Origin of the sequence: Enterococcus alcedinis, assembly GCF_014635985.1 — a bacterium.
Lineage (GTDB): Bacteria > Bacillota > Bacilli > Lactobacillales > Enterococcaceae > Enterococcus_I > Enterococcus_I alcedinis.
This window is the reverse complement of sequence record NZ_BMDT01000005.1, coordinates 1-57,671: the sequence shown is the minus strand read 5'-3', so window position 1 is coordinate 57,671 and position 57,671 is coordinate 1. Positions and strand designations below refer to the sequence as shown.

The following is a 57,671-nucleotide window of genomic DNA, read 5'->3' as shown; positions in this document are numbered from 1 at the left end:
TCTTTAAAAATCAATTGCCATTTTGGTGGGAAAGTCCAAAAGGTGAGAAATTACTTGTTTGGAGTGGCGAGCATTATCACTTTGGAAATGAGCTGGGAATTGTACCAAATGCGCAAACATCGTATCAAATTAAAGACGAGTACATGTTTGATAGTGCAACGGAACAATTTGAAATTGCAACGAAACGAATTTTTCGCTATATTGAAGATTTAACGAGTCGTGGCTATACATACGATTTTCTACCATTGATGATTTCCGGTTTTATGTCAGACAATGCTGGACCGAGTGAACAATTGCTAGGATTTATCAATCGTTGGAACGAAACGTTTGGTGACCAAGTGACGTTAAAAATGAGTGGACTGAATGAATTTTTCGATGTTTTAAGAAAAGAAGATTTATCTACTTTACCAACATATGCAGGTGACTGGAATGATTGGTGGGCAGATGGTGTTGGTTCTACACCGGCTGCGACGAAAATATATAAAGCAGCAATTCGTAAATACCGCCTGTTACAAGAATTGACTGATGGCGTGACTGATCATTTTTCAACAAAAGAACAAGAACTCTTAAAAAACGCTGAAAAAAACTTATTGATGTACGCAGAACACACATGGGGCTATAGCTCATCCGTTTCTGAACCATGGAATACGTTAGTGAACGAATTGGATTATCGAAAAGTTGCTTATGCTACAAACGGTAGTCAGCAAATAACCAAAGTCTTGAATAAAGAGTTAGTCAAAAATCATGGTCGAGCGTATCCCAAAGCACATCGTAAACAAAAATACAAAATTATTAATCCATATAATGACGTCGTACAAAGTGATAGCACATTGTTAATCGAATATTGGGAAAACATAGAAGGACGAAGCGTTTCAAATGGTTTATTCCCGTTTATTGAAGTCTATGATGTCGATACCAATGAAGTTTATCCGTGCCAAATTGATACAACTGCACGTGCATTCGAAATCACTATCAATGTAAAATTGAATCCAAAAGAAGTTAAAACACTGTCTGTCAGATTAACCGATGAACCGAAAATGACCCGTAATTACACATCGTTTGTCCAAGGGGCAGAAAGAGTGCTTGATATCGTTTTTGAAGGCAAACCAAATGATTACTTTATTGAAACGGAACACTTTACCGTGGAGTTATCGAATCGTACAGGAATTAAAGACATCATCCTAAAATCAAATAATCAATCGATTCTAAAAGAGGATTACGATGTACCTGCATTCTTAGGTGTCTATGAAAAAACAGAAATTCGCACATCACCATATGAAGAACGTCGCCGCATGGGTCGCAACCGTAAGGGTAAACATGCGGATCGTTCAATCAGTAAAATCAGAGATGTCTATGTAAAAGAACGTGGTGAAATCTTCACAACTGTAGTCATCGAAGGGCAATTAGAAGGCACGCAAATGTATGCCATCTATCTAAAAATTTACAATGCGCTTCCAAAAATCGAAGCGAGCATTCGAATTCAAAAAAACAATGAATGGGCACCAGAAAATCTATACGTGTCTTTACCATTTTCAATCGGTGAGGAATTATTTGTTAAAAAATCAGGCAATGTGATGCGACCAAAAGTCGATCAATTACCAGGCACAAATACCGAGTTTTATCTTTTAGATACAGGAAATATGTACCTAGATGAAACAAACAAGCGCGGTTTAGGTGTCTGCATGCATGACACGCCATTGATTACATTAGGTGATTTAGAAAACCATCCAATTGAATTATTCAGACCAAGTGATAAATCAAATAACGAAAACGTCTATTCATGGGTTATGAACAATTTCTGGGAAACCAACTTCAAAGTTGACCTATCCGGCTTCTACGAGTTCAAGTACACTTTATTTGTGGCAGAAGATATCTCGAACATCCAAGAACTAGACAAAAAAATGGACCAAACCAACCAAGGAATAATCACAATACCAATCTAGAGGCATAAATCAAACGTTTAGGAGCAAGAGATAAGAAGGCATTCGAAAAAATCGTTTTTTGATTTTATTCGAGTGACTACTTATCTCCGCAGCTCCTGTTTTATTTATACCGTTTTCGTCTAGAGGCTATCAATCAATCATTTAACTACGATAAATAAGCAAGCATCTGGGAAGAAAGTGTGCTCTTCACTTTTTCCCAGATCGGCTTATTTCTGATCAGCTGATTTATTCATGCCGTTTTCATCTAGAGGCTATAAATCAAACGTTTAGGAGCAAGAGATAAGAAGGCATTCGAAAAAAAATCGTTTTTTGATTTTATTCGAGTGACTACTTATCTCCGCAGCTCCTGTTTTATTTATACTGTTTTCATCTAGAAGCTATCAATCAATCATTTAACTACGATAAATAAACTAGCATCTAGGAAGAAAGTCTGGCTCTAGCTTTCTTTAAAAAATTAAAAAACAACCACTTTTCTTGTCGTTTGCGACGAGTTAAGTGGTTGTTTTTTCTTTGGAATCTTTAACTAAGTGATAATAATAAATCGTAGGCGTTTTCAATAAAATTTTGCCTGTTTCGTAATGAGGGAAAATTGAAAGCAACGTTTTACTACCTAATTGATACAAGCCGTTTATGAACTTAGGTGGCTTTTGATTTTTTTTGAACGCCTTTTTTTTGAACGGATGGCCGGTTAGAACAAGATCGAAATCAAGCAATGATTTTACTTTTTCTACAGGATCGGCTTCATGAACGAGTAATAAGTGCCAATTAGCAATTTTCTTTTCAAAATCAAACATTGGATTTCCTAAAATCGTGTCGTCCATTCCAACAATATGGATGGAAGTGTCTTCTTTATTGGTAAAGAGACTTTCATTGACCAATGGAGTAAAGTCAGCTTCTTTCAACACTTCTTGTACAAAATATTGACCTGCACCGGCATAATCTTGATTACCGAGAACCGCAAACTTGCCGAATGGCGCCTTTAAGTGCTTTAATTTATCAACGAGTGTAGGCGTTAATTGATGTGGCCAATGTTCATAATTAGCTAACAAATCACCTGTAAAGACAATTATATCTGGCTTTCTAGCCATGGTAGAGCGAATTAATGGGTTTAACTTTTTTGGCGCATGTCCACTACGAAAATGAGTGTCACTAAAATGAGCCACAAGTATGGTTTTGGGATCTTCGTATAAATCATAAGCGTTCGAAATGTCTAGTACCTGATGTTTATCCTTGTGAATTAAATAGTGAACTTCTTTGGCTTTCTTTGGTTTCAAGAAAAACCAATAGAATAAAAGTAAACTCATTCCAAAAATAAGCAGGTAAATAGTGTTTGGCATGTATTGGCTCCTTTTAAGATACGAATTTTATACTAACTACCTCTAAGGATAGTGGATAATAGCTAAAAAAGCAATCGAACATGAGGTAAAATTTTCAAATGAAAATTAATGAAAAATTGGAGGCTTTTCATTTCAGAATCATTGAAAATGTGCTATTGTATATTGGAGAACGAGGAGGAGTAACGCATGATTTTTGATTCACATACCCATTTAAATGCAGAACAATTTGAAACAGATATTCCTGAAGTGATTCAACGTGCTCAAGCGTTCGGAGTTTCTGAAATGGCTGTTGTTGGTTTTGATACCCCGACGATTGAAAAGTCATTGGCCTTGAGTCGTGAATATGAATTCATCTATAGTATTATTGGTTGGCATCCCACAGAAGCCGGCAGCTATACATCTGATATTGAGCGTCATTTGCAAGAACAATTAACGTTACCCAAAGTTGTCGCACTGGGTGAGATTGGTTTAGATTATTATTGGATGAACGATCCCAAAGAAGTTCAAGCCAAAGTTTTTGAGCGTCAAATGGCGATTGCTAAAGAAATGAATTTACCAGTGAGTATTCATATGCGCGATGCGATTGAAGATACGTACAAATTGCTAAAAGACAATCACATTCATAAAGTCGGTGGGATTATGCATAGTTTCAGTGGTGACGAAGAGTGGGCGAAACGCTTTTTAGATTTAGGTATGCACATCTCTTTTAGTGGTGTGTTAACCTTTAAAAAGGCCTTAGAAGTTCAAGCAGCAGCAAAAGTCGTCCCAGCCAATCGCTTGCTAGTTGAAACGGACGCACCATACTTAGCGCCGGTTCCTTATCGAGGCAAACGTAATGAACCAGGCTACACGCGATTTGTGGTTGAGAAATTAGCCGAATTACGTGAAGTTTCCTTTGAAGAAATGGCTCATCAAACGAGTAAAAATGCCCATGAATTGTTTCGGTTAGTATAATGGATAAAACGATTATTGAAGAAATAATTGTCGTTGAGGGAAAAGACGACACGAAACGAATTCAAGAAGTTGTTGAGGCGGATACGATTGAAACAATCGGTTCAGCTATAAATGACGAAATTTTAGCCCAAATTCAACATGCTCAAGAAATACGAGGAGTCATAGTCTTCACCGATCCTGACTTTGCGGGTGAGAAAATACGTAAAATTATTATGGAGGCAGTGCCTGATGCGAAGCACGCCTTTTTACCCCGATCGCAAGCCCAAGGGAAGAAAAAACACCGCAGTTTAGGAGTCGAACATGCGAGTGACACCGCGATTATCGAAGCATTGGAACGTGTTGTAACACCGATTGACGCACAAACGACTCAAGCAGCGATTAGCCGACAAGAGTTAATGGCACTGGGATTATTAGCCGGAAGTGGTTCAAAAGAACGCCGTGAAAAAATCGGCGACGAACTCCGAATTGGTTATACCAATGGGAAACAATTACAAAAACGTTTAACCATGTTCCGTATTACCAAAGAAGAATTACTGGCTGCATTAGAGAAAGTAGAGGAAAAAATTTGAACGAATACAAAGAAATTGCGACGCCTTCTAGAACGAAAGAAATTCTAAAAGCGCACGGCTTTACCTTTAAAAAGAGTTTAGGACAAAACTTTTTAACGGAACCGAATATTTTACGAAAAATCGTAGCAGCAGCGGAGATTACAAAAGAGACCAATGTGATTGAGGTTGGTCCCGGAATTGGTGCTTTGACTGAACATTTAGGTCAAAACGCCAATCAAGTACTGGCATTTGAAATTGATGATCGCTTGATTCCTGTTTTAGCGGATACCTTGTCTCCTTATTCAAATATCAAAGTTATTCATCAAGATGTGTTAAAAGCAGACCTTGCAACGATAATCAAACAAGAATTCAAAGAAGATTTACCAATCAAAGTTGTAGCGAATTTACCGTACTACATTACGACACCAATTATGATGCATTTCCTAGAGTCAGGTATTGAAATTGCTGAGATGGTTGTCATGATGCAAAAAGAAGTCGCAGATCGCATTAGCGCCAAACCAGGAACCAAAGCTTACGGTTCGTTATCGATTGCTGTTCAATACTACATGGAAGCACAACTCGCTTTTATCGTACCAAAAACAGTTTTTGTACCACAACCAAACGTGGATTCTGCCATTTTGAAATTAACGAAACGCGAAAAACCAGCTGTTGATGTTACTAGTGAAACAGAATTCTTTAAATTAACCAAAGCTTCTTTTCAGTTACGTCGTAAAACATTATGGAACAATTTACAAAACAATTACGGTAAGACACCTGAAATCAAAGAGTGGTTAACGAACAGCTTAGAAACAGCAGGCATCGATCCTACTCGTCGTGGCGAAACCTTATCGCTAGCTGAATTTGCAGCATTGAGCAATGCGATGGAAGCAAGTAAGTAAATCAATTAAAATGAATCAAAAACCATTTAACTCGGCTGAATCCGTTCATTTGAGATAAATGGTTTTTTTGTTTGCAAATAAATAAAAAAAGAAAACAGTTGCAGTTTCTACAAATTAAGCTTAAGATAGAATAAAGTTTTAGGGTTGCCTAAATTATTAAATAAGGGGGAACGAATATGTTAGAAGTGAAGCAAATGACTGTGAGTTACACAGGAAAACAATTAGCGATTGATCATGTTTCTTTCCAGGTTGATCAGCCAGGAATTATTGGTATTATCGGACCAAATGGTGCTGGTAAATCGACGCTATTAAAGGCGATGTTAAATTTAATCGCTCATCAAGGAGAAATGACGTTCAATCAACAAAAATTAAAAAAATTTCAAAAAGAGATTGCTTATGTTGAGCAAAAAAGTGTCGTTGATTACACGTTTCCAATTACGGTCGCTGAATGTGTCTCGTTAGGGCTGTATCCAAATAAAAAATTCTATCAACGACTAACGAAAAAAGATTGGGATAAAGTCGATGAAGCACTTGCAGCAGTCGACATGTTAGCCTTTAAGATGAACCAAATTGGAGAATTATCAGGTGGGCAATTCCAACGTGTCCTAATCGCTCGAACATTGGTACAAGAAGCCAAGTTTATCTTTTTAGATGAACCGTTTGTCGGGATTGATGTGGTCAGCGAGGAGATTATTATGCATTTGTTACACCAGATGAAACAAGCTGGGAAATATATCTTTATCGTGCATCATGATTTAAGTAAAGTGGCGGTTTATTTTGATCAATTACTTTTAATGAATCGGGAGTTGATTGCTTTTGGTAAAACAAATGAGGTCTTTAAGCCCGATATCTTAGCCAAAGCATTTGGCGAACAACTCGTTGTATTGGGGGGAGCGTAAATGATACAAGCATTTTTTGAAGGACTAACGGAATACCAGTTTTTACAAAATGCCTTAGTCACATCGGTTGCAATTGGAATTGTCGCAGGGGCAATTGGTTGTTTTATTATTCTACGCGGCATGTCACTAATGGGCGATGCGATTTCACATGCGGTGTTACCTGGTGTCGCCTTATCGTATATTCTGGGCATCAATTTTTTTATTGGTGCGATTGTTTTTGGAATTTTAGCATCGATTTTAATTACTTATATATCGAATCATAGTGTCGTCAAAAGTGATACGGCCATCGGGATTACGTTTAGCTCGTTTTTAGCGCTAGGGGTAATTTTAATCGGTGTCGCTAATAGTTCAACTGACTTATTCCATATCTTATTCGGGAATGTCTTAGCCGTACAAAACTCGGACAAATGGTTAACGATTGGAATTTCGGTGTTAGTTATCGGAGTAATTATCCTATTCTTTCGACCATTACTGATTACTTCGTTTGATCCGATGATGGCGAAAGCTTTTGGGATGAATGTTCAAGCCTACCACTATTTACTCATGCTTTTATTAACACTTGTATCGGTGACTGCAATGCAAAGTGTCGGTACTGTGTTGGTTGTGGCGATGCTTGTAACACCCGCTGCGACGGCCTTTTTATACACCAAACGCTTAAGCCGCATGTTGATGCTTTCGTCCTTTTTAGGCGGTTTATCTTCCGTAATAGGCTTATTTATCGGTTACAGCTTCAATATTGCAGCCGGTTCAAGCATCGTCTTAACCGCAGCAGCGATGTTTGTGATTGGATTCTTCCTTTCACCACAACAACGTCAAAAGCACGGTAAAAAAGGGATGATCAAAGCACTAGCGACAGTTGCACTGATTGGTATAGGCATACAGCTCTATCATCAATCGACGCAACCTGTTATCAATCAAAACCAACTGAAAGTCGTCACGACCAACGCCATTTTAGCCGATATGATCAAAGAAGTCGGACAGGAGAAAGTTGCGATTCATAGCATTGTGCCAATTGGCAAAGACCCGCATGACCACGAAGTCTTACCAGAAGACATTCGACAAGCAACGAATGCCGATATTGTCTTTTACAATGGATTGAATCTTGAAACAGGAGGCAATGCTTGGTTTGAAAAACTGATGAACAATGCCAATAAGAAACCAAACGAAGATTACTTTGCTGTTAGTGAAAAAGTCGAACCGTTGTATCTTGAAGGCAGTAATAATCAAGGAAAAGAAGACCCGCATGCGTGGTTAAGTGTCGCCAATGGCATGTTATATGTTGAGACAATTACTGAAAAATTGAGTCAAAAAGACCCAGAAAATCAAGGGTTTTATAAGCAGAATGCCGAGGAATACTTACAAAAATTAAAAACATTACATGAAGAAAGTGTTCAACGAATTGCCGAAATACCAGACAATCAAAAACGCATTGTCACAAGTGAAGGCAGTTTTAAGTATTTCTCAAAAGCATACGACATCCCGTCGTCATACATTTGGGAAATCAATACTGAAGAAGAGGGCACACCGGAACAATTAAAAACATTAATTGATCAACTACGAGAATCGGAAGTGCCGGCATTATTTCTGGAGAGCAGTATGAATCCGAAACCAATGCAAAGTGTCTCAAAAGAAACGGGTATTCCAATTTATAGCACAATTTTTACCGATTCGATATCAGAACCTGGAACAGCAGGTGATAGTTATTACGGCATGATGGAATGGAATATCGATCAAATTGTTCAAGGGTTATCACAAGAATAAAACGACAAAGACGAATCAATCTTCTAATTTAAGAAGAAGGGTTCGTCTTTTTATCAGGTTTTGCCAATAGTCCGATTCCAACAAGTCACTCTTGAAAACCAAGCACTTGAAGAGTCATCTCTTATAGTGTCATCGGAATAGGTACGGGTAAACCCTTGATACTAATAGCGTAGCATTCCCTGTACGTACGGTCGATTGAAAACACTTCGACGAGTACTTAATATATTTGCGAACTTTCAAGAAAATTTTCAGCCAGGTGTCTTGACAGGTGGGGTGTAAAAAGTTACACTACAATCAAATAGAAGTGTCTTGACACTTACTGAGGAGAGAAAAAAATGAGAAAAAATTCAGTCCGTCAATTAACTATCTCAGCCTTACTAATCGCGATGGGTGTGATTATTCCAATGGTTATGCCTAAAATTGTGATTGGACCCGCATCATTCACACTAGCGAGTCACGTGCCATTATTTATTGCGATGTTCTTTTCCGTACCTGTAACACTAGCGGTTGCAATCGGTACAACGTTCGGTTTTTTATTAAACGGCTTACCATTTATTATTACGTTACGTGCCTTGTCACATATTGTCTTTGCTTTAATCGGAGCGTACTATTTACAAAAACATCCGGATATTGTGTTAAGCCCGAAAAAGTTTCAATTCTTTAGTTTTATCATTGCTGTTGTGCATTCAGTCGTTGAACTAATCGTTGTCGTAGCCTTCTTATTTGGTGGTCAACTCCAAGTAGATGGTAACATTTATTACTTCCTATTTATCTTAATGGGTGTCGGTGGTGTCGTGCACAGCATGGTCGATTACAACATAGCCTACTTCATTGCGAAGACGCTAGGACGCGGTTTTGATATCCCTATTTTATCAAAAGCCAAAGACTTAGAACTATCGTAACTATCCGAACAAATAAACTTTTTCAGAAAATGAATGTTCGTTGCTGAAAAAGTTTATTTATGTTATATTCAGCTCATAGGTTGTCAAAAACCTAAATAAATAACAGAGTAGAAAATGAAGCGTCAAGTGTCAAAAAATGGAATGTTGTTTTTGGACGAAGAACGATGAAAGTCGTTCGCGGTTTTGTTTTCGCATTCGCTGCATAATCGAATGTTGCAACTCTTAGAGGAGATGCTTCACAATGAACAAAAAAATGAATGCTTATATGATAAGCATGATGGGACTTTTGATTGCTATAATGGTCGTCTTGTCTCGAATCCTAGGTTTTGAATGGCAATTTGTCAAAATCTCGTTTGATTTTGTCCCCAAAATTGTCATGGGAATGATGTTTGGTCCATTTTGGACAGGCATTGGTGCTGTACTTGCTGATTTAATTGGCATGACGCTCTTTGCGAAAGCCGCTTTCTTCCCAGGATTTACGTTGAATGCCTTTTTAGGCGGTGTGATTTACGGTTATTTCTTTTACAAAAAAGAAGTCACACTAAGAAATGCCCTGTTTTGTACACTCGCAAATACCATCATTATTGGTTTAATATTAACGCCAATTTGGTTAGCGATTATGTATAATGTGCCACTTTCAAGTTGGATTATTTGGGCGCCAAGACTGACAAAAGCTGTCCTGATGCTACCAATTCAAACGGCGCTGACTTATTTTGTTGGCCGCATGATACCAGTCAGACAATTAATGAAACGCAGCCGTTATTCGTTTTAAATTCTTGCAACGAAACGCCTTTCCATGTACTCTGAAAAGAAGAGATGGAAAGGGGTTTTTTTATTATGAAAAAAACAATTGCGTTACTCGGTATTCTCTTAGCAATCGTCATCACAGGTTCGGTCTTCTTTATTTGGCAACAAAATCAAGGGACGAACGAGACGACGCCAGAAACGACAAGTACGGAAACAAGTAGTAGCCAAACGAGTACGAGTAGCCAAACAACATCTGAAACGAGTTCAACGAGTCAATCAACGACCGATCCCAGCGATTCAATTGTTAAGCGTGTCGAACAAATGAGCATCGAAGAAAAAGTCGGACAACTCTTTTTAGCGCGATATCCAGGTGAAACAGCAATCGCTGATAGTCAGACGTACCATATGGGGGGCTGGTTATTATTTGGTACTGATTTTGAAAATGAAACAGCTGAGAGCTTAACGAATAAAATTCAACAATTACAAGCAGACAAAGAGATTCCGCTTTTCATTGGTGCGGACGAAGAAGGGGGCACCGTTACGCGAATTAGTCGTAATCCCAATCTTGTTGCGAGTCCTTTTCAATCACCACAACAAGTTTATCAAGAAAGCGGTTGGGAAGGTATCGCAGCCGATACGAAACAAAAAGCTGCGATTTTAACGAACTACGGCATCCAACTCGGATTGTTTCCAGTAGCTGACGTCGCAACCGATCCAAGCGCCTTTATTTATGACCGAACGATTGGTCTCGATGCCCAAGGGACAAGTACTTTTGTCGAAACGGTGGTCGAAAGTCTCAACGAAACAAAGGTCGCTTCAACCCTCAAACATTTTCCGGGTTATGGTAACAATCGTGATTCTCACGTAGAAATCGTACGTGATGATCGTCCAATCGAAGAATTACGCCAAAATGATTTTCTACCGTTCAAAGCAGGCATTAAAGCCGGCGTCGATAGTATCTTAGTTTCGCATAATATTATTACAAGTATTGACCCAAATGCACCGGCTTCGATTTCACCCAAAGTGATTGACGTGATCCGAAACGAACTTGGATTTGATGGCGTGGTCATGACCGATGACATGGATATGGTCGGACTCGCTGATTTCATTTCCCAAGAAGAAGCTGGACTGGCTGCTTTAAAAGCCGGAAACGATTTAGTTCTTTCTTCAAGCTATGCCGTTCAAATCCCCAGAGTCATCCAAGCAGTTCAAGATGGCAGTTATAGTGAGGAAGCTCTTAATGCATCAGTGGAGCGTATCTTGAAATTAAAACAACGATTAGGGATGATCGAGTGAGGAACTTTTTACATAAACAAAGAAATTAGTCGGATTAGAAGAATAAATAAACGGACGAAAAACATACAAACAAACGCCATTTCATACTCTTAGAAATAAGGGAGTGAAATGGCGTTTGTTTTATCTAATATGATTCGATGAACGCTATGGTTTTTCGTAGGTGAGCAGTGCTTTTATCAACCTATTCCTGAAACTGTGCATGATATAGATCATAGTAAGCACCTTTATCTCGCAACAATTCTTGATGTGTACCTTGTTCGATAATCTGTCCTTGGTCCATAACTAAAATTTGATCGGCGGCTTGTATGGTTGATAGGCGATGGGCGATGACGAAGCTCGTTTTGCCTTTCATCAAGGCTAAGAAGGCTTCTTGAATTTTCTTTTCCGTCAATGGGTCCACCGAACTCGTCGCTTCGTCTAAAATCAACATTGGTGGATTGGCAATCATTGTCCGAGCAATCGTTAGCAACTGTCGTTGGCCTTCTGAGAGTTTCACACCATAATGGCCAATCGGTGTATCGAGTTGTTTTGGTGCATCCATCACGTATTCGAGCATTTCTGTTTTTTGTAAAGCAGCATAAATCGCCTCATCACTAGCGTCGGGGCGACCGTACGTCAAGTTTTCGCGTAAGGTATCGTCGAACAACCAAGTATCTTGTAAAACCATACCGAAATTTTGTCGTAATTGACCGCGTGGGATGTCTTGAATCGGGCGTCCGTCTAGTAAAATCTGACCCGATTGGACATCATAGAAACGCATCAGTAAGTTGACGAGAGTCGATTTTCCGGCACCGGTACGTCCAACGATAGCAATGGTTTGTCCCGCTGTTGCCTTAAAGTTAAAATCTTGAATTAAAGGTCGTGTGCTGTCATAAGCGAAATCGACATGTTCAAAAGTGATATTTCCTTGAACGACGGGCAATTCAATGGCAGGTTCTTGTGTTTCGATTGTTTGATCCAGTAAGTCAAAGCCACGAGCGAGCCCGGCGAAGGCGCTTTGGATTTGCGTCATCAGGCCAGATAGCTCGATAAATGGTTTCGAAAATTGTGTTGAATAAATGGTAAAGCTAGCAATCATCCCAACGGTAACTCCACCAGAACCGTTAAAGATTAACCAGGCACCGACGAGTCCAATCGCGACGTAAGCTAAGTGGTCAACAAAACGTGAAACAGGATTCGTTAAGGAAGATGAAAATTGGGCGCGTTGACCTTTGATTTGCAACTCGTTATTTGCCGTATCAAATAGTGCTTGATTGGCGGCTTCATGACGAAAAGCTTTGACGAGCTGTTGATTACTTACACGTTCATTAATGAAGCTAGTTAATTCGCCCACGATTTGTTGCTGTTGAGCAAAATCATTTTGTGAGCGTTTCGCAACCCAATAGCTAACGAAAAAAATCATCGGCGTCACGCACAACACGACAAGCGTCAAAATCAAGCTGAGTTGCAACATAAAGATAAAAGCAATGATAATGATTGTCACACCAGTGAAAAGTTGTTGGTAAACGGCACTAATTGCAATTGATACTTGATCTAAGTCGTTGGTAAAACGACTCATCAAGCTGCCATGTGGTGTTTGGTCATAGGTTTGTAATGGCAATTGGTTCAAGTGTTTAAAAGCATCTTTCCTCAAACGATTAACACTTTGGTAAGCGACATGATTGCCTAGCCGTTGAATCATCCACTGGCTAAAACTAGTAATCAGTAAGACTGCGACAAAAGCGAGCAAGACCTGACGTAAAATGATGAAGTCGACCTGACCTTTGGCAATTAGGACATCAATGCCTTGTCCGATTAAAAAAGTTAAGTAAACCGAAGTACCGCCCGCGACAATCCCAAAAATCAGAGCGAATAAATTTTCTTTTAAATAAAAGGTTAAGTAAGGCATAAAACGTTTGAGCGTTGCAAAATCAATCTTTTTCTTTAGCATTTATTCCGCCTCCTTTTGTGCATCGAGTATCGCTTGATAGTAGGACGATGTTTTAACTAATTCATGGTGACTGCCAAGTGCGACCATGCGTCCTTTTTCAAGGACTAAGATTTGATCCGCCTCTTGTATCGATGAGACACGTTGTGAGATTAAGACAAGGGTCATTGGTAATTGCTTGAGTGCCTGACGTAATAAATAATCGGTCTGATAATCCAGTGCGCTCAGCGAATCGTCTAGCACTAAAATTTTCGGCTTAGCGACAATCGCGCGAGCAATCGCCAAGCGTTGAATTTGTCCTCCCGAGAAATTCTTGCCGTTTTCAACGATTAACGTGTCAAGTTGTTCGGGTAACGTTTCGACAAATTCGGCTCCTTGTGCAATGGTTAAAGCTTCCCAAATTTCCTCGTCACTGGCATTTTCTTTGCCCCATTGAATATTTTCACGAATGGTTCCTCGAATCAAAACAGATTTTTGTGGGACGAAGCGGATTTGCTCACGCAACGTTGCAAGGGACCACTCTCGAACATCAACGCCATCAATGGCAACTGTTCCTTTTTCGGCGTCGTAAAAACGAGGGAGTAGTTGTGTCAGGCTTGATTTCCCAGCACCAGTCGGACCTGTAACACCAAGGGTTGAGCCTGCTGGTACATGGAGTGAGAGATGACGTAAGGTGCGGCCGTAGCTTTCTGAATAGCGAAAATCAACATCCGTCAATGTAATTTCACCGTGTAAAGTGGTTGGAACAGTTGGATGCTCACTTTCAACAAGTGAAACGGGCATTTCTAGGACTTCATTCAAGCGTTTAGCGGAAGCTTCCGCTCGGGTGAAAATATTGACTAAATTTGAAACGACGATCAAAGCGAGTAGCATCTGGTTCATATAATTTACTAATGCTAAGATTTCACCTTGTTGCAAATCACCAATCTCAACTTTAAAACCACCAAGAATGAAGATACCGACAATCCCAAAGTTCAGAATCAATGTCGTAACAGGTGACAAAATCGTCGACAACTGAGCGACGCGCAAATAAGTTTTAGCCAGTTCATCACTTGCTTCATCGAAATTTTCGACTTCTTTCTGTTGGCGGCTAAAGGCCCGAATGATTCGCACACCACTTAAATTTTGTCCGACAAGTTGATTTAAACGATCGAGTTGCTGTTGCACGAAACGATACAATGGAACCGAAACTTTAATTAATAATAATAAGAGCACAGAAAAAATCGGTAAAATCGCCAAGAAAATCAATCCGATTTGCCAATCAATATAAAAGGCCATCACTAACGCACCAATACTTAAAAAAGGCGCACGGACAACGAGACGAATCAACATGGCTAAAGCGAGTTGCATTTGATTGACGTCATTCGTCATGCGCGTAATCAAGGTATTCGCACCAAAATAATTCAGTTCTTTATGACTTAAGTGATTGATTTTCTTCATTAAATGATGACGTAGTTCGGTGCCGAAACCTTGTGAGGCGACCGAGGCGAAATACTGACACGTCAAAGCAGAGAGGACGCCTGCGACAGAGAAGAAGAGCATCCAGGCAATCATCTGCCAAACTTTCGTCCAATTTTGTTGCTGAATTCCTTCGTCAATCAAAATTGCCATTAAAAGTGGCAACATCAATTCGAACACGGCCTCTGAAAACTTAAATATCGGTCCTAAAATAATTTCTTTACGATAATCTTTTGCATATTTTAATAATCGAAACATCCCAACACCCCTTCGTAAAACGATTGTTGCATCTATCATATCGAAAAGTTTATTAAATAGGAAGTCTTCTATTTTAATTAAACCAATGAAAACGCATACTTTATTGTTAGGATGAATGATTAGTCAACTGCTATAATTGGGATAAGAATAATAAAAAAATGGAGATGAGAAAGATGAAGAAGAATATCATGATTATCCATGGTGGTGGACCAACGACAGTCATCAATGCTTCCCTTTACGGTATCTTGTCTGAAGGGAAAAAGTCATCTGAAATTAATAAAATTTATGCTGCCAAAAATGGAACAGGTGGCTTATTAGCCGAAAATATTCTTGATTTGACAGAAGTAAGAGAAGAAGAGCTAGCGAAATTATTAACGTCGCCAGGTAGTGCGATCGGGACCTCACGTGATCCTTTAAAAGAAGAAGATTATGAACGAATGGTTGCTATTTTACAGAAATATCAGATTGATTACGTCTTGTTAAATGGCGGGAACGGAACGATGGATACGTGTGGAAAACTACATCACAAATGTTTAGAATTAGCGGTACCAATTAGTATAATTGGCGTGCCTAAAACGATGGATAATGATATTTTCATCACCGATCACAGCCCAGGCTATGGCAGTGCTGCCCGTTATATGGCTCAAAGTGTGAAAGAAGTTTGTTGTGACGTTAAGGGCATGCCGATTCACGTAGTTATTATTGAAACATCGGGTAGAAATGCGGGGTGGGTCGCTGCTGCGAGTGCGTTATCCGATGAGGAGGGGATTTATACACCTGATTTCATTTATTTACCCGAAGTTGTTTTTGATGAAGCAAAATTTTTACAAGATGTCAAAGACAAACTCAAAGAAAAAAAAGGCATCGTGATTGTGGCGAGTGAAGGGTTACGTGATGAGGAGAATCAACCACTAGTTAAACCAAATAACACGACGGGACGATCAAGTTATTTTGGTCACGTTGGCGTCTATTTAGAAAATCTAATTGTCCAAAACCTCGGATATAAAACTCGAGCTGAAAAGCCAGGATTATTAGCTCGAGCGTCAATTGCAATGCAAAGTTCTGTCGATCGAGAAGAAGCAATACTGGCTGGGAAAAAAGCAGTGGAAGCAGTCTTAGCCGGGGAAACTGGAAAAATGGTAGCCTTTCGTCGAGTAGTTGGCGAGACATACCAAATCGAAACGTTTTTAGTAGCGATTGAAGAAGTAATGTTGTACGAGAAGAAACTGCCGCCTCATTTTATTAATGCAGAACAAAATGGCGTGACCCCCGCGTTTATCGAATGGTGTCGACCGTTAATTGGTGAACCACTACCAGAGATGATTTCCTTCAATTAACAAGAAACATAATAACGAGAATAAGACGGTTGAAAAGCAAGAGAAAGGATCGGTTAAAGAGATCCTTTCTTTTGTTTTTTTGAAGTGAAATTTTAAAAAAGAAAAGAATGGATTTAGAGTAGTGGAGTGTTATTGAATGTCTCTAGTGTTACAGTAGTGTAACGAAAAAGAATTCGCTACCAATAAGGGTTTTAGACCATTTAAAGCGTCTTTTTTAAAGAAGGGAGTCCCAAATTATCGATTTCGCATGACTTTGTAACAAACTGTAAAACAACTGACACATTTCCATCTTGAAAATCCAGTATAATATTTAAGAATTCTTATAGAATGGAAAGGTGTGACGTTAATTGAAGGGAAAGAAATTTATAACCCTAGTCTTATGTCTCATTCAGATAATTGCCCCGGTGGCTGTTTCAGCTGATACGCTGGAATCACTCAATCAAAAAGAAACAAAGATCCAACAAGAAAGCCAAGCGATTAGCCTTGAAGTGCAAAACGCTTTAGAAAAAGTCAACGAAGCTTATCAAGCAGTCGAAAGTTTGAAAGGCAAAATTGCTGAGAACCAAACGGTATTAGAAGAGACACAAGAACAAATTTCAGATACGAAAGAAACGATTGCTCGTCGAAAAGAAATGGTAGCAGAACGCTTACGTTATTTACAAGTCAACAGTGTCGTTGAAAATAAGTTCGCGTACTTGCTTGAATCATCAAGCCTACAAGAGTTAGTTACGAATCTCTATGCGATTACGATGTTGCAAAATGCTGAAAAAGAGGCAATTGAAAGCTTAGATGCGGATACAAAGAAATTGCAATCATTAGAGCAAGAAGCCCAAGCAACACAAGCGACTTTAGAGAGTGACCAAGAGAGTTTAACGGCAGAAGCGCAAACGCTAGATGCCCAAGTCTTAGGTTTAAAAGAACAACTAGCAAACAACCAAAGCACACTAGCATCGATTGCTCAAAGTAAAGAAGTCGAATTGGCACGAATCGCTGCTGAAGAGGCACGAGCAAAAGAAGAAGCCAAAGAGCGCGAAGAAGCAGCGCGCTTAGCTGCTGAAAAAGAAAAACAAGCAGCTCAAAAAGAAAACGAAACAAATAATCAAACAGAAACACCCGCTAAACCAGCGGGCAAACCGAACACAGAACAACCGGTACAACCAACACCGCCAAAAGAACCCACACCACCGACGAATAACAATGGGAATTCATCGAATAGTGGCAACAAAGTTTTATACATGGAATCAACGGCTTATTCATACAAAGAAGCAGGATCAAGTTTCTTTACCGCGATGGGTGTCGACCTTCGAGTGAATCCACGTGTGGTCGCAGTCGATCCAAGTGTCATTCCTTTAGGAACGATTGTTGAAGTAGAAGGCTATGGGATTGCTTTAGCAGCCGACACAGGTGGCGCGATTAAGGGGAACATCCTTGACGTCCACTTAGATAGTGTCGAAGCTTGTAACGTTTGGGGTCGCAAGTACAATGTGAAGGTAACGATCTTAGATTAATTTGAGACAAACAGCAAGCCGTGAGAAACGAACAGTATTTCTCACGGTTTTTTCTGTTTTTTTCTATTATATATAATAGAAGGAAATTATAATAAAAGTGTCTTTAAAAAGAAGGATTCCTATAAATAAGACGAGCAAGATTTGTTAAACTGTCTATGCTCATAGCGAAGAAAATACAGATGAAAACCAATGATTATGAGAATGTAGTAACAAACATTGGTAGACTCTCATGAGAAAATGATAGATTGTACATTATTGATGTAAATAATCTGTAAACACTCAAAAATATACTAGTAGTCCTTTCAATCGGACGCTATTTTTATTATAATGGAACTGTTCGGAAATTTTTAACATCAATTGATAATATTTTTTATATAAAAGGAATTAATAAAATTGAATATTTTAAGGAGGCTATTATCTGGAATGAAAAATTTTAGCAAAGGCATGGGTGTCTTACTAGTTGCAGCTCTGGCAATTGGCATTAACATCGTGGGGTTTCAACGTGTCAAACGTAACCAACATGCTCAAAAAATCGAACAAGTGGCTACAACAATTATTAGCCAACAAAAACAACTGGCAGACTTGGAAAAAGCAGTCGCAAGCGCCTATACGAATAATGAACAAGTCTTTCTAAAACCGACACTGACGAATGAAGACGTCAATAAAATGGAAGCAAGCGTCACACGCCTAAGAGTTTCAGCTGAGGACTTTGGCATTCAAGCGAAAGATTTGCCGACAGAAGCGAAAGATATCGCACAAGAAAAGGCGAATTTACAAAAGAAAGTGCAACGAATTGCAGATCAAGCGAAGATACAATCAGAAGTTGCTAGATTATTTATTAATGAAACCATCAATTGGGAAACTGTCGAAAATGACGTCATTATTGGACCAAAAGTTACCGAACAACAAATTAATGAAGTCAGCCAAAAAGTTCAAAGATTTGAACAATCGGCTTGGCAAGCAAACCTGGTAGAGTATCTAAGCTTTGCAGAAGCACAAGTAAAACGAATTGAAGAGTTAAGAACAGCTTTTGCCGAAATGTTAGTCGATGGAAATATTACCGAGGCGACAACCTATGACCGTTATTACAGTGTCAGCGAAAGCTTGAGTCAAGTACGTAATCCGGATGTGAAAGCAGAATTACTCGAACAATTAGAGACAATTAGTCAGCAACTCGGAATGGGAAGCGTCTATTAATAAATAAACACATCAATTGAGATGAAAAGAAAGTAGAGAAAACATGGAAGAAACAATTAGCTTAAAAGAAATTTTTGATATTGTCCGTAAACGGATCACAACAATTATGATTGCTACCTTTGTCGGACTAGGAATTGCGGGTGTGTTCACCTTCTTTATTGTGAGTCCTCAATATAGTTCCCGTGCCCAGTTAATCGTCTCATTGCCACAATCAGAAACAACTAGTGTCAATGACATCAACTTCAACTTACAAATGTTAAATACTTATAAAGATATTATTCTACAAGGAGATGGTCAGGCGACAGAGGTTCAAAACCGTCTTGCGGAAGAATACCAAATCAACATGACACCTAGCGAAATCAAAGCAGCACTGCAAGTGGTTCAAGCGCAAAACTCGCAGTTGTTCTCGATACAAGCAACAAGTGGCAATGCGAGTGACGCAGCAGCAATTGCAAATGTTACGGCAGAAGTCTTCCAAGAAACAGTCAAAGATATCTTAACCAACGTCGATACTGTTACGATTGTTTCAAGTGCTGTTGCCAGTACGAGTCCAGTTTCACCAAACAATTTCTTGAACTTAGCCATCGGTTTGTTTCTAGGGATGATGATCGGTCTTGGATTAGCCTTCTTATTTGAATTACTTGACCGAACGGTGAAAGATCCGAAATTTGTAACAGACACATTAGGCTTAACCATCCTAGGAACGGTGCCATTAATGACAGCCAAAGAAGCTAGTGCGTTATTACCTAAGAAGAAAAATCCAATAATCACCAAACCAAGCAAGCCAGCGACAGAGACACCGCGTCGTCGTCGTTCGAAAGTTTAGAAGGAGAAAAAAGCATGTCAAAACATCATCCAAAAGAATCATCGACGAAAGCAGTCGGCTTAATTACTTTAACCGATCCAACGTCGCCAATCTCAGAACAATTCCGTACCATTCGTACGAACATCCAATTCGCTTCTTCAAGTGACAAGCGACTACAAACGATGGTCATCACTTCATCAGGACCTGGGGAAGGGAAATCAACGACTTCAGCTAACTTAGCCGTCGTGTTCGCTAAATCGGGCCAACGCGTATTACTGGTTGATGCTGATTTACGTAAACCAACCGTTTACAAAACTTTCCAATTAAATAATGCAAAAGGCTTAAGTACGATTTTGAGTACAACACAAAACGTAACTGAAATTGCGCAAGACAGTGGTATCGAAAACTTAAGCATCTTAACGAGTGGTCCAAAACCACCGAACCCATCGGAGTTACTTGGTTCGGTCCGTATGAATCAAGTCATTCAAGAATTAAGAAACGCGTATGATATTGTAATCTTTGATATGCCACCAGTCGTAACCGTGACAGATGCGCAAATCATGGCTTCAAAAGTCGATGGTACGCTCTTAGTGATTCGTGAAAATGTAACGAATAAGGAATCAGTTGCCAAAGCATCTGATTTATTAAAACTAGTGAACGCTCGTATTTTAGGAACCGTTTATAACGGTGCAACACAAACAAAAGATCAAGGTTATTACTACTATTAAACCATTCAAAAAATAAAAAAGGATGTGAAAGCAATGATTGATTTGCATTGTCATTTGTTACCCGGTGTCGATGACGGCCCTGAAACAATGGAAGAAAGTTTAGCAATGGCCCAAACGGCAGTTGCACAAGGCATTACCCATCTCTTATGTACACCACACCATAACAATGGTCGTTACGAAAACCCTAAAGCATCAATCATTGCTGCCGTAGCCGAACTACAAGCAGCACTGGATACTGCGGCCATTCCACTAACCGTCCTTGAGGGGCAAGAAGTTCGCATAACGGGTGAACTGATTGAGGACTTAACTGCAGACAATCTACTATTTACCGACTTAAATGACACGTATTTGCTGATTGAATTTCCATCAGCCGATGTGCCAGCCTATAGTGAAACATTATTATTTGAATTAAGAGGACTGGGGAAAATCCCAGTGATTGTGCATCCTGAACGGAATCGTTACTTTATGGAAGATCCCGATCGTTTAATACCTTATCTAGACATGGGATGCTTGGCGCAATTAACTGCGCCAAGCATTGTTGGTATTTTCGGTAAGAAAATCCAAAAAATCGCCCACGAAATGGTCGAGCGCAACCTCGTACAAATGGTTGCATCGGATGCACATGGCATTAACAAACGTCCCTTTTATTTAAAGGAAGCGTATAATGAAATCGAACAAAAATATGGCAAGCAAGTCGTCGAACAAATGCAACAAGTCGCAAAAGACTTGGTCAATGGTGATGACGTCAACTATCCAGGGTATAAGGAAAAAAAGAAAAAGAAATTTGGGTTATTTTAGGGGGAGTTCGACTTGTTTGAGTTAACAAGAAAACGTAAAATCGCCATCGTATTGAGTGTGGATCTATTGATTTTGCTCTTTTCAAATATTACGGCGTATTATTTTATGAAACCATTCTTGAATACAACGATAGATTCGATTCAATTAATGACGGTCTTGACCATGGGGACTTATGTCCTATTTGGGGTTGTATTTAAAGTCTTTACGAGGATGAATCGCTACACGAATTTAAGTGAAATGTTTGCGATTTTGTTAACGACAATTAGCATGTCGCTCGTTAGTTTACTTGGTGTTTGGCTGATAGCCGATACATTCAGTAAACGGACGATAAGTTTTATCTTTTTATTGAGCACGTTTTTGATTATCATGAGTCGCCTGACATGGCGCTTATGTGTTGAATACAAAAATAAACGCCTCCGTGGGAAAAGTACAGGTGTCAAACGTACGTTGGTGATCGGTGCCGGTGAAGGTGGAAAAATACTGATTAATAGTATTATGAATTCACCGACGGCCGAAGGGATTCAAGTTGTGGGCTTTGTCGATGACGACCCGAATAAGCAACGTATTTATCTAAGTGGTGTCCGTGTCTTAGGTACGACTAATGACTTATTAGAACTAATTGAAAAATATGAAATTGAAATGGTGACCGTGGCAATCCCGTCACTCGACCGTAAAAAATTACGCCAGATTGTCGATTTATTAAAAACAACGACAGTCAAAGTCAATACGATGCCATCGATGGAAGACATAGCCTCTGGTAAAGTCAGCATCTCACGCTTACAGAATATTGACGTGGTCGATTTATTAGGACGTGACGAAGTCCAGCTTGATATGAACAAAATAAAAGACCAGCTAACCAATCAAGTGATCTTAGTGACTGGTGCAGGTGGTTCAATCGGTTCAGAGATTTGTCGTCAAGTCATGAAATTCAATCCAAAAACAATGATTTTACTAGGACATGGTGAGAATTCGATTTATTTAATTGAACGTGAACTACGTAATAACTATCGACCAACAAATACAACAATTATACCTGTGATTGCCGATATTCAAGACCGTGAACGGATATTCGAAGTGATGACAACGTATCAACCGCAAATTGTCTATCATGCAGCAGCACATAAACACGTGCCTTTAATGGAATACAATCCAAAAGAAGCAGTCAAAAACAATATTTATGGGACAAAAAATGTTGCAGAAGCAGCGAAAGCCAATCATGTTGGGCAATTCGTAATGGTCTCAACTGACAAGGCGAATAATCCGCCGAATGTGATGGGTGCAACAAAACGAGTAGCTGAACTAATCGTAACAGGTTTAAACAAAAATAGTTCAACGAAGTTTTCAGCCGTACGATTTGGGAATGTCTTAGGTTCACGAGGCAGTGTCATTCCAGTCTTCCGAGAACAAATTGCTAAAGGCGGACCGATTACGATTACTGATTTTCGAATGACTCGCTATTTTATGACGATTCCAGAAGCGAGTCGCTTAGTTATCCAATCCGGAGCCTTAGCAGCTGGTGGTGAAATCTTCGTCCTTGATATGGGAGAACCAGTCAAAATTGTTGATTTAGCTAAGAATATGATTCGTTTGAGCGGTTTCCAAGCAGACGAAATTGAAATTGTTGAAAGTGGTATTCGACCAGGTGAGAAGCTCTATGAAGAGTTACTACTTGATAGCGAACGTAATGACGAGCAAGTATTTGAAAAGATTTTTGTTGGGAATATTACAGGACCATCATTAAATGATGTGTTAGATTTTGTGGAGAATTTACCAAGTGGGAATAAAGAATTAGCAGAAGTCTTAGTGGCTTATGCGAATCGAAAATAAAATATAGGGGTGCAAGGGATGAAAGAAAAAATTTGGCTTTCTTCACCACATATGAGTGATGAAGGATATGAGAAAGAATACGTACAAGAAGCATTTGATACGAATTGGATTGCACCTTTAGGAACGAATGTAAATGGATTCGAAAAAGAATTAGCAGAGTACGTTGGGATTGATCATGCTTCTGCTTTGAGTTCAGGTACTGCAGCGATTCACTTAGCACTGAAGGCAGCAGGTGTTGGTCAGGGTGACATTGTATTTTGTCAAAGTTTAACATTTTCAGCAACAGCTAACCCAATTGTTTATGAAAAAGCAATACCTGTTTTTATCGATAGTGATGAAGAAACATGGAATATGAGCCCTGAAGCTTTGGAAGAAGCATTCCGAAAATATCCAGAAGTTAAAGCAGTTATAGTTGTTCATTTGTACGGATTGTCCGCAGATTTAGATGCTATTGTAGCCTTATGTAAAAAGCATAATGTAGTATTAATCGAAGATGCAGCAGAGTCACTAGGAACAACATACAAAGGAAAGCAGACTGGAACATTTGGTGATTATGGTATTTTCTCTTTCAACGGAAATAAAATTATTACAACTTCTGGTGGTGGTATGCTTGTTTCAAATGATGAAGAAGCAATTAAAAAATCTAGATTCTGGGCAACACAATCTAGAGATCAAGCGAGACATTACCAACACAGCGAGATTGGTTATAACTATCGTATGAGTAATGTTGTGGCTGGAATTGGTCGTGGACAATTAAAAGTCTTGGATCAACGAGTAGCAAAAAAACAAGCGATTTATAATTTTTATAAACAAGAATTGTCTCATTTAGAGGGCATTCAATTTATGCCAATTAATGATTGGAACAATCCAAATTGTTGGTTAACCAGTATTACGTTAAACGGTAAAATTACACCGACACAATTGATGGACGCTTTAGAAGAAGAGAATATTGAATCACGTCCAGTTTGGAAACCGATGCATATGCAACCAGTTTTTGAGCAATATGACTACGTAGGAACTAATGTAGGTCAAACATTGTTTGAAACAGGGGTTTGTTTACCAAGCGATACAAAAATGACCGAAGCAGATTTAGAAAGAGTCGCTAAGATAATTAAAGGGTTGTGGGAAAATGTATAAACTGTTCTTTAAACGAGTAATTGATATTATTTTGTCACTCGTAGCTTTGATTTTACTTTCTCCAATCTTAGTAATCGTTGCAATTTTAGTACGAGTAAAATTAGGTGGACCAGTTTTATTTTCACAAAATCGTCCAGGTAAAAATGAAAAGATTTTTAAAATGTATAAATTTCGAACCATGACTGATGCGCGAGATGAGAAAGGTGAGTTACTACCTGATGAGATTCGGTTGACTCCGTTCGGAAAATTATTGCGAGCAACAAGTTTGGATGAACTACCAGAGTTATGGAATATTTTAAAAGGTGACATGTCAATTGTTGGACCGAGACCATTATTAGTCCAATATTTACCACTGTATAATTCAGAACAAAAGCGTCGCCATGAAGTACGTCCAGGTCTAACTGGATTGGCACAAGTGAGTGGACGCAATTCGATTAGCTGGGAAGAAAAATTTAAATTAGATGTGAAATACATTGATGAGTTGAGCTTCATTAATGATGTTAAGATTGTTTTTCTAACAGCTAAGAAGGTTTTTGTTAAGGAAGGAATATCATCAAACACTTCTATGACAATGGAGATATTTGAAGGGACGAAAGAAGATTAGTTATGGAAAGAAAAAAACTGATTATTATCGGTGCTAGTGGACACGGAAAAGTAGCCGCAGATATCGCACTAAAAATGAATAAATGGGATGAAATCTTGTTTTTAGATGATTACTCTACAAAGGATAATCTGTTGAATTTTCCAATAGTTGGTTCGACTAAGGATATACTAAAGTATAAAGAAGTAGCTGATTTTTTTATAGGTATTGGTGATAATAAGACCAGAGAGGGAATATTTAAACAACTAGATGCATTAGAAGTATCGATAGCGACATTGATTCATCCGAGCGCTGTTATTGGTATTGATGTGTCAATTTCTAGAGGGACTGCGATTATGGCTGGTTCCATAATTAATCCGTCAACAAAAATTGGGCAGTGTGCAATTATAAATACTGGTAGTAAAGTAGATCATGATTCTACAATAGGAGCATTTGTCCATCTATCCCCAGGTGTGAGTGTAGCTGGTAATGTGAATGTAGGGAAGCGAACATGGTTGGGAATTGGGAGCGTAGTGAGTAATAATATTGAAATCTCTAAAGATGTCGTAGTAGGAGCAGGTTCTTTAGTAATTCATGATATAGTGAATAGCGGAACTTATGTAGGTACTCCAGCAATAGAAATAAAGAAGTAAAGTAGGCGAGAAAAATGTTTCTTTTTAAAATACTATTTTATGCAAGTGGTTTGATTATCTTTTGGGCTATGGTAGGCTATCCAACGTCATTAAGAATAATTAATAAACTGTATACTATAAATAAACTTAAAAAAAATTACACACAGCAACCCACGGTAACAGTCATGGTTGTTGCCCATAACGAAGAAAAAGTAATTTTAGATAAATTGAATAACATTATAGCATTAGATTACCCTAGAGAGAAGATAAAATATTTAATTTCTTCAGATAATAGTACAGATAAAACGAATGCTATTGTGGAGAAATTTATTGAGGAACACCCTAATTATAATATTCAATTGTATAAAGTAAAAGATAGAAAAGGTAAGACAAATGCTCAGAACGAGGCGCATAAATTAGTGGATACAGAATACCTTGTTATGACCGATGCAAATGCAATGCTAAAAAAAGATGCCATAAAAGAGTTGATGTCTTCTTTTATCTCAAAAGATATAGCTTATGTGACTGGTAAGTTAATTTACGTTAACAATGATACTAATGATATCAGTAATGCAGAGACTAGTTATTGGGATAGTGATTTACAAATAAGGGATATCGAGAGTCGGATTCAAACGATTACTGCTGGAAATGGTGCATTGTATGCGTGCCGTACTGAGGATTATGTCGATTTTAATCCGATAAAATCACATGACAGTGCGATGCCGCTTTATTATGCGCTACATAATAAAAAAGCGATTGCTAACCATGATGCGATAGCCTATGAAAAAGCTGGAGAAGTTGTCGAAGATGAATTTGGTAGAAAAGTTCGAATGAATAGAATTTTGCTAGGACATATTCTTCCAACTGTAAAAATATTGAATGTTTTTAAATATAAATGGTTTTCTTATTTTTATTTTGGTCATAGAACATGTCGTTATCTATTATGGATAGCTCATTTCCTACTCTTAATATCAAGTCTGGTGTTATCAAGTAATGGTTACTTGTATTTATGCGTATTTTTACTTCAAATAATATTTTATGGATTGTCTGTTATTAAGATGATAACAAGAACAGAAAATAAATATTTAACTTTAGTTTATTATTATACCGTAACGATAATTGCACAATGGGTAGGAGTTTATAGAACAATCACGGGAAAGTCAAAACCATTTTGGGAAAAAGCAGAGAGCACAAGATAAGGAGAAATTATGGAAGTATTAGTTTCTTGTATGAATAAGAGTAAAGATTTATATAATGAAATGAACATTCAAACAAATGCAATAATAGTTAATCAAAATAACGATGTATTTTCTTTTGAAAATCATACTATAAATAATCATCGATGTAGAATATTTAATATGATTGAAAAAGGTGTAGGGTTGAGTCGGAATAATGCTTTGATGCGTGCGAAAGACGATATATTAGTAATGGCTGATGACGACGAAGTATTTGTAGATGGATATGAAAAGATTATCCTCGAGGCATATGAAAAAAATCCAAAAGCAGATATGATCGTATTTGATGTGAGGATTCATGAAGGTAACATAATTAATAATAGAGTTAAAAAAAATGGAAGAGTTAATTTTTTTAACTCGTTGAAATATGGAACAGTTACCTTCACATTTAGAAAAAAATCTATACTAAAAAATAATATATTTTTTTCTTTATTATTCGGTGGGGGATCCAAATACATGTCTGGAGAGGACAGTATATTTATTTCTGAAGTATTGAGAAAAGGATTGAGAGTATATAGTTGTGCTGAAGTTATAGCAGATGTGTATAATGATGAATCTAGTTGGTTTACTGGTTATAACGCTCAATACTTAATTCATAGAGGGGCGCTTTTTAGTGCTATTAACCAAAAGATGTCTATATTTTTAATTATTCAATTTGCCTTAAGAAAAAGAAAATTATTTAGTGAATACTCTGTAAGACAGATGGTTTGTTTGATGCTCAAAGGCAAAGCTGAGTTTGAACAAACCATTAATTAAATTTGTCGTCTCAAAGGTTATATTTAATGTTACTGAGGACAAAGTGACAGAAGGAGAGTTTAGAGAGTGCCGTACATATTATTAGTGTTATTAATAATGTCATTACAATTTATAGGAGGTAAAAGACGATTAGAAGTCGCCTTTATTATCTTATTTATATTTGCCGCAATTCGAGGGAATGGGAGTGGGGATTATTTTACGTATCTTCAGTATTCAAAAGAAATTAAATCAATAAGCGATGTTTTAAATACTAACTTCCCAATGGAGATAGGATTCCGAATTATATCATTTATTGGAAATAAACTTTCTTTAAATTCTCAATTTGTCATAGCTGTTATGAATTTAATTAGTTTAAGCTGCGTATACATTTTTATTAAAAGATACTCAAAAGATAAAATGCTCTCAGTATTATTATTTCTACCGTTATATTTTCAGTTGGATATGCATGCAGCTCGAACAGCAGTATCTGTAGGGATAGGTTTATTAGGGTTTGAGTATATTAAGGATAAAAAAATTATAAAATTTACTATTATTGTAATTCTCGCAAGTATGTTTCATAAAACCGCATTGATTTTATTTCTTCTATATCCTCTAGTAAGGATTCGGCTGACTGATTTTACCAAAATAGTGATATCATTTGTTCTTTTGATAGTAACTACTTTTATGTCATTGAAAAATATAGTTGATTTAATTTATAATTTATTTCCAAACAGAACTATAGCTATTAAATTAAGTAATTACGTTATATCTGAAAGATATGGATATGAGTATAGTTTGCTTGATCCTCGCTTTATATTACTATTAGTAATATTTATTTTCTCGCTATATTTATTAGAAAATAATGATTATATTGATTTTTTGCTTAAAAATATCATTTGGATCAATATTGTTGCTATCATTTTTTTAAGAGAAAACACATTTTTTATTACAAGAGTAACCTCATACGTTAATATATATACTGTTATTGCTATCCCAAAGATGATATATAACTATAAGATGGGTATTGAGAATGGAAAGATGTCCTATCATACTTATAGAGCGTTGACAGTATTTGTTTATACATTGTATGTAATTGCATTGACAATGACGTATGTTCCTTATAAGATATTTTTCCTATAGTTGAAATTGAAAAAAATTTTACTAGATAGAAAGCGGACTTTAAATTACAAGATTTTATTTTATATAAAAACTTCCTGTATTGAGGCTACGCAGGCTAATATTAATATTTTTGAGTTCTCACAAGGAGAACAGTTCGACGAAAATAGTTATACAAATTAGCTCATATAAGTGTTTATATGGTTTTATATATTTTTTTCGTAGTAGAATATTTGAAAGGGAGTTACTGAAATGAATATTAAAAAATACAAGATTACTGATTTTTATAAAATATTCAAACGACTAGAGTTAAAGTTTAAATATATCTATTTTAAAAAAAACTTAAATACAAAGAAAAAATATCAAGACTCCGACTTTTCAGATATTAAAATAAATATGAACTTTTATTTTAGTTATATAGATAGTGAAAAGGTTTTTACATATTATCAAGAAAATGAATCGATTCGCAATTTTTCCATTAGTGAAGCGGAAGAAGTTTTAAATCATAGTTTCTATGTACTCGGACCAAATCCTATTAAAATAGAAAAAAATATAAATTGGAATAAAGACTACATATCAGGTTATATTTGGAAAGAAGATTATTATAGAGATATTAAAATAATAGACTTTTCTAATACTTCGGATGTTAAAAGAGTATGGGAATTATCAAGATTTAATCATCTTTTTACATTAGGAAAAGCTTTTTGGATAACGAAAGATGAGAAATATTATCAGGAATTTAAAGATCAAGTAATCTGTTGGGAAAAACAAAACCCATATTGCAATACTGTTAATTGGACGTGTGCAATGGAAGTTGCAATAAGAGCTATAAATTGGATATTTGCATATTTTCATTTCGAAGAGGTAATAAATCAAGACAAAGAATTTAAGAATAAGATAACGAAATTATTGTATATACATGGAGAGTTTATTTACAATAATCTAGAGAATTATAACAGATTAAGAAACAATCATTATATAACAAATCTAACAGGACTACTATATTTGGGCATATTTTTTTCTGAATCTAAGTATAGAACTGCAAAAAAATGGAAAAACAAAGCTATACGAGATTTGCATAGAGAAATAAAAATCCAGATTAATGAAGATGGTACATCATATGAGACATCCACTAATTATCATAGAGTAGATTTAGAGTTATTTCTACATTCTTATATGATAGGATGTTTAAATAATATTGAATTCCATTGTGAGTATAAAAACAAGTTGAAAGATATGTATATATTTTTAAAGAGTATTATGAAACCAAATAAACTTATACCGCTAATAGGCGATGTGGATAACGGTAGACTTTTAAGTATATCAAATTACTACGATGTGGATAATCGTGATTTTAGTTCAATAATGTCCATAACTGAATATTATTTAGATGTATTGAAAAATAGTGAAAATAATTTCTTTCAATATTCCGAAGATGTATTATGGCTCAGTAATGATGGAATACCCAAAATATTCGAAGAACCTGATTTATCTACTAAAAATGAATATGTTCAAGGTGGATTATATTTATTAAAAAACAAAAAAATTTATATGTTAATAAGAGCGGGGGACTTATCTCTTAAAGGTCATGGAGGGCATAGTCATAATGATCAGCTTAGTTTTGAGCTAAATATGAAAGGTATAGATATTATTGTTGATCCAGGATCATATACTTATTCAGGATCGATTGAATTGAGAAATAATGATAGGATGACCAAAAATCACAATACTATTTCAATTAATAATATTGAACAAAATGACTTCACTTCAGATATATTTTCTATGAAAGAACAAACGTTTTCTAAGATAATGAAATTCGATGATACAGAATTTGTTGGAGAACATTACGGATACGAAAATAAAGCGGGGATAATTCATAAAAGGAAAGTGAACTTAAAAAATAACGGAATTAAAGTTGTAGATATACTGAAGGGGAAAAGAGAGAATCATGATGTATATCAAAATTTTATTCTAGCTCCTGGCGTTAAGGTAAAGTTATTGGATGATAAAATAGTTCTTGTATCAAATGAGATTTCAATATATTCCAATTTATGTATAAATGACTGTGAAATATCAGATGTTTTTATATCTAAAGGATATGGGAAAAGAGAGAAAAGTAAGAAGATACAGAGAAGAATAAAAGAAAATATATATGAAACATCAACAGAATTCTATTTTTAAAAGTGGAGGAAGAATTTATGAAAATATTATATATATCTTCATTAGTATTAAAAAAAAACAGTTCAGCATCAATTCGTAATGTAGGTTTAATAAATGGCTTGGTGTCAAATGGTCATGAGGTAAGTGTCTTAACAATAAAATATCCAGATAGTTTTCAAGATTCATATTTAAGTGATTCAATATCTAAAGATGTAAAAATATATCAGTCGGAATTAAAGTTGTTGAGTAAGTATTTATCTGTTCAGGCTGGTAAAAAGGAAAATAATAAAAAAACAAACAACCATAACGTTAATCGCAGTTCAGTATTTAGATTGTTTAAAAAGATAGTCAAAGATATCTATTTCTTTCCTGACACAGATAAAGAATGGGTATCCATGTATAATCAAACTATGTTTACTGAACATTTTGATCTTATTATATCGTCATCGGACACAAAGACTTCGCATTTTGTGGCTGAAAAAATAACAAGAAAGTTTCCGGGAAGTATGTGGTATCAAATATGGGGAGATCCTTGGAACGATGATATGAATATCAGTAAATTGAATAAAATAAGAGCAAGACATAGAGAGAAAAAAATGCTAGAAAAAGCAGATAAGGTATTTTATGTGTCGCTACCTACAACTGAGTTTATAAAAAAAAAATATCCTAAGATGGCAGATAAAATATCTTATTTAGGAAGGTCTTATTTAGAAAAATGTGAAGGAATTGAGATTTATCAACAAGAAGAAATTGTGTTTACCTATACAGGAATTCTAACAAAAGATAGAAATTTATTTAACTTGATAAATAAGATTGAGATATATAACTCTACTAATTATAAGAAAATTAGATTGAATATCTATGGTTATGTAGATCCTCAAATTGAAACAAAGTTGAGCAAGTATTCATTTGTTAGTATCAAAGGTTCTGTAGAATTTAATAAGATTCAAGAGATTTATAGAGAGTCAGATATTCTTATTTTCATAGATAATAGCGGAGGAACAACTCAGATACCAGGAAAGTTATATGATTATTTTGGTACAGATAGACCGATTCTAGCACTAGTTGAAGATAAAGAAACATCTGTTTCGAAGTTCGTGTTATCTACTGATAGAACGATACTCATGGAAAATAATCAAGAAAGTATCAATTTAGAATTCTTGAAAAATCTCAAAAAAAGCTATGTAATGCCGGAATTTTCAGGGAGTAATATAGCTAGTAAGATATTTGATGGGAATAAAATTTAAAGGAATTTGAATGCTATAATTTATTATAGATTAAAATAAAACATAGAATTGAGAAGTCCGAAATGAAAAAAAGAAATACTTTCATTAGTTTTTTGCCTATATTTTCCTATATTATAGGACCTATATTAAGTTTTGCGATACTGCCAATAATAACTAATGCATTAGACCCTAGTGAATACGGTATATATAACTACTATATTTCTATTATAAATTATATTGTTTTGATAACATTAATGCCGGGAATAAACAGTTATATATTAAGATATCTAAACAGAAATTTTCCTGAGTATAAAAAGGATAAAGAAGCTATTTTTAAATTTATTTTATACTCTACGTTGTTCTATATTGTGTGTTTATTGTTTTTTATGTACATTTATAAAGATTTTCTGTTTTTATACATAGCTACAGTTTATTATTTTGTAAATATGACATCATATTATAAAAGCTTTTTAAATGTAAATGGAAATAAATTTGTTTTCTCTGTGTTGACGATGCTGAATGTCTTATCCCAATATATTTTTGTATTCATTGCGTATATTTATTTGGATTTGAATACAATGCATTTGTTGTTGGGAAGTTTAGTTTTTAGCATATTAGTAGTTGTTATTATTGTTGTGAAATTAATTAATAATAATAATAGTAATTTTAATTTCATGATAAGAAAAACGGACTCTCCTGATTATCGGAAAGTAATTAAATTTATTGTACCTAGTATTGGAATTGCTTTAGCAGGATTAATTTTATCGTCAGGAGATAGGATAATAATTAAAAACTTGTTAGATCGAGGTGATTATTATGTAGGTATATATGCAATTAATTATACATTATATGCTCAAATAGTAGATGTTATAATAGCTGTTTTCTACTTATACATTCCAAGTTATCTTTATGTAAAGTATGAGGAGTATGGAATTAATGAATATTTAGAAAAATTGAAAATTATAATTGAAACATATTTACTAGTCACAACTTTTATCATAACTGTTGCAATTTTTAATTACGATAAAATAAACTATTTGTTGTTTAATAGTAGTTACAATGTATCTACAAAGATATCAGTATATATCGTGGTAGGCCAATTTTATTTTGGATTGTATAGAATGGTATCTAATTATTACTTAGTAAAAAACAGAATAAAAATAGTGATGTATTTATTGGGATTAATTGGATTTATGAATATACTAATGAACCTATATTTTGTTCCAATATATGGCTATGTATCTGCTGCGATGACTACCTTATTTTGTTATGTATTTCTTTTTATTGTAATATATTATCTTGTAACAAAAGAAACTAAAAAACATCTCATAAGCATGAGTTATTGGTTAATGTTATGTTTACCTATACTATTTTTATCATTATCTCCAAAAACTGGTGAATATACAGATAAATTCCATGTATTCTTGGACCTTATTAAGAATACTTTAATTATTTTTGGGATTTACTCCTTTGTATTTTGGAAAAAAATAAAAAAGAATTTTTCAGAGTATAAAAATTAATTTATAGATTTTTAGAGTTAAATCCAGGTTTAGGATATATAGCGCGCATCTTATGAGTTATTTAATATTATAAAAGAAATAAAATGAACTTTTTTAGATTCGGAGGATTAATTGTGAAAAGGGTAATATCTAATTGGTTTGATTTCTATATAAGAATGACTTCGCCAAGTAAATTTAATAATTTTATGAAAAAAAAAATGCTTAACTTTAGAGGTGCAAAAATAGGTGGGAATCCATTTATTGATGTGGGAGTGATTATTAATAGCCCCAAAAATCTTGTTGTAGGAGATAATGTTGTGATCAGTTGCTACACAGTATTAACAGCGGGAGGAAGTATTAAAATAGAAGATGATGTTATGATAGGGTATAAGTGTAATTTGCTATCTCAGAATCATGCAATTCCTAAAGATGTATCAAAATCTATCCGTTTTTCTGGACACACTTCTCATCCAATACACATAAAAAAAGGAGCTTGGCTAGCATCTAACGTTACTATTTTACCAGGTGTTACAGTAGGAGAAGGAGCAGTGATTGGGGCTGGGGCGGTAGTTACAAAAGATGTTGAAGATTACTCAATATATGCCGGAGTACCGGCAAAAAAAATAAAAGATAGAATTGAGGAGAGTTATAGATGATTAATATAATAGGATTAGGCTATATTGGCTTACCAACAGCATTAATGTTTGCAAAACATGGAGTAAAAGTTGTCGGGACCGACTATAATTCTCAACTAGTCAATTCTTTAAAACAAGGTGAATTGACATTTGAGGAAAAAGGTTTAGAAGAACTATTTCAATCTGCGATTGAAGGAGGGATTGAATTCTCAACCGAATACAAAAAATCCGATATGTATATCGTGGCTGTACCAACACCTTACATGAAAGACAGTAAGAAATTAGACCAGAAATATTTGATCTCCGCAGTAACCGGTATTTTGGATGTTTGTAATAAAGGTGCAATTATTATTATCGAGTCAACGATTTCACCAGGTTCGATAGATAAACATATTCGACCATTAATTGAAGATAAAGGATTAGTCATTGGCGAAGATATTCATTTAGTTCATGCACCGGAACGAATTATCCCTGGAAATATGATTTATGAGTTAGAGCATAACTCTCGAACGATCGGTGCCGATAGTGTAGAAATTGCGGAAAAAGTAAAAGCGCTGTATGCGAGTTTCTGTAAATCTGAAATCATCTTAACAGATATTCGTTCAGCTGAAATGTCTAAAGTCGTAGAAAATACTTTTCGTGATATCAACATTGCTTTTGCCAACGAATTAGCACGAATTGCTCATTCCGAAGGAATGGATGTTTATGAAATCATTCGTATTGCGAATCACCATCCACGTGTAAATATTTTACAACCTGGACCTGGTGTAGGTGGGCACTGTATTCCAGTCGATCCATGGTTCCTAGTAGGGGATTATCCAGAATTAACAAATTTAATTCATACAGCAAGAAAAACGAATGATGATATGCCGAATCATGTATTCAATCGAATCCGTGAAATCATGAGAGAGCACAATATTTCAGATATATCCAAAGTCGGTTTGTATGGATTAGCCTACAAAGAAGATGTCGATGATGTACGTGAAAGTCCAAGTTTACAACTGCTAGAAAAGATGGACGAAGCGTCAATTCTAGGAGTGAAATCATTTGATCCATTTGTCAAAGAGAAATTAGTCGAAGGACAAGTCTTGGGATTCGAGGAATTCGTCAATGATGTTGAAGTAATCGTTGTGATGGTAGGGCATCAACACCTCAAGGAAAATCTCGAGTTAATTAAAACAAAACATATTTTAGATACAAAAAATATTACGGCATTTGAAAATGCGTATCACTTATAACCGATGATTGAGGAGGCGTTACCCATTAGAAAGAAAGTTATGGTGGTCTTCGGAACACGTCCGGAAGCCATTAAAATGTGTCCACTAGTCAAAGAATTGAAGACAAGAGAAAGTTTAGAAACGATTGTTTGTGTAACAGGACAGCACCGTCAAATGTTGGATCAAGTACTTGAGACATTTGAGATTGAACCGGATTATGATTTATCGATTATGAAGAGTAAACAGACGTTGTTTGATGTCACTATTAATATTTTAGATCGTATGAAAGATGTACTAGAAGAAGTAAAACCAGATATCGTACTTGTTCATGGTGATACCTCAACGACTTTTGTGACTTCGTTGGCTTGTTTTTATTTACAAATTCCAGTGGGACATGTGGAAGCTGGCTTAAGAACGCATAATATTTACTCGCCATTTCCAGAAGAATTTAACCGTCAAGCAGTAGGCTTGGTTGCGCAATATCATTTTTCACCAACAGAGCAATCCAAAGAAAACTTATTACAAGAAGGAAAAGATGAAGCAACAATTTTTGTGACAGGAAATACCGTGATAGATGCCTTAAGTACCACAGTTAAAACCGATTATACTCATGAACATATCGAATGGGCTAAGGATAGTCGTCTAATTATGATTACTGCTCATAGACGAGAAAATTTAGGCGAACCAATGCGACATATGTTCCGAGCGATTAAACGGATTGTAGACGAAACACCCGATATTAAAGTCGTTTATCCGATTCACATGAATCCAATGGTACGAGAAGCAGCCAATGAAATTTTAGGAAATGATGATCGTATTCGGATTATCGAACCTTTAGAAGTGCTAGATTTCCATAATTTTATGGCTCAATCGTACTTAATTCTAACGGACAGTGGTGGGGTTCAAGAAGAGGCACCAAGTCTGGGGAAACCAGTATTGGTCATGCGTGATACCACAGAGCGTCCAGAAGGGATTGCGGCAGGAACGCTGAAATTGGTTGGAACGGATGAAGAAATCATCTACTCGTCATTTAAAGAACTGCTTGAGGATGAAATTGTTTACAAGGAAATGAGTAAAGCGAGTAATCCGTATGGTGATGGAGAGGCATGTAAGAGAATTGCAGATATTCTCATGGATAATGGCTTAGGCATTTAATTGTTAAAATTTATATCAAATTTGATTTTAAAATATAAATTGGATGCATTAATAAAAAAGCAAGGAAGTGAAAAAATGAAAATCGCAGTTGCCGGTACAGGTTATGTGGGACTTTCAAATGCAGTTTTATTATCTCAAAATCATGAAGTGGTTGCGTTAGATATTATTCAAGAAAAAGTTGATATGATCAATAATCGCCAATCACCAATTCAGGATGAGAAAATTGAGGAATATTTTGCAAACAAAAAATTAAACTTAGTTGCAACAACTGATAACTACAAGGCATTTAAGGACGCAGAGTTTGTCATTATTTCAACACCTACAAACTATGATTCAGAATTAAATTATTTTAACACCAGAACGGTCGAATCAGTAATTAAGAATGTCATATCGATTAATCCTGATGCAACAATGATTATTAAATCGACAGTTCCAGTAGGATATACTGAAAAAGTAAAAGAGATGTTTGATACTGAAAATATCATTTTCTCACCAGAATTTCTGAGAGAAGGAAAAGCGTTGTATGATAATTTATATCCGTCTAGAATTGTCGTAGGGGAACAATCTGAGCGGGCTGAAAAATTTGCGAATCTTCTAGCAGAAGGCGCAGTTAAAGAAGATATCGACATTTTATTTACAAATTCGACAGAGGCTGAAGCAATCAAATTATTTGCTAATACATACTTAGCAATGCGTGTAGCCTATATTAATGAACTCGATTCTTATGCTGAGGTTCGTGGTTTAGATAGTAGACAAATTATCGAAGGTATTGGTTTAGATCCTCGAATCGGAACGCACTATAATAATCCTTCGTTTGGTTATGGTGGCTATTGTTTACCAAAAGATACGAAGCAGTTATTAGCAAACTATACCGATGTTCCGCAAAATATTATGTCTGCCATTGTCGACGCTAACCGTACAAGAAAAGACCATATTGCAGAAATGATCCTTAAAAAATCACCTGAAATTGTAGGTATATATCGATTAACAATGAAAACCGATTCTGATAATTTTAGACAGTCTGCCATTCAAGGAATTATGAAACGGATTAAAGCAAAAGGTGTGGAAGTCGTTGTTTTTGAACCAGCACTTGAAGCAGAATATTTTTATAATTCACGTGTAATTAAAGATTTAAATGAATTCAAAGAAATTTCAGATGTGATTGTATCGAATAGATTCGAAGCAGAATTAAACGATGTGAGTGACAAAGTTTATACCCGAGATGTCTTTGGAGATAATTAACAAAAGGAGCTATTTAAATTGAAAGTACGCAAAGCAGTTATTCCTGCAGCTGGTCTGGGAACGAGGTTTTTACCAGCAACGAAGGCGATTGCCAAAGAAATGTTACCGATCATCGATAAGCCAACGATTCAATTTATCGTTGAAGAAGCGATTGCATCGGGGATTGAAGATATTATTATTGTGACAGGAAAAGCGAAACGTCCAATCGAAGATCACTTTGATGCCAATGTAGAGTTGGAACAAAACCTTGCATCAAAAGGCAAAGATGAGCTGTTAGCGTTAGTCGAAGAAACGACAGGTATTAATATTCACTTCATTCGCCAAAAACGTCCTCTAGGGCTTGGTCATGCGGTGTTACAAGCGAAAGCTTTTGTAGGTAACGAACCGTTTGTCGTGATGTTAGGCGACGATATTATGGAAGATGAGCTTCCTTTAACGAAGCAATTAATTAATACGTATGATGCAACGAAAGCTTCTGCATTAGCAGTAATGGAAATCCCACATGAAGATACCGATAAATATGGTGTGATTGCGCCCAATGAAGAAGTATCTGAAGGTTTGTATGATGTTAGTCATTTCGTTGAAAAACCAAAACCAGCGGATGCACCAAGTAATTTAGCGATTATTGGTCGTTACTTACTGAAACCTGAAATTTTTGAAATTTTAGAAAACCAAGAACCTGGAATAGGTGGCGAGATTCAACTAACGGATGCCATTGATACGTTGAATAAAACACAACGCGTCTTTGCTCACGAGTTTAAAGGGATTCGTTATGATGTAGGTAATAAAATGGGCATGTTAGAAGCCAATATTCAATATGGATTGAAACATCCAGAGATTAAAGAAGAACTCGTTGCTTATTTGAAAGAACTAGTGAATACACTTTAGCAACACGAGCAAGTCTGTTACTGGGCTTGCTTTTATTTTAGTAACTATTGTGAATTTTGTAACATTTGTTAAGGAGTATATTATGGATGAAAATGAAAAACAACGAATAGTCGAAGAGCAAACAACCATCATGAATCGTTTATTATATCCTAATTATGATCAGTTGAGTGCAGAGGATTATTTTTCGCCTGTTGAAGTGTTTAAGCAAGAGGTTCGACGTCGGTTATATGGGAAGGCGTTATTGAATCAAGGTGTCGATACGAATCCGAATATCTGGTTATTAAGTCCTTGGTCAGTAGAGAATTTTTGTCGGCGTGAAGTGGAGCGTTTTGTTTGGCGAGAAGAGGTACTTGATAATCGTGAGCAACAACTTTTGGATCTGATTTTTAATTTAAGGAGATACACAGTAGATGAGCACGATGCTCAAAAATATTTTAGTTATGCGTGGAAATCCTACCGATCCCATTTAACATCACAGACAGCACATAACTGGGAAGATTTTCAGCTATGTATTATTTATGAGAATACCGCATTGGTGACGTATTTATGGAAAGATGCAATCTTAGCAATCTGGAAGCACCGAGGGCATTCAGAGAAGAAGCTGAAATACGTTCGCTACATCTTTTTCGCCGATCGAGACATTGTCTTGTTCGAGGTCGGAAGTGATGATTTTCTTCATGAGTATTACTCGATTGTTTTACGTGATTTTTATCGTTTGGAAGGGAATTATGATATTTCAAAGGAAGATTTTACTATTGCGCAGAATGAAAAGATAGATATATAGTGTGAAATAATAAATAAAAAAGTTATTTTAATATAAATGATTAGCATACTTCATCCGATTAATTAGATGGAGTGTGTTTTTTTATTGATTTTTTAGTTTGCGCTATTTATGTGAAAAATTTCTAAAAGTAAAAGAGAATATAGCCACATGATAGTTATAGCTATAAAAAGAGGATAGGGAATCCCTCAAGGAAGAGAATCTTGCTTGACTCATGTTAATGCAAGAATAGTACAAGGAGGAATCAGTATTGAAGTTTTGTTGGAATTGTGGCTTTGAAAATGAAGAAAACGCTCGTTTTTGTGAAGAGTGTGGGAAGGATTTAACACTTGAAACCATCGATAGAGTAGAAGAAAGGGCTTCAGAGGATACTACGCAGACATTGGTTATAAAAGCACCTAGAAAATCCTTGTCGAGAAATCAAAAACGAGGATTACTTGCAGTTGGTATTGTAGTAGCAATGATGTTTGGGATTTATTCTTATGGTAAGCATTATTTTGGCTATGATCAACAAGTAGCCCGTATAGTTGAAACGATTAAGACAAAAGATCCTGAACAATGGTCGAAAATCATGATTTCAAATGATCCTAGTTATAAAGTAACAGCGAAGAGTTTGAAAAAAATGACAGATTATTACAAAATAGATGCACAAAAGGAAAATTTTTCAGCTTTGGTTCAGAGTTTTACTAGCCGAATGTATGATGAAGTCGATTTTTCAATTGTTCAAGAAGGAAAGTCGTGGTTCGTTTATGATCGTTATGTATTGGAATTAAAACCTGTCTATTTGACCATCGAAACGCCGCAAGAAGATGTGGTCGTTGAAGTTGATGGTAAAAAAGAAGGAGAGGAATCCGTATCGATTACGAAAGTGGGACCATTAACACCAGGGAACTATGAAATTAAAGGAACGTTAAATGACGTGTCGACAGAACAAGTGATTGATTTGACTCGTTTTAATAATATCGATTTTGAACAAAACAGCCATGTGACACTTGACTTGCATAAGCTTCACTTCATGGTCTTATCGAACGTTGAAGGTGCAGAAGTCATGGTGGATGATAAACCAGTTGCAATAATTAAAGACAGTGTTGCTGAAGTAAAAGATGTCGTTTGGCATGAAGGCTTGACGGTTCGTGTACAAAAGACGTTTGATAAAGAAACAATGCAGTCAATTGATTATGAAATTGGTGCATCAGAATTTGTAGCAGAAAATTATGAGGAAGGTTCCTATTATTCAGGAATGGAGCTAGCAGTTGAAGATGTTCGAAATGACTACGAAGCTAGCTCATTTTTAAGTAATTTTTACAGTGAAGTATCGAATCATACAAATGAACTTTATACGTTTGATGAGAAAGAAAAAGAACAGTTTGCATCTTATTTTACAGATGGGACAGCAAATCTTGAGTATCAAGATTTTATGAACTTTATTACAGAAGTACGTTCGAATAAAGATAAGCGTTATGTAAACGGGAATCCAGAAGTGGAATCATTCACACTCGTTGCTAAAGATACTTACGAAGTTCAGTATTTAATTGAATATCGTACAGTCTTTAAAGATTATAGTAAAGATACGATTGAACAAGTCTTTCGCTATAAAAAAGTTACTATAAAATACAACCAAGAAACGGGACAATTTGAAATTGTCGATTTGGGTGGAAAAGAAAATTTTGAAACGATTGATAACGGAGATGCTGTATGAGCACCAGTCAATGAAATCGAATTTTAAAAAATTGGAGGAAATCTCATGAAATTTTGTATGCATTGTGGAAAAGAAGTCAAAGAACAAGTTAAGTTTTGTCCTTTTTGTGGGGGCGATCAAAAAGAAGTTAGTGCAACAACGAGTGGAGAAGAAAGCGTAGCGACATCACGCATTACGATTGACCAAGAATCAATCAATCAACTAGCAGATAAAGGGAAAAATTATTTTGCTTATATTAACAAAAATATTCGTAATCCTATTTTAGGGGCGAGTAATCAAAATGGTTATTTTGGAGTAGTAACGTACTTATTATTAAATGTACTGATTGCTTTATCAATCAGCCATGCGTTAGGAAAGAATTTTTCATCTACTTTTAGCTTGGAATTATTTTTACCGTTATTATTATTATTTTTAGTTGGACAGTTCGTCAATGTTGTGGCGGTTTATTTATTATCCAATAAAATTTTTAAAGTACGTTTGAACCTCGTGGATACATTTGAACGAATCTATGGACCGATTAGTCTGGCAATCTACGGAGCAATAATCATGCTTGCGTTATCTTTTATTTCAACGTATGGTTTTAGCATGCTGTTTGTTCTTTTCTTAGTGTTGATATTCTTTTTGATAAGTGTTTCTTTTGTTGCTAATTTATGGCGCACAGAAAATCTTTCACCGAATAAAAACCGCTTTTACTGGACAATTGGCGCACTGATTTTAGCAGGAATCGCTCACCTAATCGTTAATCTTTTATTGAGCGATATGATTGGTGCAAGTATTGCACATTTATTCGAAGAAATTATCGATTCGATTTTTTCTAGCATGTTCTATTAGTCAATCAAAAGTAAATATTGACCGGGGGCTGTGACCTTTGTCGCAGTCCTTAAATGTATGACTACCAAAGAACATAAATATATACAGGAACTGTCATCAATGATTCGTAAAAGCTTTTGAATTTTATAGACATATCTGTACAAATGAGACTCGTAGAAAAACGATGTAAGAAAGAAATATTAATAAAGAACAGTAGGGATAATAATGGGGAATACATGTCACAATTGTCAGACAGAGCTGGCAGAAATTAGTAAGTTCTGTACAAAATGTGGGACGAAAGTTGAAGGTGATACGGTCAATCTGCAAGTTGAGCAACCACAACATCTTCTTCAAAAATTAAACAAAAAGATGATCGGATTTGTAATTGTAGCACTCTTAGCAATCGGCGGTATTATTTGGTTGATGAATAAAACACCACTGCAAGGGACTTGGTATTACGATGAGTTAGAAGTGACAATATCCGGTAAAAAGGCGACACTAACAGCGAATGAATCTGACTTTGCTTTGATTACTATTAGTGGACCATTAACTAAGAATTCTCAAGGCATATACACGCTACCTTTACAAAAAGCTGATTTTGCAGTTACCGTCAAGAACGTTTTTGATAGCGAAGTCGAATTCAACGAGCTATTAGAAGAAATTAAAGAAGAAATTCATTACATGGAGGTATCGAACACAGAAGTCGATCAAGTCAGTAAATTTCTTGATACGATGACACTTGATGGATCTGATTTAAACTTGGAATTTACGAGTAAAGATATCCAAACGTTAAGCTTAATTGAGTTGGATGATTTCTTCTTATTTGATTACGAAGAAGATCTAAATGGAGGCTTCCAATTCTTGAAGCAATCAGATGACTACATAGAAATGAAGATGGGGAATTATGATGAACGGGTAGTATTGACACGTAAATCATAAGTTCGAAAAATTTGATAATTAATGAGCATAACCTTCTTTGATTCCAGAATTTTTTTAAAATAAAATGACAGAACAATTGAATGTTTACATTGAAAACATGGATAACCTTATATTAATGGGGTATTCATGTTTTTTATTTCACAAAAAGTATTTTATTTATATAAATAATGTGGTAATATAATAGTGAAAAGAGTAACAATGTTATATATAAAATGTAGAAACCAATCTATTTATTGTTCGTAAAAAGAAAAGGAAGTGTCAGATAAATGTCATTATCACCGAAGGAACTCGTCGACGAGGCAATTAAAAGAGGGAAAGCAAAAGCAGAATATAGTTTCTTAACGACCGCTACGTTAGGAATCATGGCAGGGGTCTTTATTGCTTTAGCTGGTGTGGCGATGATTCGTACGATGGGGACGATGCCGGCTGCTTGGGGGACGTTGACTAATTTAATCGGAGCTTTAATGTTTCCTTTTGGTTTAATTTGTTTGCTACTTGTTGGCGGTGAATTAGTTACTGGTAATATGTTTGTCGTGACAATGGCTCTTTATGCGAAAGAGATTCGCTTCAAACAATGGCTGCGAAACATGGTCTTAGTGACTATTTTTAATTTTGTCGGTGCGATTGCCGTTGCCATTTTCTTTGGCTATTATTCCAAAACATTAGACGGTGCGTTTTTAGATCGTACAATCGCCGTTGCTCAAGGAAGAACGGTTGATGCGCCACTTCAAGCATTTTTATCTGGTATTGCTTGTAACATCTTAGTTTGTACGGGTGTTTATATGAATATGGCGTCGAAAGATTTTATTGGTAAAATTGTGGGTACTTTTTTACCAGTCGCAGGTTTCGTGATTGCCGGTTACCAGCACGTTGTTGCCAACATGTTTTTAGTGATGGCAGGCGTCCTGGCGGGTGGTGTGACTTGGGCTGAATTTGCGAGTAACTTAACCTTTGTCTGGCTAGGAAATCTAGTCGGTGGTGGTGTTATTTTGGCAGGATTTTATTTCTTAGCATTTAAAGTGGGGATGCGTGAAAGAGCACGATTAGTAAAATAAAAGATATGAATAGAAAGCTGCATGGATACTAATCTATGCAGCTTTTTATTAGTCAATAGAAAAAATGAAATTAAAAAGTGTTTTTATCAATTATTGTCATATCATTTGAATTATATAGTATAATTCAAATGATATTAATATAACGGAGGGTTTAAAATGACGATTAAATATTTTCAGGACATTGACATTGATTTTGGAAAAGCGAGTAAGGAATATATTAGCGAAGAAATAGATACAATTCAAAAGTTAGAATCAGGTGCCGGGTATCTATATAGACATTCTATGAAAAAGACAACATCTTGGGTAAATACTTATATTGAACATAAAGAAAATACCAATTCACAATCAATAAATAATATTTTTAGTATTATTGGTGAATGAGGTTCAGGGAAGAGTTCGTTTATTTCTACTTTGAAAAAAATCATTTCCGACCCAGGATATACTAGAGATAAAAACTCAGGAAATATCTATGTGCTTCCCAAAATTGATCCGACTATTTTTAATAGTAGAGTTCGTATGATTGAATTTTTTGTAGCTACTTTAAAATCAGAAGTCGAGAAACAAACGCATAATCCTTCTTCAGCATATTCGAATACAGATGATGATTTCATGGTATTGGAAAATTTTAATAAATTAATCCGAGAAATCGTAAATACACTGAAAGATATGCGTGTGAAAGAAAGTATTGTTTTAGAAAAAAAATCTGCTGTTGAAGCATTGCAAACAATTCAAAATCAGAACAATTTCAGAACGAAAATATCTCAATTAATGAAAAATTTTATACTATTAATAAATAGAAAACATGATGTAAACTATACACATATTGCACTATTAGTAGATGATTTAGATTTAGTTCCTAACAAACATGTTTTTGAAACATTACAAGATATGTTTCAATTTTTGCAGTATCAAAAAGAACTAATGCTCTTTACTGCATATCGTGAAGAGCAATTAAATAACTCAGTAATTGATACATTGGTTAGTGAGAATAAACAACTTATAGATACTAAAATCATTAGTATCGAAGAATTAAGAAAACAAGCGGTAAGTTTTATCGAAAAAGGTCTTTCAAGAACACAACGAGTATACTTACAGATTAGTCATAAAACGCAGATTTACGAAATATTAAAACCATTTATTAATGGTACTAGTAAAGAAGATATAACTTGTTTCACAGAAAATCAAACGTTGAATGATTTTATTCAACAAGAAATGATGAGACAAACGAGATTGCAAGTTAACCCGATGGAGGAGTCAGAGAATACTATTTTTACATTCCCTAAAACACTACGGACATCGTTAGAGTATTTAGCCTTACTTCATGGGATGGAACCTTATCAACAATCTGTAAATGATGAAGGTATTCATTTAGAAAAAAACAAATTAGGAAGTATCCATAAATTACGAAAAAACGTAAAAACATATAAATATTTTTCGATTTCTAAATATAGAGATTATTTACCATCTAGCGAATTTAGCGTTATAGATGAATGGTTAGGTACAGAATACAACGGTCGAAATAGCTATATTTGTAAGAAATTGATGGAAAAGGTAAATGAGTTAGATAACAAAAATTGGCAATCAACTGTTTTAGAAAATCAAGCAGATTCAATTATAAAAAAAGAAAGTTATAATGTCGCTTTAGGTGATGTTTTTACGTGCATCCACATTTACAAGAAATGCTTTAATAATAGCGAACAAATTAGATACTTTATTTATGCTTTAAAAATGATTTATTCAATTGAAATGCTATTAACTTTAACTAAGTCTATGGAATTATCGATTGAAAAAAGAATTAAGCTGGATTATGATTATATGATTACAAATACTTTTGAGACAGTTACTGATACTTCTGATTCATTAAAGCATAATATCTCGAAAATATTACTGCCTAATTATCTGGCATTAGTTAAAGGGAAAATAATGCCAGATGAATTTTGGTATAATGAAAGTTTACAATCTGGTGTAATAGAATTGATTTTGAAAATGCCTGATAATCCAGGCTTAAATAGTGCACATTTCACATCTGAAGAGCAATACTCGGTCATTAGAAGTTTATTGTATAGTAACCACCCCGTTTCCAGTCTTATTAGGAAATTTGAAAATCACCACCTTGATTTTAATGAACCCTATTATTATTTAAAGTATAGGGATATGTATAACAAAGATTTTTTTGTAGAAAAAAATAGTTATTTTGGGGATCCTTATTCGTGTTTAACAGATACTAAATATATTTTATCAACTTTTTCTAAAATGTTACGAGAAGAGAGAACAAAACATCATTATCTGTTTTATTCTATGTTTGATCTAGATTTCTTTACTCGTAAAAATTATTTTACTAATAATACTAAGGATAGTATTGAATTAATTGAATATGCAATAACAAGAATTGATAAAATATTTAAAAATGATCTCTCTCTTTATGAAGAGAAAGCAATGAGAGAAAAGATGATCCGACCATTATTTTCAAGTTTGGATAGTACATCTTCAATAGAATATGTATCGTTATTTGAAAGTCATTTTTGGTCTTATCTCAATAAAATGAAAAAGATTAAAAATATAGAGTTTGAAACAGAAATGGATAATTTTATAGTGGAATACGAATCAGGGAATAAATTAAAGCCGGAAAAGTATAAGAATTTTATTCGAAATTATAAAAAAGTCTATGCAAAATGGCCTAAGGATAAAGCAATCAATCCTCAAAGGTTAGAGGAATTATGTGAGAAATCAAATAAGAGAAAAATTACTGATGGTGATAGAAAAATGATTGAAGTTTTGAACTCTAGTAGAAGGTAGAAAAGACGATGAGAATAGACAATGAGAGAGTTTTTTATCGAGACGTTGATCGAATTATACGAATAATTTATAAAGAGATGAATATGCTAGAACATTTTCGTTACTATCAAGAAGGACTAGCGAATTTCAATTTTAGTAGCTTTGAATTATCAAATGATATTTTTCGTCATAGAGTAAAAAGAAGTTATTTTAAATTATATCCTAACAACTACCATGTAGATGATATTGAAATGTTACTAGAAGAGTTAACGGACCTGCTTAAAAAAGAGTATAATTCAACAAATGCTATTTATTTAATTTTTTATGTCGGGAAAAAGATGATTCATCGCAACTTAAATAATTTTTTTATTAATTTTGAAGAGTTACTTGAATGGGATGGATTTATTAACAAAGTTGATATGAAATTATTTGTTGCTGCAAAGTTAGTAGAATTAAATATGCCGATAGAGAAAAAACATACAAGCAGCGTTATTTCCCATAACAATCACTATCTCCATGATATTTTTGAAAGAAACAAAATATCGGAAAATCATATGCATCTAAAAGCATCAGGATATGTCACCGATATTAACTGGCATTCATTTTTAAGTAGCCCATTATTTGATTATCATTTATATAAAGATTTTATCAGTAGTGATGGTATTTTTGAAGATATTGCAAAAGATAAAAATCATATTAGAAATAATGGGGATGAAAAAAATTTAATCCAATATCTTATTAAAATAAAGGTTTTACGAATTATTTTAGAAAGCATACGGGCAGGAAATTCAAAGTATTCTGAAACTGCTATTCTTCAAGTTTTAAACAGTGAGGATGTAGAAGTAACACTTCAAACATTGACTATCGAAGAAAAACTGTTAGATGATGAAGAAAGGCCAGTGCCTAGGATGCTAGCTACCCAAGTAATCAGTGATCTGGAAAGATTTTTAGTAGAACCATCTATCCTATTTAAACAAGATACGTCAAAGTATTCATTTATTGAAATAAATTTTTTAAAAGATCTATTTGCTATGATTGCAAATAAGAATAATGAACGAACCGTTTTTTTAACATTTCTATTAAATATGTATATTTGTGGAATGACAGATTTAAAATTTCAATTTCTACAAGATAATTTAGGAATGGGATTTGCAAAGTTTAAGGAAAAAGAAGATAATAAAAAAATATTTGTCAAAGAACGACAAGCGAATCAAGATATTATGCGCAGTGCATTTCATAAATATTATCGTGAAGGTGTAATAAAAAATATCGAGTTTAGGGTAGGTCCAGAAGAAGAGGTTTCAGAGTACTTAGATTTTCTAGAAACACTTCATAAGATGAATGAAGAAGAATTTGAACGCGCAAAGATAGAATTATCAAATCCCTTACTATTAAAAATAAACTATGGGGTCATTATCCACTTTATTAAGTTCAAGAATAGAGGTTCAATTGTGGATAATAATATTGATAAAAGAGAACAATTAGAGAGCTTGAGCGAAAGACTACTTGATACACTAAGAGTAATTGAGAGAGAGCCAGATGAGGAAAATATTTATAAAAATAGAATTGTTGGAATCGATACAGCAAATTATGAATTTGATAACCGACCAAATATCTATGCGTGTATTTTTAGAAAAATGAGGTATGATAAATCGATTCAGCAAGACCTATATGCAACATATCATGTAGGAGAAGAGTTTCCAACATTAGCTAATGGCGTTAGAGCGATTGATGAAGTTTTGAGTTACTGTGCTTATCGAGAAAATGATCGATTGGGTCATGCTTTAGCTTTGGGAATGAGTGCACCAGATTACTTTAGCACCAAAAGAAGTAAGATTATGTGTAGTGTAGGTGATTATATCGATGATATTATCTGGTTGTATTCTATGTTTACACACTCTGATAGCAGTGCAGATAAGAACTATTTACCATACCTACGTAGTGAGTTTGAACAGTACAAGCATCTGTTATTTGATTCATCTTTTGGTGGTGACTATATCCCAACATTTGAAGACTATTACGATTCGTATTTTTTAAGGGGAGATTCTCCAGAAATTCATCGAAAAGTTTTTGAAATGACACATTTTTCATATGATCATTTGATAAAAGAGTACACTTATCAACTAAATAATCAGCATTTTTACCATAAACATGCTTTTTTAAACAAGAAAGCAAGATTTCTTTATCTTAGATTTACGTTTGACGAGGAATTTAATAAGGTTCTAAATAGTCCATTTAATACAAAAGTAACGGATATTTATATCGAGTGTGTTACCCGTTCGCAAGAAATTTTGAAGCAAAAAATATTGCGAATGGGCATTTTTATTGAAGCCAATCCCACATCTAATAAAAAGATCTCATATATTGACCAATACATTAAATTACCTGCGTTAAAACTTAATTCATACGGTTTATCTGATGATAACGATCAAGTGAATCTACCTATTTCGATTAATACCGATGATAGTAGTATTTTCCAAACAAATCTTACCAATGAATATTCAATGATTGCAGCTGCTTTAATGAGAGAAGGCTATTCAAGGCAAGGTGTTAACAGATATATAGAAGAGTTGGCTATTGCATCGAATGTACACTCTTTTATTGGCAAAAATCTTTAGTTACAAGCGAAAATATAAATGTGTTTAAATGTATTTAGTAGTAGAGTTTTAGTATAGTAAGCTAGTTTCAATCATTCATTGAATATAAAATAAACGAGTTTATCGTTTGTGAGTTTGCTGTGTGAAAATTTGGTGAAGACTGTTGATTAAAACGAATAATTTATTTTAAGTATACTGTTTGAGTCTCCTTATTGTGAGATAAGGAATAAACGAAGATGTGAACACGAACCATTCGTCCTTCCAGAATTTTTCTGGAGGGATTTTTTTGCTTTGTCTCAGTCAAGACGGATTTATTGATTGTAATACTCAAGATATTGTCATACGTGAAGTAGATTATACATGTCCTAAATTAATAATTGTAGAAATTTTTTAGATATGATACACTTATTGCGTAGATACTTAGTCAAGTTGAGTAATAAGTTACGCAAAGGAGGTTGATATAATGGCAACTATTTCACTAGAAAGAGAAGTTAAATTAACGAACGAAGATGCAAAAATAGCGATGTCAGCGAAACCAACCGAAAAGTATAATCGCCTGGTTAGAGATGTTGTAGCATCGAAAAGAAAAAAATCTAAAACAATTCCAAGCTGGATGAGTGCATCAAACAATGAGAGTTAATAAGTATGAAGTCGTTCAATTGAGCGAAATAATTGGAAACTTGGCTAGTATTATCAAAGAAGGAACTCCAGAAATAGGGAAAAAGAATCTTAGAAAGAGTATAAGAGATCAATTTTCTAATTTTGTAGAGCCTTCTTTTTTGTGTGGAAATAACTTATCAATGGTAAAGTTTTTAAAAGAAGACGCAATCAATAAAGAAATGCGACATGAAACTAGAACATATTTAATTTACAAGGATGAAAACTGGGAAGATTTGTATGGTTTCTTTACAATATCATTGAAAGATTTGGATATCAGTGCTGTTGAAAATCCAATAAAAAAAGAGTTAATCTTTTCCGGTAAAGCACCCGCTAATATAAATTTTGCGCCAGCCTATCTTATTTCTCATGTGGCTAAGAATGATCGCTTTAAAACTGAATTTTCAGGTGATGCTATTCTGTTGGAGGCGCTCAGAGTTATTGAAGATATTCGATATTCTATAGGTGGTAAATTAATTTTTCTTGATAGTGTTGCTTGTGAAAAAATAATGGATTGGTATATGAGTTTTGGATTTAAAAAATTTGGAGAAATGATATATTCAAGAGATAAAGAAAAATTACAACCAATGATAATGACTATTGATGAAGATTATAAGTGAATGAAAATTTAAAATAGAGAGGATAGAAATATCTTCTTTTTTTGTACCATTTAAATAAGCATGTTACGAATTTTTTGTTTAATGACAAAAGGATGCATTTATTAATTGTTTGGTTCATTGAATAAATTTCAAATACCTCTTGAATATAAAATTAAATTTAGATGAGGTTATCATTTGACTTTGATTAAATCGATAGCTATAATTAGGAAAATTCAATGATTGATGCGATAAAAAGAAGAGTACAAGTCATGATTCTTTAACAAGAGAGCCCTGTTTGGTGGAAAAGGGTACAGAAGATTGCTTCGAAGATGGTCTTTTTTGCATTCAGCTGTGAGCTTGGTGAGTGAGCAGGTGACGGGTGTGCCCGTTAAAGCACCGCAGTTTACTTTCGAGTGTACTGTTTGAGTTTCTTTATTGTGAGATAAAGAATAAATGAAGGTGGTAACGCGAATCATTCGTCCTTCCAGAATATTTCTGGAGGGGTTTTTTTGTGTTGTTTCAGTCATAGTGGCAGGAATCAATGGTTGGATTGAAGAGCAATAATTTTATAACAAGGGAGATTAAGGAAAAATGAAGAGAAGAGTGAAGCATTGGATTTGGTTAGGTATTTTAGGGAGTTTGTTATTAGGTACCGCTGCATGTAGCAGTAGCAAGACAATTGAAAAAGAAACGGTTACAGCAGAAGAAAAACAAGTTATTCGCGTTGGATTGGGTGTCACGCCGCATTTAGAAATATTAGAAAACGTCAAAGAACGTCTTAGTGAAGAAGGGTATGAATTAGAAATCAAAGTCTTTGAAGATTTTGTTTTGCCGAATAAAGCGTTAGCGGAAGGCGATTTGGATGTGAACTTGTATCAGCACGAACCGTATTTAATCAACTTTAATGCTGAACATGCGACGGATTTAGTCGTGGCTGGTGAAACGAAATTCTATTTCTTGCCGTTAGGTATTTATCCTGGGAAAGTCGATTCACTCGATAAATTACCAGAAGGCGCAGAAGTAGCGATTCCAAACGATTTAACGAATGGTGGACGGGCATTGCTTTTATTACAAGAAGCGGGACTGATCACGTTGAAAGAAGGCGTGGACATAACAGCGACGGTCAATGATATTTTAGACAATCCAAAACAGTTGAAAATTGTTGAATTGGAAGCTTCTCAAGTTGTGCGCTCATTAGCAGATGTCGATTTGGCTGTGATTAACGCCAACTTTGTATTGGATGCTGGCTTGAATGTGCAAGAGGATGCTTTGTTAACCGAAACGGCAGATTCAAAGGCGGCTGAGAAGTATGCTAGCATTGTAGCGGTTGAAGCATCTAAACAAGATGATGCCGCGATTCAAGCCTTTATCACGGCGCTTCGTTCAGACGAGACGAGAAACTTTATTAATGATACGTATCAAGGAGCAGTTATACCAGTCTTCTAGTTTGTTATACGAAATAATTAATGCAATAAAAAGAAGAGTACGAAGAATATTTCTTTGACAAGAGAGCCCCGTTTGGTGAAAAAGGGTAAAGAAAAGCCTTTGGAAGATGGTCTTTTTAGCATTCAACTGTGAGCGGGATTCGTAAGCAGTTGACGGGTCTGCCCGTTAGCGCATGGTTGTATTCTTTTTATGGATACGCGCAGAGTGTCTTTGTTGTGAAACAAGGACAAAATGAAGGTGGTCACACGAGTCAATTCGTCCTTCTCAGACATCAATCTGGGGAGGACTTTTTGTATATAAAAAAGGGGTGTTCAAATGGGGAAATTAGGAAAAGGGTTATTGACATTGGTTTTAGGCGTGACAGTCGGAGTGGTTGCTGGCTGTGGTTCGGCACAAGCAGGGAGTCAAGAGACAACGAAAGTGAAACTAGGTGTTGTTGGAGATAGCAATGAAGTTTGGGAACCGATCATCGAGCAATTAAAACAGGAAAAAATTGAAATTGAATTGGTGAAGTTTTCGGATTATACGCAACCGAATGAAGCGTTAGAAAAAGGCGATATTGATTTGAATGCTTTTCAAGGATACATACTGATGGATGAATTCAATGCAACGAACGAGGGGCATCTCGTGGCGATTGGCGAGACCGTATTGAATCCGATTGGCTTGTATTCCGATAAATATGACTCGTTAGAAGCAATCGCCGATCAATCCGAAGTCGCGATTGCCAACGATCCGGTTAACGGGGCGCGAGGTTTATTGTTATTACAATCTGCGGGACTCATTCAATTGGAATATGATGAAGGTAGAAATCCAACAATCAGTGACATTGTTGAAAATCCGAAAGAGTTGAAGATTGTCGAATTAGAGGCGGCTCAAACGGCGCGCTCATTACCCGATGTTGGCGCAAGTGTTATCAACGTCTTTATGGCGCTAGATGCCGGATTTGTTCCGAAAGAAGACGCGATTTTTATTGAGCCGGTTAATGAAGACTCGAAGCCGTATTACAATATTATTGTGACCAGAGAAGAAAATAAAGAAAATGCCGTTTATCAAAAAATTGTTGATGCGTATCGCAGTGACGCATCGAAAGCATTAATCGATCAGTTGTATAAAGGATCAGTATTGCCTTTATGGTAGAAAGGGATGGGGAATAAAAATGAGTCAGCAAATTGGAAAAGAAGAAGCGTTAACTTTGTATTATGAAATGTTACGTATTCGTCGTTTTGAAGAAACCGTCAAAGAAAAAAGTGGCACGAGTATTGTTGGACCGACCCATTTGTATATTGGAGAAGAAGCGATTGCTGTGGGTGTCTGCAGTCATTTAACTAAGGCTGATTATGTGACAAGTACCCATCGTGGACACGGTCATACACTAGCGAAAGGGGCACGACTCGATCGTTCGCTAGCTGAACTTTACGGTAAAAAAACAGGTTATTGTAAAGGCAAGGGTGGCTCGATGCATCTGGCTGATTTTAGTGTCGGAATGTTAGGGGCAAACGGGGTCGTTGGTGGTGGTTTTAACATTGCAACTGGCGCGGCGTTAGCGGTCAAGCTCAGAGGAGGCAAAGAGGTTGCGGTTTGTTTCTTTGGCGATGGTTCGAGTAATCGTGGGACATTCCACGAAGCGGTCAATTTAGCGGCCAGTTGGCAATTACCGGTTATCTTTGTTTGTGAGAACAATGGCTGGGCATCAACCACACGCTTTAGTGAAACCGGCTCAATTCCGCAATTGGCTAAACGAGCAGAAGGCTATGGGATTCCCGGTGTGACGATTGATGGAAATGACGTTGAGTTAGTCAAAAAGACGTCAGCCGAATTGATTGCACGTGCTAGAAACGGTGAAGGACCAAGTATTTTAGAATGTTTAACCTATCGGATTGAAGGGCATTTTTTAGCCGATCCACAATTGTATCGAACGAAAGAAGAAGTCCAAGAACAATACGACAACAACAATCCAATTACCCGTTTTAGAGAGAAGATAATAACGGCAAAGCTTGTAACTGAAAGGGAATTATCCGAGGTGGAATGGCAATTAGAACTCGAGTTGCAAGCCGCAATTGCTTTTGCTGAAAACAGCCCGTTTCCAGAACCAGAAGAGGCACTAGAAGACTTATTTGTAGGGGAGGTAGCAGTCAATGAGTAAACGAATTTTAACCTTTTCAGAAGCAACAAGAGAAGCGATGATTGAAGAAATGCGCGCCGATCAAGAAGTCTTTGTTTTCGGTGAAGATATTGTCAAACAAGGCGGAATCTTTGGTCAGTTTTCCAATTTAAAGGAAGAATTTGGCGAACGCGTGCGAGATACACCGATTTCGGAAACGGCATTAGTCGGTGCCGGTGTCGGGGCTGCCTTAGCAGGCGCAAAGCCAGTGATTGATTTACATTTTGCCGACTTCATTGGCATTACGATGGATGAAATCTTAAACCAGATGGCCAAAGCACGCTATATGTTTGGCGGTCAAGCCGAGTTACCACTCGTTTTACGGGCACCGGATGGCTTGATGAAACACGGAGCTGCTCAGCATTCTCAATCATTAGAAGCTTTATTCATGGGGATTCCTGGGATTCGCGTCGTGATTCCATCGACACCAGCCAATGGCAAAGGTTTATTGAAAGCCGCGATTCAAGATCCGAATCCGGTGATTTATTTTGAACACAAAGGATTATTTCCTGTCACAGGAGAAGTGCCCGAAGGTGAGATTTATACACCGTTAGACAAAGCGGAAGTCGTACAAACAGGAAGCGACGTGACGATTGTCTCCTACTCCTTGATGCTCACCAAAGTCTTGAAAGTTGCTGAATACGTCAAAGCGAAATACGGGATTCGAGTGGAAGTGATTGATCTAAGAAGTATCGTTCCGATTGATACCGAAACCATTTATCAGTCCGTGAAGAAAACGGGTCGCTTAATTATCGTTCATGAAGCGATCAAGATCGGTGGTGTTGGCGGTGAAATTGCTGCCCGTGTCGTCGAAAACTTGTGGGAGTATTTAGAAGCGCCGGTCCTAAGAGTGGGAGCCAAGTTTGTTCCGGTTCCTTTTAGTCCAGCAATGGAAAGTTTTGTCTTTCCCGATGAACAAGAAATCATTTCCACCATTTTAAAAAGCGTCTATAAAAAAGAAGCCGTGCTAGAAATTTAGTTCGTGTCGAACCTAAAAAATAACCCGAAAATAAGCCCAACCGCCATTAGCGATCGTCTTATTTTCGGTTTTTTTAATGGTAGGTCGTTTGCCTTTTTTCTTGTATAGCTTTCGTCTGGCAGTTTGGACACGTAAAGCGATACTTTTTTTTCTTTGTCAAAAAGAGCCATTTTGGGTGGATATGCTTTTTGACTTCATCACCGGACAACTGGTATTCCGTCTGACAAGCCGAGCATTTGAAAGTATAGTCTGTTTTATCCGTAAAAAGCAAAGCGTAGTATTTTTCTAAAATCGAATGCACGAGCATTGCGAGTGTCATCGTAATTAGAACAAAGGGAATGACAATCATCCAAAACAAAGGCGACACCTCTTCTCTTTCTTTTATTCCAGTATCGCTTATTTGAAGTGGGAGTACAAGAGGTGATTGGATTATCGCTGTGATCACGACAGGCTTATGCTATATACAAGCACAGTTTTCTGAAGTGTTAGGAGTTCCCCAATCAACCATCTCTCGATTAGAGACAAAGAAAATGAATCTGATTTGCAATGAGCACGCAAATCAGGCTCTTTTTTATTGTTATTTTTTTGTGTTTTAAAGGCATTGTTAAATGGTCAGATAAAGGCTATGATAGATGAGTAAAATAATGAATTGGGGGAGTTTTTGTTGAGTGAGTATCATTATGTTTTGTCGTTGTATCAAAAACATAAAAGTTATGAGAAAAAAGTTGTTATCGTTTCATTGTTATTACTTGTATTAGCAACAGGGGTTGTGAGATTGGATTTAATTCGTGTTTCACCGCTAATTATTTATGCGTTGGCGATGGCGGGAGCAATTTATTATGCCATACGGACACGAGTTGAGAGTCGAAACTATGACAAACTCGTATTGTTTCTGGAAGAACACGAACCGGAAGTATTTGAAAATAAGGACCTGATTTTCTTTATCGATTATCAGTTGACCCATTACTTTGGTCAGGAGTCAGCAGAGTTAATTGCACGTTTACATGACGGAGCGATTCATAACGATGAAAAAGCGACCGAGGACTTAAAAGCGATAGTTAAAGAAGTACACAACTATTATGACTACTTAGCGATTGATGCTCCCCACGAAGAAAATATGGAAATTTCGTTGCAATGGTATCGTGATTCAATTGCGAATCGCAAAAATGACATTGTTTAAGAAGGGAAGGATGCATCATGAAATTTAAATTAAGACGTGAGCTCTTAGGGATTATTTTAGCGTTTTCAACAGCCGGCATGTTTGCCACTCGGGCGGATGCCAATGCGTATCAAGAAATTCATCAACAACAAGCGCAACAAGCCAATCAAGTACAAGAAGTTTTGGCTTCAGAATTTATAACGACTGAGGATAGCAAACAGTTAGAGCAAGAGTTACTGACTTTTGATCAGGCGAAAGATAAAAAGAACCGCCGTACATTGCGTAATTTACATCAATCTGGACAAGAGAGTTTAAAAACAGCACAAGAAAATCTCCTTCTAGAAGAAGCAAAAGTGGCTAATAAAGAATATAAACAACTTGTAAAAGCTTTAGATAAACTAGAGACGAAGAGCCAAGAGTCCTTTGTTTTAGCGGACGACCAACAGTTCGTTGCTGACTTATCCGATGAAATCGCGGAACTAAAAGACAGCTCAGTCGTGGAACCGATTCGATTGACAGCAAGACAAATCAAACAGTTGAGCCAATCCTTAGCTGACAATCAAGTAGACATGATGACTTTGGTTGAGCAACTGAAAGAAACCAACAGGTCATCTGAAACCTTAGCGAAGAAAAAATACATCACTGCAAACGAAGTCAAAGAGTTAACAGCTGATCGAAAAGAAAATGCGAAATATTTCGAACAAGCCAATGATTTAGGGCTATTGCAAAAACGTCAAAAGACATCAGATCAATTGGTTACCGCAATTGAAAAACGCCAAGTCGCTAGTGAGAAAGATTTTAAAGCGCATCAAGAACTCGCTGAAAAAATTAGTAAGTTAACGAGTAATTTACTTGAAAAAGGCGACCTTACAAAAGAAGAAAAAGAAACGTTAACCGCTAGCAATCAGAAAATTAGCGATGCCCTGACGCTGGTTGCCTATCAACCAGGTGATCTTCAAAAACATACGACAGACTTAACGGAGCACTATGAAACGTATGCTGCAAAAAGCGAAGAGCGTATTGAAAAAACACGCCAAGAAGCGGAAGCCAAACGAATCGCCGGAGAAAAAGCCGAGGCCAAACGCCAAGCAGACGCACGAATTGCCGAACAAGCTGCAGCAGAAGAAGCTGCACGAAATAATGCTGCACCACCTGCTGCTACACAATCGGGTGACTGGTATCAAGCACCAGCAGGTTATAGATATTTGAAAGTCGATAGTGGACTAACCTATGGGCAAGTTAAAATTCCAGGAAACTTCTCATTAATAAGCGATGCGGAAGCCGGAAATTATCGTCCAGGTCGAGGAAACGGTTGGGCGAAACAATAAAAACAAAAAAACAGTACTTCTAGAAGAAGAATGAAGTGCTCCCTGTCAAGTAGACAGTGTTAAAAACAAAAACTAATATTTTAGATTACGCATTCTCTTA

50 protein-coding genes and 1 riboswitch (1 of these 51 running past the window's edge) are annotated in these 57,671 nt (G+C 35.8%); of the genes, 46 read left to right on the top strand and 4 right to left on the bottom strand.

The window, feature by feature from the left end; genetic code table 11:
- Positions 1-1,943 carry the 3' portion of a glycoside hydrolase family 38 N-terminal domain-containing protein gene (locus tag IEV09_RS06765; protein WP_188367525.1) on the top strand. Its footprint begins 481 nt before the window's first position, so 1,943 of the gene's 2,424 nt are visible here — the last part of the coding sequence; its start codon lies off the left edge, out of view; it ends in the stop codon at positions 1,941-1,943.
- A gap of 491 nt (positions 1,944-2,434) precedes the next feature.
- Here IEV09_RS06765 and IEV09_RS06760 read toward each other — a convergent pair whose 3' ends face one another.
- The gene (locus IEV09_RS06760; protein ID WP_188367524.1) at positions 2,435-3,280 is read right to left on the bottom strand and encodes a metallophosphoesterase; all 846 of its coding nucleotides are present in this window, start codon (positions 3,278-3,280) and stop codon (positions 2,435-2,437) included.
- A gap of 186 nt (positions 3,281-3,466) precedes the next feature.
- On the opposite strand from IEV09_RS06760, the gene IEV09_RS06755 reads away from it, so the two are divergent.
- The 8 genes from IEV09_RS06755 (at position 3,467) to IEV09_RS06720 (ending at position 11,286) form a co-directional block, all read left to right on the top strand.
- Complete coding sequence (locus IEV09_RS06755) at positions 3,467-4,234, top strand: TatD family hydrolase (protein WP_188367523.1); 768 nt, start codon at positions 3,467-3,469, stop codon at positions 4,232-4,234.
- Entirely contained in the window at positions 4,234-4,803 is a 570-nt protein-coding gene (gene rnmV, locus IEV09_RS06750; RefSeq protein WP_188367522.1) for a ribonuclease M5, read from the top strand. Before IEV09_RS06755 ends, rnmV begins: the two co-directional genes overlap by 1 nt.
- Complete coding sequence (gene rsmA / locus IEV09_RS06745; protein ID WP_188367521.1) at positions 4,800-5,681, top strand: 16S rRNA (adenine(1518)-N(6)/adenine(1519)-N(6))-dimethyltransferase RsmA; 882 nt, start codon at positions 4,800-4,802, stop codon at positions 5,679-5,681. The genes rnmV and rsmA overlap by 4 nt, the downstream gene beginning before the upstream one ends.
- Positions 5,682-5,857: 176 nt before the next feature.
- Positions 5,858-6,580 carry a metal ABC transporter ATP-binding protein gene (locus IEV09_RS06740; protein ID WP_188367520.1) on the top strand — a complete coding sequence of 241 codons (723 nt, stop codon included), beginning with the start codon at positions 5,858-5,860 and terminating at the stop codon, positions 6,578-6,580.
- Complete coding sequence (locus IEV09_RS06735) at positions 6,581-8,341, top strand: metal ABC transporter permease subunit (RefSeq protein ID WP_188367519.1); 1,761 nt, start codon at positions 6,581-6,583, stop codon at positions 8,339-8,341.
- Between the two features lie 335 nt (positions 8,342-8,676).
- On the top strand, positions 8,677-9,243 hold the full coding sequence (locus IEV09_RS06730; RefSeq protein WP_188367518.1) for a hypothetical protein: 567 nt from the start codon (positions 8,677-8,679) through the stop codon (positions 9,241-9,243).
- Positions 9,244-9,344: 101 nt separating this feature from the next.
- Positions 9,345-9,446, top strand: a riboswitch (THF riboswitch).
- Positions 9,447-9,484: 38 nt separating this feature from the next.
- The gene (locus IEV09_RS06725; protein ID WP_188367517.1) at positions 9,485-10,015 is read left to right on the top strand and encodes a folate family ECF transporter S component; all 531 of its coding nucleotides are present in this window, start codon (positions 9,485-9,487) and stop codon (positions 10,013-10,015) included.
- Between the two features lie 65 nt (positions 10,016-10,080).
- On the top strand, positions 10,081-11,286 hold the full coding sequence (locus tag IEV09_RS06720) for a glycoside hydrolase family 3 N-terminal domain-containing protein (protein WP_188367516.1): 1,206 nt from the start codon (positions 10,081-10,083) through the stop codon (positions 11,284-11,286).
- Between the two features lie 181 nt (positions 11,287-11,467).
- Here the strand turns inward: IEV09_RS06720 and IEV09_RS06715 are convergent, their stop codons facing one another.
- Both IEV09_RS06715 and IEV09_RS06710 read right to left on the bottom strand, forming a co-directional pair.
- Positions 11,468-13,216, bottom strand: a complete 1,749-nt coding sequence (locus IEV09_RS06715) for an ABC transporter ATP-binding protein (RefSeq protein WP_188367515.1) — start codon at positions 13,214-13,216, stop codon at positions 11,468-11,470.
- Positions 13,217-14,929, bottom strand: a complete 1,713-nt coding sequence (locus IEV09_RS06710) for an ABC transporter ATP-binding protein (protein WP_188367514.1) — start codon at positions 14,927-14,929, stop codon at positions 13,217-13,219.
- Positions 14,930-15,102: 173 nt separating this feature from the next.
- Here IEV09_RS06710 and IEV09_RS06705 point away from each other — a divergent pair, with 173 nt between their 5' ends.
- From IEV09_RS06705 to IEV09_RS06535, 35 genes are all read left to right on the top strand, one after another.
- Positions 15,103-16,266, top strand: coding sequence for a diphosphate--fructose-6-phosphate 1-phosphotransferase (locus tag IEV09_RS06705; RefSeq protein WP_188367513.1), 1,164 nt, complete (start codon positions 15,103-15,105; stop codon positions 16,264-16,266).
- A 347-nt stretch (positions 16,267-16,613) separates the two neighbouring features.
- Positions 16,614-17,774, top strand: a complete 1,161-nt coding sequence (locus IEV09_RS06700) for a 3D domain-containing protein (protein ID WP_229731676.1) — start codon at positions 16,614-16,616, stop codon at positions 17,772-17,774.
- Between the two features lie 423 nt (positions 17,775-18,197).
- Positions 18,198-18,971: a hypothetical protein gene (locus IEV09_RS06695; RefSeq protein WP_188367512.1), complete on the top strand. Its 774-nt coding sequence runs from the start codon at positions 18,198-18,200 to the stop codon at positions 18,969-18,971.
- A 43-nt stretch (positions 18,972-19,014) separates the two neighbouring features.
- A complete protein-coding gene (locus tag IEV09_RS06690; protein ID WP_188367511.1) occupies positions 19,015-19,797 on the top strand; it encodes a YveK family protein in 783 nt (260 codons plus the stop codon).
- 14 nt (positions 19,798-19,811) lie between these two features.
- Positions 19,812-20,504, top strand: coding sequence for a CpsD/CapB family tyrosine-protein kinase (locus IEV09_RS06685; protein WP_188367510.1), 693 nt, complete (start codon positions 19,812-19,814; stop codon positions 20,502-20,504).
- 33 nt (positions 20,505-20,537) lie between these two features.
- Positions 20,538-21,302: a tyrosine-protein phosphatase gene (locus IEV09_RS06680; RefSeq protein WP_188367509.1), complete on the top strand. Its 765-nt coding sequence runs from the start codon at positions 20,538-20,540 to the stop codon at positions 21,300-21,302.
- Positions 21,303-21,314: 12 nt separating this feature from the next.
- Positions 21,315-23,129 (top strand): polysaccharide biosynthesis protein, encoded by a 1,815-nt coding sequence (locus tag IEV09_RS06675; RefSeq protein ID WP_188367508.1) that lies wholly within the window; start codon positions 21,315-21,317, stop codon positions 23,127-23,129.
- Between the two features lie 18 nt (positions 23,130-23,147).
- A complete protein-coding gene (locus tag IEV09_RS06670) occupies positions 23,148-24,266 on the top strand; it encodes a DegT/DnrJ/EryC1/StrS family aminotransferase (RefSeq protein WP_188367507.1) in 1,119 nt (372 codons plus the stop codon).
- A complete protein-coding gene (locus tag IEV09_RS06665; RefSeq protein WP_188367506.1) occupies positions 24,259-24,870 on the top strand; it encodes a sugar transferase in 612 nt (203 codons plus the stop codon). Before IEV09_RS06670 ends, IEV09_RS06665 begins: the two co-directional genes overlap by 8 nt.
- Positions 24,871-24,872: 2 nt before the next feature.
- Positions 24,873-25,499 (top strand): acetyltransferase, encoded by a 627-nt coding sequence (locus tag IEV09_RS06660; protein WP_188367505.1) that lies wholly within the window; start codon positions 24,873-24,875, stop codon positions 25,497-25,499.
- A gap of 14 nt (positions 25,500-25,513) precedes the next feature.
- Positions 25,514-26,677: a glycosyltransferase gene (locus tag IEV09_RS06655; protein WP_188367504.1), complete on the top strand. Its 1,164-nt coding sequence runs from the start codon at positions 25,514-25,516 to the stop codon at positions 26,675-26,677.
- A gap of 9 nt (positions 26,678-26,686) precedes the next feature.
- Positions 26,687-27,469 carry a glycosyltransferase gene (locus tag IEV09_RS06650; protein WP_188367503.1) on the top strand — a complete coding sequence of 261 codons (783 nt, stop codon included), beginning with the start codon at positions 26,687-26,689 and terminating at the stop codon, positions 27,467-27,469.
- Between the two features lie 66 nt (positions 27,470-27,535).
- On the top strand, positions 27,536-28,588 hold the full coding sequence (locus IEV09_RS06645) for an EpsG family protein (RefSeq protein WP_188367502.1): 1,053 nt from the start codon (positions 27,536-27,538) through the stop codon (positions 28,586-28,588).
- A 228-nt stretch (positions 28,589-28,816) separates the two neighbouring features.
- Complete coding sequence (locus tag IEV09_RS06640; RefSeq protein ID WP_188367501.1) at positions 28,817-30,745, top strand: alginate lyase family protein; 1,929 nt, start codon at positions 28,817-28,819, stop codon at positions 30,743-30,745.
- Between the two features lie 17 nt (positions 30,746-30,762).
- Positions 30,763-31,971 (top strand): glycosyltransferase family protein, encoded by a 1,209-nt coding sequence (locus IEV09_RS06635; RefSeq protein ID WP_188367500.1) that lies wholly within the window; start codon positions 30,763-30,765, stop codon positions 31,969-31,971.
- Between the two features lie 62 nt (positions 31,972-32,033).
- Complete coding sequence (locus IEV09_RS06630; RefSeq protein ID WP_188367499.1) at positions 32,034-33,470, top strand: lipopolysaccharide biosynthesis protein; 1,437 nt, start codon at positions 32,034-32,036, stop codon at positions 33,468-33,470.
- 113 nt (positions 33,471-33,583) lie between these two features.
- Positions 33,584-34,105, top strand: a complete 522-nt coding sequence (locus IEV09_RS06625) for an acyltransferase (RefSeq protein WP_188367498.1) — start codon at positions 33,584-33,586, stop codon at positions 34,103-34,105.
- Complete coding sequence (locus tag IEV09_RS06620; protein WP_188367497.1) at positions 34,102-35,322, top strand: nucleotide sugar dehydrogenase; 1,221 nt, start codon at positions 34,102-34,104, stop codon at positions 35,320-35,322. The genes IEV09_RS06625 and IEV09_RS06620 overlap by 4 nt, the downstream gene beginning before the upstream one ends.
- Positions 35,323-35,361: 39 nt before the next feature.
- Positions 35,362-36,456, top strand: coding sequence for a non-hydrolyzing UDP-N-acetylglucosamine 2-epimerase (gene wecB / locus IEV09_RS06615; RefSeq protein ID WP_275950536.1), 1,095 nt, complete (start codon positions 35,362-35,364; stop codon positions 36,454-36,456).
- A gap of 75 nt (positions 36,457-36,531) precedes the next feature.
- Entirely contained in the window at positions 36,532-37,698 is a 1,167-nt protein-coding gene (locus IEV09_RS06610; protein ID WP_188367495.1) for a nucleotide sugar dehydrogenase, read from the top strand.
- Between the two features lie 18 nt (positions 37,699-37,716).
- Positions 37,717-38,586: a UTP--glucose-1-phosphate uridylyltransferase GalU gene (galU, locus tag IEV09_RS06605; RefSeq protein ID WP_188367494.1), complete on the top strand. Its 870-nt coding sequence runs from the start codon at positions 37,717-37,719 to the stop codon at positions 38,584-38,586.
- Between the two features lie 82 nt (positions 38,587-38,668).
- The gene (locus tag IEV09_RS06600) at positions 38,669-39,370 is read left to right on the top strand and encodes a hypothetical protein (protein ID WP_188367493.1); all 702 of its coding nucleotides are present in this window, start codon (positions 38,669-38,671) and stop codon (positions 39,368-39,370) included.
- Between the two features lie 247 nt (positions 39,371-39,617).
- On the top strand, positions 39,618-41,066 hold the full coding sequence (locus tag IEV09_RS06595) for a zinc ribbon domain-containing protein (protein ID WP_188367492.1): 1,449 nt from the start codon (positions 39,618-39,620) through the stop codon (positions 41,064-41,066).
- Positions 41,067-41,111: 45 nt separating this feature from the next.
- Positions 41,112-41,897 (top strand): zinc ribbon domain-containing protein, encoded by a 786-nt coding sequence (locus tag IEV09_RS06590; protein ID WP_188367491.1) that lies wholly within the window; start codon positions 41,112-41,114, stop codon positions 41,895-41,897.
- A 204-nt stretch (positions 41,898-42,101) separates the two neighbouring features.
- Positions 42,102-42,815 carry a zinc-ribbon domain-containing protein gene (locus IEV09_RS06585; protein WP_188367490.1) on the top strand — a complete coding sequence of 238 codons (714 nt, stop codon included), beginning with the start codon at positions 42,102-42,104 and terminating at the stop codon, positions 42,813-42,815.
- Between the two features lie 266 nt (positions 42,816-43,081).
- Positions 43,082-43,870, top strand: a complete 789-nt coding sequence (locus IEV09_RS06580) for a formate/nitrite transporter family protein (protein ID WP_188367489.1) — start codon at positions 43,082-43,084, stop codon at positions 43,868-43,870.
- A 156-nt stretch (positions 43,871-44,026) separates the two neighbouring features.
- Positions 44,027-44,251, top strand: coding sequence for a hypothetical protein (locus IEV09_RS06575; protein ID WP_188367488.1), 225 nt, complete (start codon positions 44,027-44,029; stop codon positions 44,249-44,251).
- A gap of 30 nt (positions 44,252-44,281) precedes the next feature.
- Positions 44,282-46,666: a hypothetical protein gene (locus IEV09_RS06570; RefSeq protein WP_188367487.1), complete on the top strand. Its 2,385-nt coding sequence runs from the start codon at positions 44,282-44,284 to the stop codon at positions 46,664-46,666.
- A gap of 8 nt (positions 46,667-46,674) precedes the next feature.
- Positions 46,675-49,263 (top strand): amidohydrolase family protein, encoded by a 2,589-nt coding sequence (locus IEV09_RS06565; RefSeq protein WP_188367486.1) that lies wholly within the window; start codon positions 46,675-46,677, stop codon positions 49,261-49,263.
- A gap of 442 nt (positions 49,264-49,705) precedes the next feature.
- Complete coding sequence (locus IEV09_RS06560; RefSeq protein WP_188367485.1) at positions 49,706-49,882, top strand: hypothetical protein; 177 nt, start codon at positions 49,706-49,708, stop codon at positions 49,880-49,882.
- On the top strand, positions 49,872-50,519 hold the full coding sequence (locus IEV09_RS06555) for a hypothetical protein (RefSeq protein WP_188367484.1): 648 nt from the start codon (positions 49,872-49,874) through the stop codon (positions 50,517-50,519). The genes IEV09_RS06560 and IEV09_RS06555 overlap by 11 nt, the downstream gene beginning before the upstream one ends.
- Positions 50,520-51,089: 570 nt before the next feature.
- The gene (locus IEV09_RS06550; RefSeq protein WP_188367483.1) at positions 51,090-51,944 is read left to right on the top strand and encodes a MetQ/NlpA family ABC transporter substrate-binding protein; all 855 of its coding nucleotides are present in this window, start codon (positions 51,090-51,092) and stop codon (positions 51,942-51,944) included.
- 315 nt (positions 51,945-52,259) lie between these two features.
- A complete protein-coding gene (locus IEV09_RS06545; RefSeq protein WP_188367482.1) occupies positions 52,260-53,081 on the top strand; it encodes a MetQ/NlpA family ABC transporter substrate-binding protein in 822 nt (273 codons plus the stop codon).
- Positions 53,082-53,100: 19 nt separating this feature from the next.
- Positions 53,101-54,087 (top strand): thiamine pyrophosphate-dependent dehydrogenase E1 component subunit alpha, encoded by a 987-nt coding sequence (locus IEV09_RS06540; protein WP_188367481.1) that lies wholly within the window; start codon positions 53,101-53,103, stop codon positions 54,085-54,087.
- Positions 54,080-55,084, top strand: a complete 1,005-nt coding sequence (locus IEV09_RS06535) for an alpha-ketoacid dehydrogenase subunit beta (RefSeq protein ID WP_188367480.1) — start codon at positions 54,080-54,082, stop codon at positions 55,082-55,084. Before IEV09_RS06540 ends, IEV09_RS06535 begins: the two co-directional genes overlap by 8 nt.
- 73 nt (positions 55,085-55,157) lie before the next feature.
- Here IEV09_RS06535 and IEV09_RS06530 read toward each other — a convergent pair whose 3' ends face one another.
- Complete coding sequence (locus tag IEV09_RS06530; RefSeq protein ID WP_188367479.1) at positions 55,158-55,442, bottom strand: hypothetical protein; 285 nt, start codon at positions 55,440-55,442, stop codon at positions 55,158-55,160.
- A gap of 306 nt (positions 55,443-55,748) precedes the next feature.
- Here IEV09_RS06530 and IEV09_RS06525 point away from each other — a divergent pair, with 306 nt between their 5' ends.
- Together IEV09_RS06525 and IEV09_RS06520 are read left to right on the top strand one after the other, a co-directional pair.
- Positions 55,749-56,264: a hypothetical protein gene (locus IEV09_RS06525; RefSeq protein WP_188367478.1), complete on the top strand. Its 516-nt coding sequence runs from the start codon at positions 55,749-55,751 to the stop codon at positions 56,262-56,264.
- A gap of 17 nt (positions 56,265-56,281) precedes the next feature.
- Positions 56,282-57,571 carry a coiled-coil domain-containing protein gene (locus IEV09_RS06520; protein WP_188367477.1) on the top strand — a complete coding sequence of 430 codons (1,290 nt, stop codon included), beginning with the start codon at positions 56,282-56,284 and terminating at the stop codon, positions 57,569-57,571.
- Positions 57,572-57,671: the final 100 nt, after the last annotated feature.

Coding starts and splice junctions, on each gene's coding strand:
- IEV09_RS06760 (WP_188367524.1), bottom strand. CDS start 3,280: ATGCCAAACACTATTTACCTGCTTATTTTTGGAATGAGTTTACTTTTA.
- IEV09_RS06755 (WP_188367523.1), top strand. CDS start 3,467: ATGATTTTTGATTCACATACCCATTTAAATGCAGAACAATTTGAAACA.
- rnmV (WP_188367522.1), top strand. CDS start 4,234: ATGGATAAAACGATTATTGAAGAAATAATTGTCGTTGAGGGAAAAGAC.
- IEV09_RS06740 (WP_188367520.1), top strand. CDS start 5,858: ATGTTAGAAGTGAAGCAAATGACTGTGAGTTACACAGGAAAACAATTA.
- IEV09_RS06735 (WP_188367519.1), top strand. CDS start 6,581: ATGATACAAGCATTTTTTGAAGGACTAACGGAATACCAGTTTTTACAA.
- IEV09_RS06730 (WP_188367518.1), top strand. CDS start 8,677: ATGAGAAAAAATTCAGTCCGTCAATTAACTATCTCAGCCTTACTAATC.
- IEV09_RS06725 (WP_188367517.1), top strand. CDS start 9,485: ATGAACAAAAAAATGAATGCTTATATGATAAGCATGATGGGACTTTTG.
- IEV09_RS06720 (WP_188367516.1), top strand. CDS start 10,081: ATGAAAAAAACAATTGCGTTACTCGGTATTCTCTTAGCAATCGTCATC.
- IEV09_RS06715 (WP_188367515.1), bottom strand. CDS start 13,216: ATGCTAAAGAAAAAGATTGATTTTGCAACGCTCAAACGTTTTATGCCT.
- IEV09_RS06710 (WP_188367514.1), bottom strand. CDS start 14,929: ATGTTTCGATTATTAAAATATGCAAAAGATTATCGTAAAGAAATTATT.
- IEV09_RS06705 (WP_188367513.1), top strand. CDS start 15,103: ATGAAGAAGAATATCATGATTATCCATGGTGGTGGACCAACGACAGTC.
- IEV09_RS06695 (WP_188367512.1), top strand. CDS start 18,198: ATGAAAAATTTTAGCAAAGGCATGGGTGTCTTACTAGTTGCAGCTCTG.
- IEV09_RS06690 (WP_188367511.1), top strand. CDS start 19,015: ATGGAAGAAACAATTAGCTTAAAAGAAATTTTTGATATTGTCCGTAAA.
- IEV09_RS06685 (WP_188367510.1), top strand. CDS start 19,812: ATGTCAAAACATCATCCAAAAGAATCATCGACGAAAGCAGTCGGCTTA.
- IEV09_RS06680 (WP_188367509.1), top strand. CDS start 20,538: ATGATTGATTTGCATTGTCATTTGTTACCCGGTGTCGATGACGGCCCT.
- IEV09_RS06670 (WP_188367507.1), top strand. CDS start 23,148: ATGAAAGAAAAAATTTGGCTTTCTTCACCACATATGAGTGATGAAGGA.
- IEV09_RS06665 (WP_188367506.1), top strand. CDS start 24,259: ATGTATAAACTGTTCTTTAAACGAGTAATTGATATTATTTTGTCACTC.
- IEV09_RS06660 (WP_188367505.1), top strand. CDS start 24,873: ATGGAAAGAAAAAAACTGATTATTATCGGTGCTAGTGGACACGGAAAA.
- IEV09_RS06655 (WP_188367504.1), top strand. CDS start 25,514: ATGTTTCTTTTTAAAATACTATTTTATGCAAGTGGTTTGATTATCTTT.
- IEV09_RS06650 (WP_188367503.1), top strand. CDS start 26,687: ATGGAAGTATTAGTTTCTTGTATGAATAAGAGTAAAGATTTATATAAT.
- IEV09_RS06640 (WP_188367501.1), top strand. CDS start 28,817: ATGAATATTAAAAAATACAAGATTACTGATTTTTATAAAATATTCAAA.
- IEV09_RS06635 (WP_188367500.1), top strand. CDS start 30,763: ATGAAAATATTATATATATCTTCATTAGTATTAAAAAAAAACAGTTCA.
- IEV09_RS06630 (WP_188367499.1), top strand. CDS start 32,034: ATGAAAAAAAGAAATACTTTCATTAGTTTTTTGCCTATATTTTCCTAT.
- IEV09_RS06620 (WP_188367497.1), top strand. CDS start 34,102: ATGATTAATATAATAGGATTAGGCTATATTGGCTTACCAACAGCATTA.
- wecB (WP_275950536.1), top strand. CDS start 35,362: ATGGTGGTCTTCGGAACACGTCCGGAAGCCATTAAAATGTGTCCACTA.
- IEV09_RS06610 (WP_188367495.1), top strand. CDS start 36,532: ATGAAAATCGCAGTTGCCGGTACAGGTTATGTGGGACTTTCAAATGCA.
- IEV09_RS06600 (WP_188367493.1), top strand. CDS start 38,669: ATGGATGAAAATGAAAAACAACGAATAGTCGAAGAGCAAACAACCATC.
- IEV09_RS06590 (WP_188367491.1), top strand. CDS start 41,112: ATGAAATTTTGTATGCATTGTGGAAAAGAAGTCAAAGAACAAGTTAAG.
- IEV09_RS06585 (WP_188367490.1), top strand. CDS start 42,102: ATGGGGAATACATGTCACAATTGTCAGACAGAGCTGGCAGAAATTAGT.
- IEV09_RS06580 (WP_188367489.1), top strand. CDS start 43,082: ATGTCATTATCACCGAAGGAACTCGTCGACGAGGCAATTAAAAGAGGG.
- IEV09_RS06575 (WP_188367488.1), top strand. CDS start 44,027: ATGACGATTAAATATTTTCAGGACATTGACATTGATTTTGGAAAAGCG.
- IEV09_RS06565 (WP_188367486.1), top strand. CDS start 46,675: ATGAGAATAGACAATGAGAGAGTTTTTTATCGAGACGTTGATCGAATT.
- IEV09_RS06560 (WP_188367485.1), top strand. CDS start 49,706: ATGGCAACTATTTCACTAGAAAGAGAAGTTAAATTAACGAACGAAGAT.
- IEV09_RS06555 (WP_188367484.1), top strand. CDS start 49,872: ATGAGAGTTAATAAGTATGAAGTCGTTCAATTGAGCGAAATAATTGGA.
- IEV09_RS06550 (WP_188367483.1), top strand. CDS start 51,090: ATGAAGAGAAGAGTGAAGCATTGGATTTGGTTAGGTATTTTAGGGAGT.
- IEV09_RS06545 (WP_188367482.1), top strand. CDS start 52,260: ATGGGGAAATTAGGAAAAGGGTTATTGACATTGGTTTTAGGCGTGACA.
- IEV09_RS06540 (WP_188367481.1), top strand. CDS start 53,101: ATGAGTCAGCAAATTGGAAAAGAAGAAGCGTTAACTTTGTATTATGAA.
- IEV09_RS06535 (WP_188367480.1), top strand. CDS start 54,080: ATGAGTAAACGAATTTTAACCTTTTCAGAAGCAACAAGAGAAGCGATG.
- IEV09_RS06520 (WP_188367477.1), top strand. CDS start 56,282: ATGAAATTTAAATTAAGACGTGAGCTCTTAGGGATTATTTTAGCGTTT.